At 36.2% G+C, this 42006-nt stretch carries 35 protein-coding genes and 1 pseudogene (1 of these 36 cut by a window edge); 22 read left to right on the top strand and 14 right to left on the bottom strand.

The features are described from left to right. Positions 1–823, bottom strand: a pseudogene (locus tag BM084_RS12795) (IS3 family transposase); the annotation flags it as partial. A 169-nt stretch (positions 824–992) separates the two neighbouring features. Between BM084_RS12795 and BM084_RS19195 the strand changes: the two are divergent. Genes BM084_RS19195 through BM084_RS12780 form a run of 5 tightly spaced genes read left to right on the top strand, consistent with a single transcriptional unit; the run spans position 993 to position 2611 of the window. Then, complete coding sequence (locus tag BM084_RS19195; RefSeq protein WP_177195703.1) at positions 993–1133, top strand: hypothetical protein; 141 nt, start codon at positions 993–995, stop codon at positions 1131–1133. A gap of 13 nt (positions 1134–1146) precedes the next feature. Continuing rightward, entirely contained in the window at positions 1147–1314 is a 168-nt protein-coding gene (locus BM084_RS19190) for a hypothetical protein (protein ID WP_177195702.1), read from the top strand. Positions 1315–1316: 2 nt separating this feature from the next. After that, positions 1317–1625 (top strand): hypothetical protein, encoded by a 309-nt coding sequence (locus BM084_RS12790; protein WP_093305248.1) that lies wholly within the window; start codon positions 1317–1319, stop codon positions 1623–1625. A gap of 6 nt (positions 1626–1631) precedes the next feature. Beyond that, positions 1632–2093, top strand: coding sequence for a hypothetical protein (locus tag BM084_RS12785; protein WP_143083660.1), 462 nt, complete (start codon positions 1632–1634; stop codon positions 2091–2093). After that, entirely contained in the window at positions 2090–2611 is a 522-nt protein-coding gene (locus BM084_RS12780) for a hypothetical protein (protein ID WP_093305242.1), read from the top strand. The genes BM084_RS12785 and BM084_RS12780 overlap by 4 nt, the downstream gene beginning before the upstream one ends. On the opposite strand, the gene BM084_RS12775 is transcribed toward BM084_RS12780, so the two are convergent. After that, positions 2612–2875, bottom strand: a complete 264-nt coding sequence (locus tag BM084_RS12775) for a hypothetical protein (RefSeq protein ID WP_093305240.1) — start codon at positions 2873–2875, stop codon at positions 2612–2614. A gap of 29 nt (positions 2876–2904) precedes the next feature. Further along, on the bottom strand, positions 2905–3423 hold the full coding sequence (locus BM084_RS12770; RefSeq protein ID WP_093305238.1) for a hypothetical protein: 519 nt from the start codon (positions 3421–3423) through the stop codon (positions 2905–2907). Positions 3424–3582: 159 nt separating this feature from the next. On the opposite strand from BM084_RS12770, the gene BM084_RS12765 reads away from it, so the two are divergent. Next, entirely contained in the window at positions 3583–7074 is a 3492-nt protein-coding gene (locus BM084_RS12765; protein ID WP_093305236.1) for a phage tail tape measure protein, read from the top strand. Between the two features lie 634 nt (positions 7075–7708). Here the strand turns inward: BM084_RS12765 and BM084_RS12760 are convergent. Genes BM084_RS12760 through BM084_RS12750 form a run of 3 tightly spaced genes read right to left on the bottom strand, consistent with a single transcriptional unit; the run spans position 7709 to position 8582 of the window. After that, a complete protein-coding gene (locus tag BM084_RS12760; protein WP_093305234.1) occupies positions 7709–7972 on the bottom strand; it encodes a helix-turn-helix domain-containing protein in 264 nt (87 codons plus the stop codon). Then, the gene (locus BM084_RS12755; protein ID WP_093305232.1) at positions 7972–8298 is read right to left on the bottom strand and encodes a MerR family transcriptional regulator; all 327 of its coding nucleotides are present in this window, start codon (positions 8296–8298) and stop codon (positions 7972–7974) included. Before BM084_RS12755 ends, BM084_RS12760 begins: the two co-directional genes overlap by 1 nt. After that, positions 8295–8582 (bottom strand): helix-turn-helix transcriptional regulator, encoded by a 288-nt coding sequence (locus tag BM084_RS12750; protein ID WP_093305230.1) that lies wholly within the window; start codon positions 8580–8582, stop codon positions 8295–8297. The genes BM084_RS12755 and BM084_RS12750 overlap by 4 nt, the downstream gene beginning before the upstream one ends. 123 nt (positions 8583–8705) lie before the next feature. Here BM084_RS12750 and BM084_RS12745 point away from each other — a divergent pair, with 123 nt between their 5' ends. The 3 genes from BM084_RS12745 to BM084_RS12730 all read left to right on the top strand — a co-directional run bounded on the left by BM084_RS12745 (position 8706) and on the right by BM084_RS12730 (position 10377). Beyond that, positions 8706–9266: a hypothetical protein gene (locus BM084_RS12745; RefSeq protein ID WP_093305228.1), complete on the top strand. Its 561-nt coding sequence runs from the start codon at positions 8706–8708 to the stop codon at positions 9264–9266. A 290-nt stretch (positions 9267–9556) separates the two neighbouring features. Continuing rightward, entirely contained in the window at positions 9557–9955 is a 399-nt protein-coding gene (locus BM084_RS12735) for a hypothetical protein (RefSeq protein WP_093305224.1), read from the top strand. A 212-nt stretch (positions 9956–10167) separates the two neighbouring features. Further along, positions 10168–10377, top strand: coding sequence for a hypothetical protein (locus BM084_RS12730; protein WP_093305222.1), 210 nt, complete (start codon positions 10168–10170; stop codon positions 10375–10377). A 16-nt stretch (positions 10378–10393) separates the two neighbouring features. Here the strand turns inward: BM084_RS12730 and BM084_RS12725 are convergent, their stop codons facing one another. The 3 genes from BM084_RS12725 to BM084_RS12715 all read right to left on the bottom strand — a co-directional run bounded on the left by BM084_RS12725 (position 10394) and on the right by BM084_RS12715 (position 13590). Next, on the bottom strand, positions 10394–10750 hold the full coding sequence (locus BM084_RS12725; RefSeq protein ID WP_143083659.1) for a hypothetical protein: 357 nt from the start codon (positions 10748–10750) through the stop codon (positions 10394–10396). Between the two features lie 314 nt (positions 10751–11064). Continuing rightward, on the bottom strand, positions 11065–11730 hold the full coding sequence (locus BM084_RS12720; RefSeq protein ID WP_093305219.1) for a response regulator: 666 nt from the start codon (positions 11728–11730) through the stop codon (positions 11065–11067). Between the two features lie 9 nt (positions 11731–11739). Continuing rightward, positions 11740–13590, bottom strand: a complete 1851-nt coding sequence (locus BM084_RS12715; protein WP_245764373.1) for an ATP-binding protein — start codon at positions 13588–13590, stop codon at positions 11740–11742. A 382-nt stretch (positions 13591–13972) separates the two neighbouring features. On the opposite strand from BM084_RS12715, the gene BM084_RS12710 reads away from it, so the two are divergent. From BM084_RS12710 to BM084_RS12645, 13 genes are all read left to right on the top strand, one after another. Continuing rightward, positions 13973–15037 (top strand): AAA family ATPase, encoded by a 1065-nt coding sequence (locus tag BM084_RS12710; RefSeq protein WP_177195701.1) that lies wholly within the window; start codon positions 13973–13975, stop codon positions 15035–15037. Next, entirely contained in the window at positions 15037–15369 is a 333-nt protein-coding gene (locus BM084_RS12705; RefSeq protein WP_218152245.1) for a cyclic-phosphate processing receiver domain-containing protein, read from the top strand. The genes BM084_RS12710 and BM084_RS12705 overlap by 1 nt, the downstream gene beginning before the upstream one ends. 121 nt (positions 15370–15490) lie before the next feature. Further along, positions 15491–15865, top strand: coding sequence for a YkvA family protein (locus BM084_RS12700; protein WP_093305213.1), 375 nt, complete (start codon positions 15491–15493; stop codon positions 15863–15865). 524 nt (positions 15866–16389) lie between these two features. Further along, positions 16390–16968, top strand: a complete 579-nt coding sequence (locus BM084_RS12690) for a hypothetical protein (protein ID WP_143083658.1) — start codon at positions 16390–16392, stop codon at positions 16966–16968. A 154-nt stretch (positions 16969–17122) separates the two neighbouring features. Further along, the gene (locus BM084_RS12685) at positions 17123–17773 is read left to right on the top strand and encodes a hypothetical protein (RefSeq protein ID WP_093305208.1); all 651 of its coding nucleotides are present in this window, start codon (positions 17123–17125) and stop codon (positions 17771–17773) included. Between the two features lie 54 nt (positions 17774–17827). After that, a complete protein-coding gene (locus tag BM084_RS12680) occupies positions 17828–18037 on the top strand; it encodes a DUF6140 family protein (protein WP_093305206.1) in 210 nt (69 codons plus the stop codon). A gap of 5 nt (positions 18038–18042) precedes the next feature. After that, positions 18043–20145 (top strand): hypothetical protein, encoded by a 2103-nt coding sequence (locus BM084_RS12675; protein WP_093305204.1) that lies wholly within the window; start codon positions 18043–18045, stop codon positions 20143–20145. A gap of 85 nt (positions 20146–20230) precedes the next feature. Continuing rightward, positions 20231–21214 carry an endonuclease/exonuclease/phosphatase family protein gene (locus BM084_RS12670; protein ID WP_317040670.1) on the top strand — a complete coding sequence of 328 codons (984 nt, stop codon included), beginning with the start codon at positions 20231–20233 and terminating at the stop codon, positions 21212–21214. Between the two features lie 3 nt (positions 21215–21217). Next, entirely contained in the window at positions 21218–23032 is a 1815-nt protein-coding gene (gene recD, locus BM084_RS12665; RefSeq protein ID WP_093305202.1) for an exodeoxyribonuclease V subunit alpha, read from the top strand. Between the two features lie 5 nt (positions 23033–23037). Continuing rightward, positions 23038–26121 (top strand): exodeoxyribonuclease V subunit gamma, encoded by a 3084-nt coding sequence (locus BM084_RS12660; protein WP_093305200.1) that lies wholly within the window; start codon positions 23038–23040, stop codon positions 26119–26121. 9 nt (positions 26122–26130) lie between these two features. Next, positions 26131–29526 carry a UvrD-helicase domain-containing protein gene (locus BM084_RS12655; protein ID WP_093305198.1) on the top strand — a complete coding sequence of 1132 codons (3396 nt, stop codon included), beginning with the start codon at positions 26131–26133 and terminating at the stop codon, positions 29524–29526. Between the two features lie 11 nt (positions 29527–29537). After that, complete coding sequence (locus BM084_RS12650; RefSeq protein WP_093305196.1) at positions 29538–31178, top strand: AAA family ATPase; 1641 nt, start codon at positions 29538–29540, stop codon at positions 31176–31178. Between the two features lie 30 nt (positions 31179–31208). Then, a complete protein-coding gene (locus BM084_RS12645) occupies positions 31209–34373 on the top strand; it encodes a helicase-related protein (protein ID WP_177195700.1) in 3165 nt (1054 codons plus the stop codon). 89 nt (positions 34374–34462) lie between these two features. Here the strand turns inward: BM084_RS12645 and BM084_RS12640 are convergent, their stop codons facing one another. The 5 genes in view from BM084_RS12640 to BM084_RS12620 are tightly spaced (at most 42 nt apart) and all read right to left on the bottom strand, a layout consistent with a single transcriptional unit that may run on beyond the window. After that, complete coding sequence (locus BM084_RS12640; protein WP_093305191.1) at positions 34463–35194, bottom strand: hypothetical protein; 732 nt, start codon at positions 35192–35194, stop codon at positions 34463–34465. A gap of 42 nt (positions 35195–35236) precedes the next feature. After that, on the bottom strand, positions 35237–35950 hold the full coding sequence (locus BM084_RS12635) for a M48 family metallopeptidase (RefSeq protein ID WP_093305189.1): 714 nt from the start codon (positions 35948–35950) through the stop codon (positions 35237–35239). Continuing rightward, entirely contained in the window at positions 35950–39069 is a 3120-nt protein-coding gene (locus tag BM084_RS12630) for a type I restriction endonuclease subunit R (RefSeq protein WP_093305187.1), read from the bottom strand. Before BM084_RS12630 ends, BM084_RS12635 begins: the two co-directional genes overlap by 1 nt. Beyond that, the gene (locus BM084_RS12625; RefSeq protein WP_093305185.1) at positions 39066–40904 is read right to left on the bottom strand and encodes a DUF262 domain-containing protein; all 1839 of its coding nucleotides are present in this window, start codon (positions 40902–40904) and stop codon (positions 39066–39068) included. The genes BM084_RS12630 and BM084_RS12625 overlap by 4 nt, the downstream gene beginning before the upstream one ends. Further along, positions 40904–42006, bottom strand: partial view of a DUF262 domain-containing protein gene (locus BM084_RS12620; RefSeq protein WP_093305182.1) — the 3' portion only. It continues 379 nt past the right edge of the window; only the last 1103 of its 1482 coding nucleotides appear in the window; the start codon falls outside the window, past its right edge — the gene reads right to left on this strand; the stop codon is at positions 40904–40906. Before BM084_RS12620 ends, BM084_RS12625 begins: the two co-directional genes overlap by 1 nt.

Raw genomic sequence — 42006 nt, 5'->3', positions numbered from 1 at the left:
ATCTTAGCAACAAATTCAGGTCCATTATCCATTCTTATTTTTTGAGGTTTTCCCCTGCGATTAATCAAATGGTTCAATACCCAGACGACACGTTTGCTGGGCAGTGAAAAATCAATTTCTATATGCAATGCTTCCCGGTTGTAATCATCGATTACGGTTAAACCACGGAAGCGCCTTTTATTTTCCAGAACATCGGTTACAAAATCAATACTCCAGCTACGATTAAGAGCTATGGGAGCCTCCAGGGGTTCTTTAACTCTGGCAGGTAACCGCTTTTTTACCTTTCGTCTCAAACTTAGGCCAAGCTTTTTATAGACCCGGTATACCCGTTTATGGTTCCAGGGCTTGCCTTCATTTCTTAGACGATCGTAAGCCATCCAAAAGCCTTCTTCGCTATGTTCTTTAGCTTTTTGTTGTAAGGCCGCTTCGATAGCAGTATCGTCCTTTGGAATTGGCCTGTAATAAAAAACGCTTTTGCTCATATTTAAAACACGGCACGCCCTGCTAATACCGTAATGAACAAGTTCTTTAGCAATAGTTCTTTTACGGCAGGGCTTTAAAGCTTTTTTTCAATGATTTCTTTGGCCATTTGATGATCTAGGGATAGATTGGCATACATCTGCTTCAGTCTTCGGTTTTCCTCTTCCAGATCTTTTAGGCGCTTAAGCTCTTTACCGTTCATCCCGCCATAGCGTTCCCGCCACTTGTAGAACGCAGCTGTACTAATACAATATTCACGGCTGATCTCTGCGGCCGTTTTTCCGTTATCAAACTCCTTTAAAATCTTTGCGATTTGCTGTGGTGAATATCTACTCTTCTTCATAATTACTGTTTAAAGTTATAAAATATATTATACTTTTAAACAGTTCGGTTTTAAGGGAAGCTTACATTACTGATGATCCTAAAAGAGTAGCTGAGAACGCTTATAAGTTTGCTAAAGAACTTCTAAAAGAGCGTGCTAATCATATTTCATAAACTTTACTTAACCGATTATGACAGAAAACGAAAAAAAGATTGATTCTATTGACCAGGAGATTAAAAGGCTTCAGGGTGAAAGGGATCAACTACGAGATAAAGGCCAACAGCCTTCTGAAGAAGAAAAGAATCACTTCAGGCAGTTAATTAAGAATTAGTAAACTATACATTATGACTGAGAATGAAAAAGAAATTGCAGCTACTAAAGGTATGATAGGCCGTCTGCAGGAAAAATTAAAAACGCTTGAATCCGGGGAAGAAAAACCCGATCAAGAGACGAAAGAAAAGCCTTCTCAAGAGGAACTTAACAAAATAGTACAAGGCACCCCAAGCTGGTAATAATGGAAGTAGGATATAATTTTGCCGGGGTAAAAGTTAGAGATACACTAGATGCAGTGCAACTAATGCATTTCTTAATCTATGATCGGCAACACGAAATTGGCAATAATCAAGAAGCTAATAGGAAATTTAAAGAGTTGCTTAGGTCTGAAATCAACCAGCAGCTCAATGATGCTACTAAAAACCCTATTGAAGCTTCTTTAATATTTGCTGCCAATTTCCACGAATATAGCCAGGAGGAATTAGTTAAGCTATCTGACAGTATCTATTACGACCTCAAGGAATACAATAAGCGGAATAAAAAAAGCTGATACTATATGAAAGCGAAGTTTACAATGGCCGGCATTAGCCAGTATATCAAAAGTCAAACTCAGGCTTATGAAGATGCTGTCATTGAAGCGTTAAAATATCAGGGAGAAGAATTTGTAAATACTGCTAGAAATAAAGCTCCTAAGAGCTTAACTACTCGATTACCTAAAGGAGGCAGGTTCAATGATAGAACAGGAAACCTCGCAGCCTCTATCGGTTATATCATCCTTAAAAATGGGGATGTAATAGATTCTTTGTTCCCAGGTGAAACTTCGGAAGGTGTTTCCGTAGGAAAAAAAGCAGCCGCTGAGGTTGGCGAGAAATATCCAAGCGGTATTGTGTTAATTGGAGTAGCAGGGATGAGCTATGCAGCTGCAGTTGAAACTTTAGGTTTTGATGTAATTACCGGCAGTGCTCCAAAATCAAAAGACATTAAAGATCTATTAGGAGCCATTAAAATCAAGCGATGAGAAAGTTATTTGACCACATTTACAATACCATCAAGGACATTAACTTCGATGAAAATGAGCTTTGCAAACAGTACTGGTTCAGACTGGAACGGCTTAAAGCTAATTTCACAGATGAAGGGGCCCTCTATATGCTTCAAGAAAATATTGAGTGGCTTATAAACACAGAGGTTATTGATAGTGATGTGCTCCTTTCTCTAGGTGATGAAAACAAAATGAATGAAGCCGGGATCTATTTTACTGGAACCGTAGTTGAAAAGGATATTCAGTTAATTCTATTCAAAAATGCAAAAGCGGTTGTTTCAGGTCATAGCCGGGTACGTTGTTTTGATGATTCCATTTGTGAGGCTTATGATTCCTCGTTTATTACAGCTTTCCATAATAGCCAGGTTACTTGCAAAAACTCCAAAGTAGTAGTTTTTAACAGCGCTTCAGTACAAAGTAAAGGTTTGTGTTTGATTGAGGATTATACGGAAGGAAAAGCGGTTATTAAGGCTACTAAACGGGATTTAGTTTATTAGTTATTCTTCAAGCAATGTAACAAATTCTTCTTCAGTCGAATTCCCTTTTATCATTTGAATTCCGCAGCTTCTACAGTTATCATTATTCGGCATTTTAGTTGTGGATCTAATACCATCGGTATGTAAAATATGCTTAGCTCCACAAGCCTCACAGACGGCTTTTCCTATCACCTTAGCTTGAGGATATTGATCACTTATTTTTTCTTTATATCTTTTTCTTTCGGCCTCTGTGCATTGAGACCACTTGCAATTAATGTAAGCCATAATAAAAATTTTATTTATAAGAACTCAATTTATCTATACTCAGGGTATTTATCCCAATAACCCTCAACAGTACCTTTACCTGAGTTCTGATAAAAGTAATGATTTCTTAGAAATAGTCGTTTTGGCTCCATAAGTCCGATTGATTCATCTTGCATAAAACTTTTTGTTTTAAAGGAATATACAGCGTTATCAAATTGAATATGAGGTCCACCAATTTCGGAATAGAAAGCATAAACTTCTGATTTCCTCATTGCACCATATCCGTTCATTGCTCTATATTCTAAACGAATAAAGCTAAAATTCAAACTGTCTGGCTTTTTATGCGTCGCATAGTAATCCACCTCAAAAGGACTAGTGTCATCTAGGGAATCTGTTCTTTTAAGTTCCCAATCTGGCATTATGGTCCACTGTATTTCCTCTAATGACTCCGGATCGTGGAGTGTTTCATTTAAATATTCTCTAACTACCTCTTTTTTTTCGTGATCCTCCTCAAAGGAGCAGGAAATCAATCCGATACAAATAATTAAAACGGGTGAAATTCTTTTCATAATAATCGATATCAATTCACCTATAAAGTTATGAAAATAGTAGTAAGAATATTTACGGTAATACGTAAAACAGATTTCAATAGCATCTACGCATAACCGCCCGTAAATAAAGGGCTTAGCCTCTAATCCTGCTCTAAATTGCTTACAAATTTGACAATTATGGCAATACGGGGAAGTAATAGTTTATTTTTTGACTCTGGAATTGACACGACCGGGCTTAAATCCGGTGCAGCAGAAGCTACAGGAATAGTGCAGGGTTTGGCAGGGACAATTAGTAAAATTGGACCTTTTGGTATTTTAGCCAGTACTGCAGCTGCAGCTTTTGCAAAAATAGGTAACGATGCCTTTCAAATGATGAAGGAGTTTGAGCAGGCAATGAAAGAGGTGCAAACCATTTCTAAAGCTACTCAGGACGATTTTGAAGGTATATCAAGCGCTGTATTTGCTTTATCTAAAGTAAGCCCCGATGCACCAGCCAAACTTGCTAAAGCTTACTATCAAATAGTTTCTGCCGGCTACGATGGAGCCGAAGGTCTTAAACTACTGGAAACTGCTACTAAAGCAGCAACGGCAGGTGTAACTACTACAGAAAAAGCAGCGGACGGATTAACCACTGTATTAAATGCCTTTAAGTTAGAAGCCGAAGATGCGGAGAGGGTTTCCGACATCCTTTTTACTACCGTACGATTAGGTAAAACCACAATAGATGAGTTGTCAAATTCCTTATCTGAAGTCGCACCTCTTGCGGCATCTTCTGGCTATAACTTTGAAGAAGTAGCAGCAGCTATTGCTTCGCTCACTAAGCAGGGTGTGCCCACTTCTCAGGCAATGACACAAATAAGGGCAGCAATTGAAGCCGCCAATGAAGTATTAGGGGATGGAGCCGCCAAGTCAATGACTTTACAGAATGCACTACAAGCCATTTACGAGGAGGCCGGGGGAAGCCAGAATAAACTTAAAGAACTTACCGGACGGGTTGAAGCTATGAGCGCTATTCTTGCCGTATCTGGAAAGAATGCCCGGGGTGCACAACAGGATCTTGCAGAATATGCCAAAGCAGCTGGAGCTACTAATTTAGCTAACGAAAGAATGCTAAGCTCAAATACCAATCAATGGGCAATTTTAGGGAACCGAATAAAGGCCACTACAAAAGAGGTAGGGGATGCTTTAGTAGATGTTTCAAGCGGTTTTGCAGGATTTGTTAATGAAGCGTTAGCTAGTAATGAAAAAATAATTTCATCATATGAACAGCAGCGTATTGAGGTTTACAAGCTTAAAAATTCCTTAGAGGAAGTAAATGAAGAAAGCGAGGAGTTCAATTCTTTACGGGATGAGATAATCAAAAATTATCCTGAATTCCTCGGCAATATTGATAAGGAGAAAACAACTACAGATCAACTCCTACAGGTTTTAAATCAAGTGAATGAAGCTTACATTTTGCGCTATAAGTTTGCAACCAGGCAAAAGGAACTTGAAGAAGCTCTAGCAAATCAAGGTAATACGGAAATTCAAATAGAAAACGCACAAAGTCAGTTTGATAATGCCCTGGCAGAATTGCAGGTGATTGCAGAGGACAAAGGAATTGAGCTTAAAATAAATCCGGACTTTAATAATCAGGAGCTTATAAAATCTATACGGGATCAACTAAGGGAAGCCGGTCAAGGTGTAACCGTTGCGACTGGTTTTGGTAATGTAAATCCTAAAGAGGGTTTTGCGGAAAGCAGTTTAAGGGAAATGAGCGCGGCTACTTCGCAGCAAAATGATCTCAATAAACAATTAATTGAATATAAGAACCTTGTAGAGGATATTACAGAGCGCAATAGAAAACTATCCAAACAAGAATTACAAACGGCATCTGGAAGAGCTGAAGCCCTTAAACGGATTAATGAGGCAACTAAAGAAAGCCAACTTTCCGATTTTAATAATTCTGGCATTGATGAAATTGAAAAGGCCTTAGAGGAGCGTCGGAAAATTATAGGCCAATTCAGGGAAATAGATGAGGTCCAAAAACTAGAATCTTTAAAACCCTTTCTGGATTCTGAGATTGAAGAGATTAAAAAGTATGCTGAAGCTCGAAGCCGATATTTAAATACTGAGTTTAGCGGTTCCGGAGGTGGTGATGGTGAAAGCGATTATTTAAAAGAGCTTCAAAAGCAGTTAAAGGAAACTGAGCAGAATTACCAGAACTATTTTAACCTGGTACGCAGGGGGTATGATGACCTGGCAAATGGTATTTATGCTAATTTACTAAAGCAAGGCGCGGACTATGAAGAATATTTAGATCGAAGAATTGAGGCCGCTCAAAGTGCTGCAGAAAAAGAAGCTTTAATATTAGCAAAAGACAATGAACAGCGAACCTTACTTTCAGCTGGAAGTTTTGGAATTTCACAGAGCCAGGCAAATAAAACCCCTTCTCTGAAACTCGATACTAAGGATCTCGAAAAACTATTAAAAAAGAGCGGCTTGGATGCCTCTAAAGATTTATCAGATCGCGAGGGAAACAATGTTACAATAGAACCAGGTCGAAAAGAAGAGCAAGCCAATGAAAAATTAGTAAAAGCGCTGTACGGGGTTACAGATGGACTTTATGGAGTTGCGGATCTTTACTATTCAATTTCGGGGGATGAAGAAGGTGCCAATAGATTAGCTCAGTTTGCCGGGGTTGCTGAAGGAGCCGGGATGATTGCCAGCGGAAATATAGTAGGCGGTGCAATGAAAGTTTTAACTTCTGCTATTACTACAGAAATCGAAAGCAATACAGCGGTCTATGAGGAAGCTATAGGTAGGCTTGAAAAATCAATTGAAAAATTAGATTATTCTATTTCTCAGAGTATTGGAACCGAACGCGTTAACAGCCGTCAGGAAGCAATAAACCAGCTTGAAGAAATGGAGATTCAAGCTCAAAAAGCAGAGGAAGCAGAAAAAGAAGCTGAAAAACAGGTTAAAATTCTAGGTACTACCATTGCAAAAAAAGGAAAAGGAAGTGGAACGGATCAGGCAAAGATTGAAGAATTTCAACAAAAAGCGGAGGAGGCCCGTAGGGAAGTTGAAGAGTTAAATAAAGAATTAGATGAGTTATTTACCGGCACCACTGCCTCAAGTATTACCGATAGTATTATTCAGGGCTTCAGAGATGGATATTCAGCTGTAGAAGATTTCGGAGAGAGCTTTGAAGAGGTTATTAAGAATGCCATGATAAATGCTTTTCGAATGAAGTATTTAGAGGATGAGGTAGCACAATTTTATGATACTTTTTCTAATTATGGAGAAGATCAACAATTCACAGCCAGAGAAATAGAATCTTTAAGGGAAATGTACGGAGCATTGATTGATGGTGCTCAGGCCGATATGGATGCTATTAATGATATTTTAGAATCTACCGGTATAGGCTCTTTATACGATCAACCACGGAACCGGGAAGGAATGAGTGGAGCTATAAAGAATATTACTGAAGATACGGCCGGTGTATTAGAAGGTCATTTTAATGCCGTTAGAATTGATACAAGGCAACAATTATTAGTAGCTGAGCAAAGCAGTATATATTTATCTGAAATTGCTCAGAACACTCGATATAACCGATACTTAGAAAGTATTGATAATCGTATGTCTACTATTGAAAGTGGTATTTTGGAATTCCAGAGTAGAAGTTAATTAACACAAATCGAATAGTGTTATAGTTAAATCACTAGAAAATTAAGAAATTTTAGGGTATCGATAGTTCTACCGATATTTGCAGAAATGTTTTCTATCGGATATTTTACATTTTTGGGTAAGCAGGAATGTAGCCGTATCTTTGTAATAATTGTGAAAAACTCTGTTTATAACTCTAAAAAAGTGTATTGATCAATTACTTATCTTTGCTTTGTACTGAATTTATAGAAAAAACATGAAATAATTTAACAAAGCGCTTAGAGTGGGAAGCGCTATAAAAATAAGAAAAGCTATTAAGATTAGGCCCTCAATAGCTTCCCAATTGTTTAACTTAATACTCAAACAAGATGAGCGAAACAGTTATCTTAGTGTTGATCTACTTGATCACCAGAGGGAAGTAATCTTCCCGAAATGCCGAAGGTGAATAATAGTAGCCTTAGCATTACAATACCCGTCTGCTCCAACAGGCGGGTTTTTTATTGGTGTTGTATGTGACAAATATATGATATATGACAAACATGAAGAAATTTTTTTAAGTTTTACCTAAAGTATTTTTTTTTCCTCCATATTTTCAAGTACAAACCTGGCACAATTCATATCGGTTAAGATCTGGCCAAATTTAACCTGCTTGATTTCAATTTTGGATTAAAGCTTCATCCACCTCACTTTTCTTAAAGTATACCTTTTTACCAAGCCGGTACTTTTCAATAATACCTTCTTTCTGGTAGCGTTGAAGCGTACGAATGGAAATACCTCCCAAATATTTAGAAAGATCCTCCCAGGTGTGAATCCAATCTGTATCAGTTTTAGGCATAGGTTTTTTAAGTATATTGCAAAACTTCTCCTTTTCCTGTTTATCTAATGCCAGGAATATATCGTAAACACTTTCAGCTTTCATTAATTTATTATTTTATCTAAGAATTGAATTTTAGGAATGGACCATACGCGTCCGATTAGTGTTCCTTTAATTTCTCTTGAATGCAATTTGTTCTTTACCGTATTATGATGAACACTAAGAAACTCTGCGCACTCTGCAACGCTTAAGCAGGTATTGTTTGCGTCAAATAGAATATGAGCCTCTATACTCCATTTTTTGAAATTTCTTTCTGTGAAAGGCTGAGAGTTGTTGAGGTGTCTTCCATTAACATTTAATAGCGAATCCAGCCTTTTTCTTTCTGAAGGTTCTAAGGACTGGATGATATCCAAGATGCTTTCAGCTTTCATTTTTGGTATAGGTTAATTTCTCCAACTTTTATATATCTCTCTCCCTTTCGTATGTAAAGTTCTTGACTTTCCCCGGTACTTCCTCCGGGTTTAGTTGGCTCAAAAAGGTCTCGGATATCTACATCTAGAAAATTAGCCATATTCAGAAGAAGGTCAGCTCTGGGAAAGGTTTTGCCCCTCACAATTTTGGAGATTGTATTTTCGCTTACTTTCATTTCAGCAGCTAAATGCTTGTTGGAGATTTCTTTGTCTTTTAAAATTTCACTAATGCGTAATAGTTTCATTGGTTGGTTTTAATTCAAAATTAAACTAAAAGTTTTAAACATTTATTAAAATCAAACTTTTAGTTGTATAAATAAAACTTTTAGTTGTATGTTTGTGCAGTTAATAACCTTAAAATTTTAATTATGAGATTAAGTAATGAATTTATTAAAAAAGACTGGGGAAAGATTCAAAATAACGCGCACAACTATATGGTCCTGGATATAGAGCACCTTGGCTATTCCGATGATACAGATGCATTCGAGACTGGTGTATATGTCATAAACCTATACAATACCCTACGAATGGTAAACAGCTTTTTTGCTAATGCGGGGATCGAAAAGAATATTGAAACATCTATATTAGGGGAAATGTTAAACTCATTTTATACCGGGAAACCTTTTACCGATGAAAAACTTGAAGAAATGGTTATTCTTCATAATAAAATAGAAGCCCTTGCCAGATCAATGCATCATATTTCCCCATTGCTTATGGAGAATGCTTATATACCTACTAGCGTTATAATGTCTTTAATAGGTTTCAATCATTGCAAACAGCAAAAACTATCCGATATCGGTAAATTAGGAGAAACTGAAGAAGAATTTTACAAACTGGGAGAGAGACTTTTTGAGGGAGAGATTACAGTTAAAGAATTCAGGAAACTAGGACTTGATATGCTTGATACCCAAAGTAGCTCAGTATCCTAAAACAATAAAGCTTATTTCCAGTCCTTCATAATCTTATCAAGAAATTGGATTTTAGGAATGGACCACACCCGGCCTATTAAGGTTCCCTTGATTTTACTGTCTTGCAATCTTCTTAAAACGGTGTCGTTGTGAACTCCTAACCACTTAGCGCACTCAGCGACACTTAAGCAGGTATTGTTTGCGTCGTAAATAGCTTGGGCTTTAATACAAGCCCTAATTAGATCCTTTTCCTCCATAATTTATGGTATTAATATTTCACAAGAATAAAAATAATTTTAAAAGATACTGAAATGAAAAAAGAAAATATTAAGTACTTCTACCGTATAGAGATAACTACCTGGCAAGAAGAACAAGGTTCTGAAGAATGGTTAACCTATGCCAGGGAATTTAAAAGCGCAGATTTATTGGCAAGTCAACAACAAGCATTGGCCGCCTGGAATAGACAAATGAAAGCATTCGAGAAAGGAGAAATAATGCCCGGATTTTTAGGTCCCAAAGATTCTGAGGATCGTGAGTGGAACTGGATAGAAAAGGCTGAGGCTGAATTATTATTTATTGAAATGGATGGGAATAATGAATATGCATTTTTACTTAGTGGCGGTCTAGAAGAACAAAATGGAACCGGCCGGGATGCTGAAAAATATGCTCTAAGGACTTTAGGGTATAAACAAAATGGAATGTTTGGTTGAGATCAATAAGTAATTTATTGTTAAACCCCTTGGAGTTTTTCAAAATTATCAAACGTTAATTTCCGCATTTAGGTCTGCAAGATGTGTGCTTGTAATGACAATTTTATAAAATTTTCAAACACGTGCCTACCAGGGTAGGAGCAAAAGTTTGATTCGCAGCTCATAAAACTGGAAAAAAGTTCTTATTTTAACATTCAAAATCTTTCGACATCATGAGTTTGGATAAAATTTTTGAATTTATAAACAGGCCGGAGAATGATAATTTAGATTACACCCCGGTAATTAATAAAATTCTCCAATCCTTATCAGATGATGCATTGATAAGACTTTTATTTACAGCTGAAAAAGAAGAGCTCCATTCAGCAAAGACATACATTAAAAAAGAAATAGAAAGAAGAAGCTCAAACTTTCCAAAGAGTTGATTTACCTTCAGGCTTCTTACCATTTGCCAGAATCATCTAATGAACTTGATTTTTTTAAGGCATCTTGAACTATCCCATTTAAACAAGAAGCTGAATTGCATCTTTCAACATCATATTCTAGTTCTTCAAAATGGTCGGCGGCTTTATTGTATGGTTTTTTAGTTTGTAATTTTTGGAGGGTTTGAATTAATTTTTTCTGAGCTTCTTTGAATTGTTTCTCAGTGGATCCTAGGTGTTTGGAATAGGTTTTACCCTGCTCCATTGTGAGTGCATTTTCTATTAAACTTTTATGGGCTTGTACCGATCTAGGAGGATAAACTTTTTTAAGGAGGTTTTCAAAATCACGTCCGGACATATATGTGTCTATAGGCATATAATTGATTTAAAATGAAGTATAAATATATAAAATCTAATTTATCAGTTTGTCACCTCATTTGTCACCCAAAAACAAAAAACCCAGTAAACATAGTGCTTACCGGGTTATTAAGTGGAGTCGGAGGGGACGACCGGAATTTCAATTTTATAGTGTTTACAAGACCTCCCAAAGGGGCGAGATTTATTGGTCACCGAATTGGTCTCGCTTTAACAAATTTTAACGTTTCGACTCAAGTTTTCTAGACATTTTCAACTTAAAATATACCATTCTTTTCTAAAAAAATTAACTCAATATTTCCCTAATTTTAAATACTATATTAGTTGGAGGTCTTTCATTATGGATACTAAATGAGGATTCGTATTGGCGTTAAATTCCTCTCTCAAATCTTTTAGTCTTTTTTCAATCGCACTTTTACTGCTGGGTTTTATATTTAGAGTTTTTAGTTCCTCTTGTATTTGGTCTTGGGTAAATCCGTTAGATAAAAATTTCACAATATTGATTTCAAAATCATTTAGAACCAGTAAATTATTTTGGTTTAAAGCCTTCTCTATTGCTGGGGAGTTATAAGTTTGCCCTTTCCATAGTTTTTCAATTGCTATTTTTAGTTCTTTTAATCCCCTGCGGTCTTTACAAACATAACCGTCTATATTACCAGATTCCCATAATTCTTTTACCGTTTGGGGATGATCTTCAATAGAATTTACAAGAACTTTAATGTCAGAATATTCAGATTTTAAAAGAGCTATGAGTTCTTTACCGGATTTGATCTTTTCATCCCGATGATCTTCTTTGAATGATAGGTCACAAATAAGTAAATCAAAAGGTTCGTTATCTTGAGAAGCTTTTTTTGCCAATAGCCAGGCCTTGTCACAGTATTGCGCGTGAGTTATTTCCGGAATATTCAATTCATTTAAAATAGATGCTACAGCGTGGTTAATGCTGTCCATATCTTCTGCAACTAATACCTTTTTAAACATAGCCTTAATCTATATCGGAATTTGGATGAGTATTTTTAAACCATTTTCCTGTTCGGTATCAAATTTAAGTTTTCCATTTATAGAAAAAATACGGTTTTCCATATTTTGAATACCATTTCCTGATTTAAGGCTTTCCTTTTTAACACCAATCCCGTTATCGGAATATTGAATTTTTAATAGATTCTTTTCAGAAGAAAATATAATTGCCACCAAACTTGCTTTGCTGTGTTTATTCATATTGACCATGATTTCCTGCAAAACCCTGTAAATAACAAGTTTCTTTTCGGTATTTAAATCATTCCATGCAATGGTTTTTTCCCCGCTTAAAATAAGTCTGGCATCTCTGGGACAATTAGAAGATAGCGATGACACTAGCTGATCCAAATATCCCTCCCCGGTATTAATTTCATTATTTTCCCTGGAAATATTTCGGGTACGATTGTAAATGTGTTCAATTCTGTCCATCGTTTCGGCTGGTGCGATTGCCTCCAGGCTACTCATCACATTATAAACATCATTGGCCAGCTCATCATGAATTTTTTTGGAGATCCTAGTTTCTGTCTTATGGGTCTCGCGAATCTTCTCTTTTTTGTGTTTTTCTCTTAGATAATAAACGATGAAAATTGCTAATGTAATTGCAAGTATTGCGATAAATATCAAGATGTAATTCCGAGTTCTAATCTTCTGGTTTTCTAAGGCCTGTACAGCCGCCGAAGCCTCTAAGCTGGAAATCTGCTGTTGCTTGCGTTCTTCATCAAATTTTATTTTTGCAAAGGTATTTTTGGCCCGTAAGTTTATCTTCTTTAAACTATCGCTAAGCTGAATATAGTCTGAAATATAATCCCTGTCGCCAGGATTAATTTTGAGGAGTTGTTTTAATGCATCTATTTGAGCCTGGAGATTGCTATTTTCTTTTCCGGTATTCAACCATTTTTCAGAATATTTAAGCGCTAAATTTTTATTAGCCTTTTCGTAATACTTCGCTAAATTCTCATAACTTGATACAATTCCAGTATGATCATTTGAAGATTTTCTCCATTCCAGAGCTTTTAGCAATCCTGGAGAAACATCCTTATCATTATTTTCTAACCATTTCGTAAATTCCAGATTGTTTAAATATCTTGCTTTAGAACTGTAGTCATTCTCAGAAACCTTGGAATAGCTTTCCTTAAAAATTGAAATTGCTTTCTCGTAATTTTCTAAGTCCCGATATACTAATCCAATGTTGTTTTTATAGGTTAAACTATCATCTAAATTAGAGGCGTAACGAAGGGCATTTTCATATTCCTTAAGGGCATCTTTATAAAAGCCCTGATTTCGATATGCAATCGCTATAATATTATGCGCACTGCTTAAATACTGAAGATCTTTTTCCTTATTGAGATGGCGTAAAGCTTCAATAGCTGATTCCTGGCTTCCAGTATAATCCTGCATCCTATTTTGAGCAATTGCCATTTCCAGGCTTCTACGTGCTGCTTTTGTACTATCCCCTAATTGAAGATAGCGTTTCCGTGCCTCAAAAGCATATAGAAAAGCTTTTTCCTGATTATCTAAATCACGGTTAATAACTGCTTTTCGGTAAAGTGCAAGAGCAAGCCACTCTGTATCTTTTTTGAAAGTTGCCAATCGCTCAAGACTATCTGCAAAAATAAACGCGCTGTCATATTCCTTTAAACGCTTATGGTAATATATTTTATAGTCTAAGAGGAGCGGGTAGAGGGTGTCGCTTTTACCCGCGATGCTTTGAAGTGCCTTATTGAAATTAAAGATTTTTTTCCTGATTTCTTTAGAATTTTTTCCCTTTTCAAAATAGGTAAATGAAGAATCTGTCCTGATTTGTTCAGAAGGCTCAGAAGACATCTTTTCATTGGTGCAGGAGCATAGCAGGAAGAAACACAAAATACTATAGGTATGAAGCAGGGGGCGTAGGTTCATAAAGCGAAAATAAATAAAAAAAGCCACTAAAAAATAGCAGCCTAACATATTAAATTAATTAGCGTCTGCTGATGTTTTGCAGGTGTATAGTAGTAATTTTTTTTAGCATTAATTCTCTCGCGTCATAGTTTGGCGTCCTTTCCTTTCACCTTTGAAAATATAAGTAGCGAAGTTAATTGCTTCGTGTTGTTTAATGTTAAGAATAGATCCGCTTCAGTCTGTGAATTTTCCAATATGTAGGGGTAAAGGAAAATTAAAGGACGAAGCGGAATCTTATTCTGATTTCAGAATTGAAAGAAAAATTACTATGAACTATAAGAATAATAAGGAGCCGAAATTTCTACCGGGATTTAATTTAAGCTCACTTTTTGATAAGTGGGGTGATTTGGATATAGATACGCTGTTTATTGGGTATTTTGGAAAAGTACCCAGTCGGTATTCTTACCAGGAAGTAAATATGGAGGAATTTCATTTAGCTTTTCCTATGCGTTTTCAAGATTATATTTTAGGATATCACTTTAAGAAAGAGTCAAAGAATAGCGACTTTAAAAATGACTTTGTATATATACTGGACAAGGAGATCTTAGTAATTCAGGATAGTGATGAAATATATATATTATTCCAAAACGAAACCTGTGAGTTATTAAGTGATATTGTAGATTTCACCAAAAAATTAATCATAGAAGAAAAGAATAAATCTTCTATTAATTTAATAATAAGTCAACCAAGAGGACTGGATAACAAGAAGATCAATTTTGAAAATCCCGAAATTGATCTCTCTAAAATGTACAATGATGACTTTGAAACTTTTCATAATCAAATTATTCAAATTCTTGGAGAAGAAAATAAAAGCGGACTTCACTTACTTTACGGTAAACCCGGCACTGGAAAAAGCACCTACATTCGGTATTTGTGTGGTCTATTAAAAAAAGAAATAGTATTTCTACCGGGACAAATGGCTCAGAATTTAGACAATGTAGCAATGATAAGATACCTGATAGGAAATGCAAATTCAATACTGGTAATAGAAGATGCAGAAGAACTGATTGTTTCCCGGGAAGGTAAGCGCAATTCCAATCTTTCAATGATACTCAATATTACCGACGGAATTTTGGGGGAGTCCCTGGGCATCCAGATCATCGCAACTTTTAATACTGATGTGAGAAATATAGATCCTGCACTTAAACGAAAGGGGAGGTTGAAATCGGCATACGAATTTAAAGCCTTACCTGGAATAAAAGCTACTACATTGATTAAGGAGCAGGGGATAGATTATAATGTGACAGAAGCAATGACCCTGGCCGAAATTTTTAATATAACTGAGGAGGAGCAATATAAAGTGCCAGATCGAAAAGCTGTAGGGTTTAAATAATGAAGCTGTTTCTTGATGATATCCGTACACCAGAGATGGTATATTATAAAACTGTAGCCAAAGATTTTATTGTGGTAAGGAATTATCTTGATTTCGTAAAGTACATAAAACAAAACGGCCTTCCGAAATTTATCAGCTTTGATAATGATCTGGGATTGGGTGAAAATGGAGAAGTCGCTGCAGATGGATATGCCGCAGCAAAATGGTTAGTATACGAATCGGGTTTGGACCTTCGGGAATTGCAATTTAAAGTTCACTCAGCCAATCCTGTTGCGGCGGAGCAGATTAGGGGATTGTTGAATAATTATATTCAGTTTTTGAAAAAGAGTTGAAATTTCCTACGATTACTTCTAAGATCCACACGTTTACTAAACGATGTTCATTCGTTTTAACATACAATTTAGATTTGGACATTATGTATAAATCAATATAATTTAAAATTCAATTTTTTTTATGGCAGACCAAAATGAAAATAATGGATACGGAAAAGAATACTCTGACGAAGGGTTCTGGAATAAGGTAAAAACTGTTTTTAAAAAAGCAGGTATTAAAGTCGTGTATTCAGCATTGACGCTTTATTATACTTATAAGAAAAAAGATACCCCTGTCTGGGCAAAAGGAGTGATAGTAGGAGCCTTAGGCTATTTTATTTCACCAATAGATGCCATACCAGACATAACACCTGGTATTGGATATGCGGATGATATAGGTGTATTACTAGCGGCCGTAGCTACTGTAGGCGCGTATATTGACAACGAAGTTAAGCAATACGCAAAAGACAAACTTCGTGATTGGTTTGGTGATTTTGATGAGGAGGAACTTTTGTAGAGGGATTAATAAAAATGTAATCGAGCTCCATTGGAATCTTTTGCCAACGTTTATAAATTTAAAATAACAGGGTTGGACTTCGTAAAGTCTGGCCCTTTTTTCATAAATCGTAAGAACCTGAAGATTATACCAAGTTCTTGAATAAAGACTATTCTTAATTTACTTTGTAAAGTATTGAAATGATAATTCCATTAAATCTGGATGCCTTAATTGATAGTAATTGTTTTTCTTCTACAACTCTGAAATTAAAAGGCCGCACTAAAAGGTTTACGCCACTTTGTTTTTTTAATCTGATTCCCTGTCCCCAAATAATATCTTTATTGGACCAGTCATTTTGACAAGTACATACGGACATAATTTTTTTTTAAAAGCCCTTATTTGGAAATAAACTATATTAATAATATATAAGTTTTTGATAAACTTTATTTATGAAGACACATCTTGGCGCTTATGGATTTTAGTTTTACAGTTGTAATAATTTAATTGAAAGTCTATTAGGTTTGTAACCGTTAAAGATCTTTATTATGCCAATGTCTAATGATGGTTTTAAGTGGAGGCCAAATGATAATTCTGCAGTAACAAATCTTCGATATACTCTGGAAGCGGAGAAATGGGTGAATGCGGTTTCTTCCGCACAAAGTAAAACCCAGCCCGGATCTGTTGGAAAAGATTTTTTATTCATCGGGATGTTATTTCAATTAGTCTTATGTGTTCTTTTACTTGTTCTTCTTGGAATTTTGCAGCTTTTAAAAGCTTTGGTGCAGTTTATAGAAACGAGTTTAAAAAGTAAGCCTGCTTCGAAAAAAGTAAACAAGAATATATATAAGGAATATGAAGAAGGGCCAGTGACGAAAGTTTGGAATATTGACAATTCTAAAACAAAATACCCTTCAGGGTGGAAATTGTTCTTCTGGACGAATTATGGAACTTTGAGAGGCATTTGGAAGTTTCTGTTTCTCTTTACCGGTATTTTTGTGATCCTGGTGGTGGTTCTCTATATATTGAGCCAGTGGATTCCCAGTCATTTTAAAGTTAACCAGGGAACTCTCATTTTTGCAGCGGGTGTAAGTTTATGGAATGCCTTTATAGGAATGGATGATTAAATAAAAGAATATTGGTAATTAATTAATATTCAATGGTATTGGGATTAATTCGATAAAAAATGCGGATTCCCGTAATAAATCCTTAAAATTAATTTTATATTTAACAAGATTTTAAGTCCCTACCCTCAAAATCCCCAAATAACTAAACCAGAACATGAAGCCTGCTTCAACCTATTCAGAAATTTCTGAAGGAGCTCTTCTTTTGCATCAACAAATCGTAGGGTTAGCAAAAGAGAATCCTGAAATCCAATCTTTATATAAAGGCTGTCAATTGCTGTTCAGTCCGCTTTTGCAGCGACCAAAGATCCTGTTGGTCGGGTTTAACCCCGGGGGCGGATACTTCAACTGGCACCGAAAGATCGTGGAAGAGTTTCAGCCGATGAAGGCGTTGGAATATTACCTAAATACCCATCCCTTAGCAGAACAAACAAAATCCTTATTCCGCCAGGCCGGAAGAGAAGAGGACCTGCAGCACTATACAGTAAAGACCAACTTCTACTTTTGGGCAACAAATAATGTTGCCGATTTTCACCGGCTCCTAATACTACTTCCTGTAGAATTGAGCGAGAAGATCTTTCATATGGCCCGGCTTTGGATAAAACAATTAATAGATTCCCTGCAACCTGAGCTGGTAATTGCTGAAGGTTTTAAGGCTTTTGATGAAGTGGAGGTGCTGTTTCCCGAAAAGATGAAATTCGTAAAGGAAGAGAATCTCAGATCCTTTGAAATTACCGATGGAATGAAGGTATTAGGATATATAATAATTCAGGCGAGTATAGTAAGAAAAGAACATAGGTGCTTTTAATAATACAAATATCAACTGCAAAATAGAAAGAGCAATAACTACATAACTTAAAATATGGCAACATTCGAGATTAAAACCAAACGCGCAATGAATGTAAAGGGAGAATATATAGACAGAGGACTTTCTGTACAAATAAGTTCAATGTTTCCAAATCCACTTGATGAAAAAGAGAAAGTTCATAACGCATTTATGAGGGTGTACGGGCTGGATTTGAAGACAGAGGGTTATTTGAATAATGGGTATTTAGAATTTAAAAATATTTAAGAGGCATGAATCAAATAATAAATATTATTAATGAAAATTTAGGGCCAAAAAACTTCAACCAAAACAGCTTTACAGGAAATGTATTTTTTCGAAATGAAAATGGTCTTAATATTGAAAGAAGTGTTTATAATAGATTGTTAAATAAATATAATGCAGCTTTTGATCTTGAAGAAGGAGATTTTTTAACATCCAATGATGAATTATTGTTGGTATTTGTTATTGAAATATTTGAAGACAATTCTGATAATTTGTTTCGAATGGATAGAAACTATTATTTATCTGTTATTATTCTGGAATGGGGAGTGTTTTCCATATGGTCTGAAGAAACAGAGGGTTCTGACAAACAACCAGATGAAATTTTTGCTCTTCCATGGGAAGATATTGATTATGTCGAACTTTTTGATGCTTCCGAGGGTGGATATTTATTTAGATTTTTTGAGAAAAATAAAGCAGAACAGCATGATTTATTATCGAATAGATTTGGAACATCTGATTTAGAAGCTTCACAAAGAATCATTAATATTCTTAACGAGACTATTGAATATAAAAAGGAAATTATTGCCAATTCAACCAGTGAACATTCAGAATTAAAAACTAAAATTAATAATCTGATTGCAGATGAAAGAAATTATGAAGCTGCACTTGAAGAACTGGAAAATTTTAAAGACATCTACGATACCGAAGACGCTTTCAGTGATAACACTGCCTTTTATCACCTTCGAAAGACATATACTTTAATTAGTTCGGAAAATTATGGGAAGGCTTTAAAGACAATTGATAGCTATATCAACAGATTTAAAGAAAACCACGAGATACCGCCATACGCATTTGAACTCAAAGGTGAGATTTTGTTAAAAACAAATAACATTTTACCTGCAGTTAATTGTCTGGCTCTTAGTGAGGAGGGGTATGAAGTGATAGCATATGATAATGATGTTAGAGCACTAAAGGAAGAGTCATATTCCAGGTTAAAGGATGTATTTTTAGATGTCCCGTTTAATCAAAGAAAGCTTATTTTTATTGGGGAAGATGTTTACGCCACACAATCCGGTGGGATGATTATTTTAAAGGTAGGCGATCTTCCTATGAAGGTAAATTTTCCCGTGGGACATCCTCATGTGAACGAAGTATATACTTGCCACCCGCACAAACAGGATTTTTATCTTCCTGTAAAAAGTTATAGTGAGGAGCTCTTTTTGGATAGGATCCACGAGTTTAGCTGGTTACTTCAATGTTTAGGAGCAGCTACGCTGGAAATTTCCAGTAGTACAAGTGAATCTTCTGATCAGACGGTACGATCAAAAACGGAAGTGGATGCTGATTTTGATTATAAGCTTTCAGGCGGGAAAGTTAATTATCAGGGAGAAAATACAAACAATTCTGTACTGGACGGAAAATTAAATATAGCTAAAAAGCAGGTTTTTAGACCTACAAAATCTCCTTTTGTACCCGATGATTTGGTTTGGTATCATTCCAATACAAGCTGGCAGAGATTAGCTCACCAACGACTAAACGGCAGCATTATGATGCATAATGAACTTATCTCCAGTTCACAGAGTGAAACTTTATCCGCACAAGAGTTAAAGCAGGTGGAGGCTGAATTAAAACTATTACTGCCAAAATTAGGTGTAAAATATAATTCTGAAGAGGAGGTGAATACATCTTCTTTTAAAAAGTATGAATGGATTGTGAATGTGGAATTTGCCGATGTAAATGAATTGTCTCAGTTTGAGCAACCTATTAAGATAGAGCCATCTGACACTTTAAATTCAGATAATAAAAAATATAATTCTAACCTGGAAAAATATAAAGAAGATGTACTCTTAATGATTGAAGATGATGGTATTATTGATGAAATGGAAAGGAATATTTTAAACAGAAAGATAAAAAAATATGGATTATCTGAGGAAGACGCTAGGGCAATTGAAAATGATCTGATAACCTCTGGTTATTCCGAAAATGAACTAAAATATATTGAGGAGCTTAAGGAATTTTTAGAAGATGGAGGGATAACAGAGATCGAAAGAAAAATTTTAGACAGGTATGCTCAAAAATTTGGGGTAACAATAGATATTCAGAAAAAAATAAATGGAATTTTCATTCCTTAAATATTAATGCCGCATCTGTGAAAATATATATGACCAGAAGATTTTAAGCCCTTACCTTAGGATCTCCCAAAAAACCGAACCAATTATGAAGCCTGCTTCAAATTTTTCAGAAACTTTTGAAAGAACTTCTTTTGTGCATCATGAAATAACAGGGACCGCAAAAAAAGATCCGGAAGGACAATCTTTATATAAAGATTGTCCTCGGCTGAGTATGAGAAATCTATGGAGGACAATGTTAATGGTATCGTTATTCTTTGTCAACGGGGAACTTTTGGCGCAGATCAAAGTATGCTCCTGGAACATTCAGCATCTGGGGAAAACAAAATCTGCAAGTGAAATCGAATTCATAGCTAACACCCTGCGGGATTTTGATATTGTCGCACTTCAGGAAGTGGTGGCCGGAAATGGAGGAGCAAAGGCTGTAGCACGATTGGCAGATGCTCTCAACAGAAAAGGGGTGAAATGGGATTATGTCATTAGTGAACCGACCGAGAGCACTCCATATGCCACAGAGCGATATGCTTATCTATGGAGAACATCAAGGGTGAAAGGAATCAGGGAGGCCTGGCTGGAACAAAAGTTTGAATCTAAGATAGACAGGGAACCCTATATAATGGATTTTATTTACAAAGGAAAAGAATTTACCCTGGTGAATTTCCATGCTATTCCTAAAAAAAAGCAACCTGAAACCGAAGTGAAATATTTTAAATTCTTTCCTAGCTCCTATTCGGGCAAAAACTTAATATACCTAGGGGACTTTAACTTACCACAATCCCATACGGTTTTTAATCCTTTGAAAAAAATGGGTTATAAACCAGCCTTGATAGATCAAAAAACTACCATGAAGATGCAGTGTACTACTGAAACATGTTTGGCATCAGAATATGATAATATTTTCTATAATTCTGCCCAAACTGAATTTTTAAATTCAGGGGTAGTTTTAATATATAAATCCTTTCCTGACATGGTTTCGGTGCGGAGAATATCAGATCATATCCCTGTCTGGTTGGAATTCGACCTACCCCCGAAAAGTTCAGGAGGAGTATCTACTATAATTTCTAACAATTAGAAAATGTTGAAAAGACTGCCATCAGCCCATCACCAGTTCGCGCATTTTTTTCCGGATGAAAATATACGGCCGCTAGCGTACGCGGTCTCACTAAATCTGGCTAATCAAAGTATTTGTATAGATCTTTCTAAAGATCTTGAACCGCTTTTAAAGGATTGGGAGCAGAAAGAAAAACCGAACCTGGAGGATTTGAGGAGTTACGCCGCGGCTTATGGGAGTTACATTGGGAAAGGACTGGAAGATCTGAAACCTTTTATTTATGACAACGGGAATTTTTATATCAGACGGTATTTTTCCTATGAAAGTGGAGTAATCGATCATACAAAAAGAATCGCTGCCGTGGATAAGAATTTATTAAGGGAAAGATTTTCCAGTCTTAATAATTCTGATTTCCTAAAAGAAATGGTCTTAAAGAGGGATAAAGATGTAACTATTGACTGGCAGGTTATCGCAGCCATTACCGCATATGTTCAAAGCTTTACCGTAATTACAGGTGGTCCTGGTACAGGTAAAACCACTACAGTTGCCAGAATTCTGGCATTGCTCATCAAAGAAAACCCTGACTGCAGAGTAAAGCTGGCAGCCTTCACGGGTAAAGCTGGAAAGAGAATGGAAGAATCTCTTAGAGAAGCAACAGCAAAGCTGGAGGTTTCAGAAGAAATACGTGTAAAACTCACATCTTTTTCTGCTCTTACCTTACACCGGCTACTAGGATATAAAAAAGATTCTCATTTCTTCAGGCACAATAACGAAAATCCAATTGCTGCAGATGTAGTGATTGTTGATGAGGCCTCGATGATAGACGTTCCTTTGTTTGCAAAGCTTTTACAAGCCATAGGAGATAATACCAGGCTTATTTTGTTAGGAGATCAGAACCAGTTGACTTCTGTTGAGGCTGGAAGTGTTTTTGGAGACCTATGTAATTCTGTGGATGCACTAAACAAATTTTCCGGAAGCTTTAAAGATCTTATTAACCAATCTTCTTCCGAACAAATATTGGAACAAAGCGAAGTAAACACTACACCTTCTGAACTTCAAGATCATGTAGTGGAACTCAGGAAGTCATGGAGAGTAAAGGATAACGTATTTATTTCCAGACTATCAAAGGCTGTTTTGCTCGGTAAAAAGGGTGAGGTAACAGTAAGGGAAATATATGAAAGCGATCCTATTAAGGAAAAAATAATAATTGATGAGAACTATGACCCGGCGGTTTTAGAAAGTTTTGCTGCAGATTTCAGGAAATTTATAGTGGAAGCGAATAAAGAAGGGGAGCAGCATACTATTAAAGCCCTTGAAGAATTGAACAAACTACGCATCCTTAGCCCGGTTAGGGAAGGGAAGGAGGGAATCTACAATTTGAATAGGATGGTAGAAGGATTTTTGGAAAAACAAGGCCTTATAAAAGTAGATTCAAAAGATTATGAGAACCGGCCGGTTATGATCACCAGGAATAATTACGAATTAAATGTATTCAACGGGGATGTAGGGATCATAAAATATCTGAGGGGTACTCCTCACGTATATATTGTGAATAATAAAGGGGAACTCAAACATCACCCGACATCCTATATTTCAGATATGGAAACTGCGTTTGCCAGTACTGTTCATAAGAGCCAGGGATCTGAATTTGAAAAGGTCATGGTTGTACTTCCGAAAAAATTCAAGGAAAGAATTATGACCCGGGAACTGTTGTATACCGGCATCACCAGGGCTAAAAAACAGCTCACTCTCCAGGCAACCAGGGAAGTTGTTTTAGAATCTATGGGGAATACTATAAAACGGGCCTCCGGTATCACCAACAGGATGAACCAAAGATAACAGCTATGCCGATATACTTAAAAAAGTTTCAGGATTTTGACCAACTGGCAAAAACATTTTCAGAGGATTTACATTTTACTGGTAAACCTGTATTTCAGCCGACCTTTATACTTGGATGCGGTACAGGACAAAAAGAATATATAAAAGAAAAGCTGGCAAGCAGTCATGGCATAGCAGCAAATTTGAAATTTCTTAGTGCTACCGGTCTGTTAAATTATGTTCTGGAAGGGTTGATTGCTGAAGGGGATGAGGTTTTATTAGACATGGAAGCAATGAGCTGGAAGATCTTTCAGCTTCTTCAGACGGAGGAAAGCCTGGCGGTTCTTGAAGAGGTGAAAAAATACTGTGATGGAAGTGAGCAAAAGAGAATGGGGCTGGCGGTTAAAACCGCGCAACTTTTTATTAAATATCAAGAGGAAGTCCCGGATCTCCTAAGGGAGTGGCAGGAAAACAAAAATAAACCCTCAGACTGGCAGGAATTTCTCTACAGAAAATTGTTGGATTCTGAAAAGGAGGTCGCAGACAAAACCCTGAGCCTGGAAAAACTTAAAAAGGCATTAGAAAAGAAGGATAATCAGGAGCGGTTAAGAACTTTAATTCCTGAAGTTTATCTTTTTGAACCTGAGGAATTGTCAAAAAGTGAAAGGGAGCTTGTAAAAATGCTCGCAGAACATTTAAATATAAATAGCTATTTCCTCGAGGTGTGTAGTACAACTATAGCAAATCCTGTTTCTTCGAATTGGGGGGTATATGGTGTCAACAAAATAAAAGAACTAGAGAAATCAGCTGAAGTATCACATGAAAGATCTGCTACTTCCGGGAATGAGTCACTGTTAATAAAGATTCAGACCGATTTTTTCAATGACTCTGAACCAGACAGAAATTTTACCGCCAAGGAAAAAGATAATAGTCTGCTTGTTTACAATAGTTTCACCCGGGTAAGGGAAGTTGAAGCACTGTATAATTATCTCGTAAAGCTTGTAAACCAGAATGGGGACATAGGAGCAAGGGACATCATGGTGGTTATCCCAAATCTTCATTCTTATATAGCTCCTATAAAAACAATTTTCGAAACAACTGGCTTTCGTTTTCCTTACTCGATTATCAGCCGTGGTTTCACGCCAGAAGACAGCTTTTGGAGCTCATTGGAACAGGTGATTAAATTCTCAGAAGATCAATTTACGGCATCAGGAGTTTATGAACTGGTTGAAAACAAATGGATACAGGAGGCATTTGGATTTCAGGATCTTGACAAGATCAAGCTAGCTATTGACAGGGCTAACATACGTAGGACTTATTGCGGGAGTAAGGAAGATGAAAGTCACTACAGCTCCTGGAACTATGGCTTAAAACGGCTTATTTATGGTTACAGCCTGGGGAGTGAGACGGAGATTGCTGACCCTGAAGATGAGAGAGAGCAGATGTATCCTGTGGATTTCGCAGAGGGTTCTGATGCGCAGGATCTCTTCCGCTTGTATGAGTTTGTAGAAATGCTACAGAGCCTTATAGCGGAAAAAAATAAAACAGTTACTGTTGCTAAATGGGAAGCATTCTGTCTTCAGACGGCAGAAAATTTCCTGAATCCCGAAGGCTGGCAGTTAAAGAAACTCCAGGACTTATTGGAGAATATCAGAACAGGAAAATCTGTAAGTGCCCTAGAGATAGATTTCAGCACCTGGTTCTTCAGATTCCGGGAATTATTAAAATCTGAAGACGTGGGTAGGATGACAGCAGGAGGCGGGATCATTTTTAGCGGTCTCTATCCCGGAGTTGCCCTGCCAAAAAAAGTGGTCGCTTTCCTTGGAATGAATTTCCGAGAGTTTCCCCATAAACAGATCAAAATAGATTTCGACAAATCGAATACCAGCTCGAATATTCATACAGACAGGGATCGTTATGCCTTTTTAAAGATCTTCCAAAATGCGCGTGAGCATGTGCTGTTAAGTTATATAGGACAGGATGCAAAAACAAATTCAGAGAAACCTTCTTCAGGAGTGGTAGATCAGTTATTGGATTACGCGAAGAATTATACAGACCAGGAGTTAACCGTTAAACATAAGCTGCATGCCTATAATTCCATATATTATCCGGGGGATTACCGGTATTTCACCTATCTAGCCAACGCACAAAAGGCAGTTATTCCTAAAAAAGTAAAAGAGGAAGAATCGGTTGAAGAAAAACAAGACGTTTTCCTTTTTGAATTGGTCAATTTTTTTAAGGATCCTTTTAAGGCTCATTACAATAAAACCCTGGGAATCTATTATGATGATGAGAAAACTTTAAGAGACACTGAATTATTTGGTCTTGAAAAGCTAGAAGAATGGAGAGTCAAACAGGAAATGTTTGATCGCTTTATTGAAGAGGAAATAGAGTTTTCTGCAGAAGAGTTAAAAATCGAAATTGAAAAAATCAGGAAGCAATTTGTTATAGAAGGACTGTTGCCTTTAAGAAAAAGAGGTTTAAAATATCTCCATGAAGCATGGCCGAAAGTCACGGCTTTAAAAAGGGCTTTAAAAAACCGGGCTGCCGCAAACCCTAAAAAACAAAATCTGCAGGTTGAGATTGGTAAATATGTTCTTTACGGGGAGGTGTATTTAACATCTAGAGGTGAAGGCCTGTTTTTCACAGTTTCAAACCACAAAGAAAAATACAGGCTTGAGGCTTATTTGAAATTCCTTACGCTCAAAGCATCTGGAACCAGCGATAAACTTATCTATTTTGCTTTGGATAAAGATCAGGTGGTAGAGAAGGAGATCTTGGATGCAAGTCTTTCAGTTGAAGATGCCAGGGATATCCTTTATGATTTTATAAAAATGATGAAGGAAAATCTGGAAGAGTTGAAGGCGTTTTGTTTAGATTTTGGATCTATAGAGGAAATAAATAAACTTCAGAACAAAGAAGACCTATTAAAATTTATTAAAAACAAGATTGATACTTATGAAAAGTATGAAAGGGGGCTTTATCCCAGCAAGTACTTTCTTAATGAACACAGGCGTCATAATTATTTTTATTCAGATTACTTTCTTAACAATTATAAAGACCAGTGCTATAAAGTCTTTGAAAAATTAAACCAATCATTTCCAGCATAAATACCAATTATGGCAAAATTTAATGTACTTGACATTCAATTAAAAGGTAAAAATCTGGTTGAGGCCAGTGCCGGGACAGGTAAGACCTATTCCATCGCTATTCTGGTTCTCAGGCTATTATTGGAAGAGAAGAAAGAGATTTCGAGGATCCTGATGGTTACTTTTACTAATAAAGCAGTAGGAGAACTGGCAGATAGGGTGAGAAAATTTGTAAAAATTGCTTTGAAATATTTGGAGGATCCCAAAATCAAAGTTGAACTCGAAATAAAGCTCATTATTGACCGGGAACTTACAATTACAGGCAGAGCAGAGTTAGAGCAATTATTAAAGAGTGCCTTGTATAATATGGATGAGGCGCCTATTCAAACTATAGATAGTTTTGCAGGTGAATGTCTTACATCATATGCTTTTGAAACTGGAAGGCCATTTGGACAAGAATTAATTACAGACTACTCGGAAGTAGTTGAAACCTGTGTTCAAAAATTTTGGCGAGAGAATATCGCGAATAAAAATGAGGAAGAATATGTACAATTGAAAAGGCATATTTCCTTACAAACACTTCAGGCGCTAGTATATGAAGCAATTAATGCTAAAGAATATATTTATGGAGAGAATATTTTAAAGAAACTCCATTCTCAGGAGAATAAATTCCGTCACCTTTGGGCAGGTAAGCTAAAAAAATACCTAAAGGAAATAGATGATCTTGATTTAAAAGGTTTCCGAGAAGCAAAAAAGGAAAAGCTAAAAGATAAATTTAAAGACTTCAATCAATTTATTACCTGCATCAGGCAAAAGGATAACAAGACGAACAATGAAGCCGTAGCAATTTTGTTCCCTGAGGAAGAAAAACTTTACGAGGATCTAGATTTAACAGGAAATCATCCTGTCCATGCTTTATATAATGAATGCATAAAAAAATCAGTAAGAAAAATATACGATTTTTTCAAAGAAAATAATCTAATTACATATAAGCAGATACTGGACAAACTTCATGATGTATTAGAGGAAAATGATCATTTACAGGAAATACTTTCCAAGAGATATGATGCGGTGTTTATTGACGAATTCCAAGACACCAACAGGACTCAATATGAAATATATGATCAAGCTTTTGGGAAGAACAATCTAATCTTTTATATCGGTGATCCCAAACAGTCAATTTATGGTTTTCGCGGGGCAGATCTTCATAGTTATACCGTTGCAGCAGCAAAAGTGGATCATTTCCATACAATGGATGTCAGTTTCAGGTCGACAGAGAAAATGACAAAGGCTTTAAATATTTTCTTTAAACCTTCTGATGACTTTGACACATTTCATACTGCTCAGTCTTTAGAAAGCAAGGAAGAAAAGCTGAATATAAATTATATACCGGTCTCTAGTGGGAAAAAAGATAAAAATGCTGTGGGGGTTACAGATGCTACCGGAAATGCTATTCCTTTAAGAATTTTCACTGAAGAAAATAAGGATGACATCTTATATCACTCGGTGTCACTCGTAAAAAATTTGCTCGGTCCTGATTATCTATTGAATAACAAAAGGATTAAGCCTTCAGACATTGGTATACTGGTTAGGAATGGTTATGAGGGAGAGGATCTGAAACACGAGCTTACAGTTGCAGAGGTAAAGGCAATTACCATGAATGACAATAAAATTTTCAGTGCAAAAGAGGCAAAATCAGTTTCTTATCTTTTAGAGGCCGTTGAAAACCCTAACCGGGGAAATATAAATCGTGCTCTTTTAACTGAATTGACCAAATACAGCCGAAGGGAACTCTTAGAATTAGATGAAGACAGCCTGTCAGAAATGTTTCGGAAGTACCGCAAGCTTTGGTTCGAGAGTGGAGTATATGCTTTGCTTAGGAAATTTATGGATGAATTTGGAGTGGTTCACTTTCTCATGAAAGAAAAAAGTGAGGAGGGATTAAGGAGCCTTAGCAACCTTACTCAAATCGCTGAAGTTTTGCAGCAGGAGGAATTACATAACCAGGTGGGTCCTACAGCCCTTTTAAAGTATCTAAATTACCAGATATCTTCTTCCAATGCGGTAGGTGATGAATATGAGCAACGCATAGAAAGTGATGAGGATGCAGTCCAGATCTATAATATCCATAAGGCAAAAGGGCTACAGTTTCCTATAGTGATCGCACCGTATCTCGATCTGGACGATACTAAGGAGTGGAACTTTAATACTTTCAGAGATCCCGTGGAAAACGTATATAAGTTTTATGCCAAAGGCTTGGCACCGACAATTGCCAAAGATTTTTTCGTGCGACAAAATACTCAGGAAAATAGGAGGCTGTTATATGTAACTCTAACTCGGGCAGAATATAACTGCTTTTTATTCAGGGAATCCGGAGCTGATTCTGCTTTGAAACCTTTTGTCGAAGCTCTCGAGAATAATGAACAGGCCACTGGCCTCATTGAAGTAAATGAGTTTAATCTCGCGGAGAATGTTCAATTATATAAGCAGGATCAGGATACAGAAAAGTGGGGTGAAGCTCTGGATCCTGGTACGAATAACTTGAAAGATAAGAACTGGAGAAAAATGAGCTTCAGTGGGCTTTCCAGTAAAGGGCCTTATACTCTTAAAGAAAACTCAGCTGAAGAAATGGAGGAATATGACAAGTTCATTTTTAAAGAGATCCCGGGAGGTAAAAAAATGGGAAACCTGCTGCATGAGCTATTTGAAAATATTGACTTTGATGACGCCAGCGAGCATAAAAATATGCTTGAAGATATCGTAGACAGATATTATCCGGAAAAAAAAGAAGAGCTGGCTAAACTTGAAGAATTTATTCCGGCTGTTCTAAAGGCTAAAATAAAATTTGATGAGGATAGTGAGGAGGTCAATCTCCACAGACTGGGAAAGTCAGATAAAATATGTGAACTGGAATTTGATTTTCTCAGTCGTTCTTTTAAGCTTTCTCAACTTCGGGATGTGCCGGAGTTGAATGGCTTCAAAATCTATACTAAAAAATGGCCATTTTCTCCTGAGGGTATGCTCACAGGGTTTGTGGACCTTCTTTTCAGGCAGAACGAAAAATTCTATATCCTGGATTGGAAATCGAATTACCTCGGAGATTCCCTTGAACATTACGAGAAAGAAGACCTTGTTGCAGCCATGAACGAGAATAATTACCATCTCCAGTATTTGATCTACACAGTTGCGGTAAAGCGATTCCTGGAATCCAGATTAGGGAGTGACTTCGATTACAGTAGAGACTTTGGCGGCGTAATCTATATGTTCCTTCGTGGAAACAGAGAAGGCGAAGATACAGGAGTCTTTACAACAAAACCTTCTTTCGAACAAGTGCAATACTTTGAAGAGCTTTTTTATAAGGACAATATGGAGGATGAACTTAGAACTTTTGAAGAAATAAAAAACGATTTTACCTCGCAAATCTAACGCTTAAACCTATGATCTACCCATCTTCATTTCCTGAATACTCTCACAACCGAGCTGAAAAGAAAGTCTACCAGGCTCTGGAAAATTTGGATCCTTATAATTTTGACATTTTCTGGAACCGGACTTTTGCAGGGAGATCCAAAGATGAGGATAATCTTTATGAAATTGATTTTTTAGTTTTTGATTTAAGAAGTGAACGGCTTAATCATGTGTACATAATTGAAGTGAAAGGTGGAAACCTGCAATTCAAAGCAAATGAAAATGCCTGGTACCAGTCGGGCCGTTTAATGGAAACGAATCCAGATACGCAGGCGATGGGTTATACTTCAAATATAATCTCCAGATACAATGGTCAACTATTGCATAAAGTTCCCGTTACATGGTTGTTATGGTTTCCCGATGGAGAAATTGATTTTGAGAATTTACCGACCCAGTTTGATACCTGGCGACTGTTGGATCAGGTTGATCTGGATGAACCCCGCGAAGCATTGGATGAAGTTCGGGAATCACCCAATAATCAATACTATGGGCATGAGGGGGTTAGCCTGGATGAATATGAGGCAAGTATAAAAAAGGATCTGCTACAGGATCTTGGTATCTCACAGAACCTTCGAACACTTATGGAAGATATGAGCATAAGTATGGATAGGGCAGAGGCAAATCAAAAGCTCTTTCTAACAGGCTTTTTAGATATGAAAAGACTGGCCGTGGAAGGCTGCGCCGGAAGTGGAAAGACCATACTGGCAAAATGCGGAGCAGAGCTACTAAATGATCGCGGACACAAAGTGCTTTTTTTATGTTTTAATAAATTTCTGAGTCATGAGGTGGAAGCTAATATGAGTGTGGGAATCAAAACCGATACCTTTCATAACTTCATGCGGGAGTTCGTTGATGACAGGGAACCTGACTGGTTTGACGAACAGGTAAAGAATACAGACTTTTTCGATAAACAACTACCAGATAAATTCCGAGAACTTTTAAAATCGGCACCTCCAGAGCTAGTCGAGAAATTTGATGCTATTATCCTGGATGAAGCTCAGGATATGGAAATTGGCTGGCTTAATTCCCTGCTTAAATTTCTGAAGTCTGAATCGAAATATTTTCTTTTTTACGATAAAAGGCAGAATATCTTTAATAAGAATTTTAGTCTCCCCATAAGTGAGAATTGGACCAAACTTCCGCTTCCTTTTAATTACCGGAATACCAAAAAGATCAATGATTTTATTAACGAACAAATTGGAACAAATTTTATTTCGGGGATGGTGCCTGAAGGGGAAGAAGTGAAGTTAAGAACCTATAATGTCGAAGAGCCTGAAGGAGCTTTATTCCGATGCCTGTCTGAAGTTCATAGAATAGGTAAAATACCTTTAAAGGATATCCTAATTATTATCGATGGTTCTACTAAAGACTGGGGACTTGAAGAAATAGCCTCTAATGGCTTTACCTATGAGCTATTGGAAGCAGAAGAGGAAAATGATCCAACTAAAGTATATTATACCTCTATCAATCGCTTTAAAGGTTGCGAGGCAGAGGTAGTTTTACTTTTGCTAAACCAATCACTTGAAAAAACCGAAAATAAGAATCTGCTTTATACTCAAATGACTAGGGCCAAGACTTTGTTGTATGTGCTGGAGCCGGAAGAAAAAATATGAATCTAAACTAATTTGACCATGATTTCAACTATGAAACCTCCTTTTCAGACCGCTAGAGAAATAATTCTTTCCATTGAGGATCCTGACTGTATCATTGCGGTAAAAGGGCTTCCTTTAGAGCAGATCCAGACTGCGTTAAATCAACCTTTTTTAGAAGAGGACTATATTTCGGATGGGGTGCTTTATTTCGAAGGGATGAATACTACTGAAGGTAAAGCTTTTCTTGTACGTAACATGATGACGCCTTCAGGAGGTAAACGTGTATTAGCTTACGAAACGCTGCTATATGCTCACCGACTTTCCAAAGAAATAGGTGTTCAGGATAAAATAATTGTTATAGACTTTAATTTACATCCTTTTGCATACCCTGCTGTACCTGAAGATAAGGTTCCAATAATTGAAGATTTAAATGAAACTACCGAAGGAGTTCTTGATTCGGTTTATACTTCCCTCTATGCGTCAGCAATAAAAGCGAATGGTCAGACTCTCGTGCAATATAGAGATCAGGAGCTTCTTGAAAATTCTGAGGTTATTAAGGTATTTGAAATTGTTAACTGGGAATTTAAGAATCTTCAAGCTGTAGAGGAGAGTCTGATCGTGGAAAAGGATCTGGTGTTTAATTATGAGTCAAGAGAGTATGTATCCTATTTAGATGATATTATTCGTGGAAAGCGACAGGAACAGAATCTTAAAATTTTTGTCGAAAACAGTGTTCAGGCTGATCGAGTAGCACAGGAACAGTTAGGGATTATAATTGATTTTCTCCAGAAATCTGAGATTGAAGTAGAGTTGTTTAAAGTGAAATACGACCTTACTAAATCTGCGCGACCTGAGTTACAAAAGCTTTTAAAGGAGGTTTGGGATTATGATAGTTTCCGATCCTTGAAAATATATGCCGATCCCGAAGTCTCTAAAGAAACTATGGAAATAAGTCAGGCAGAAATAATTGAAACAATAGTTGAACAATATGAAAAAGCGAATGCAGGTGGGAGTTTTGATGATATTTTTTTAACTGCTCCAACGGGAGGAGGTAAATCTCTTATGTTTCAGCTTCCTGCTATATATCTAGGGGATCAATATAATGCCCTTAGTATAGTGGTAACTCCTCTGATATCTTTAATGGTAGACCAGGTTGATAATTTAAGAGCAACCGGCTATAGCAAAGTAGCTTATATCAACTCCAATATTAGTATAATTCAAAGGGAAGAAATTTATGAGCAGATAAGAAACAAGGAAATTGACTTGCTATATCTGGCCCCGGAATTACTTTTATCCTATGACATCAGCCACTTCCTTCAGGAAAGGAATCTTGGTCTCTATATTATAGATGAAGCTCACACCGTGACCACCTGGGGAAGAGATTTTAGAGTAGATTACTGGTATTTAGGGTCGCATATCAATAAGGTGCGGAAGTACGCGACAGATAGAGATGGAAAGAAATTAAAATTTCCTGTTGTTGCTGTTACCGCTACTGCTCCCTATAATGGGATACATGATGTCGTCTTTGAAACTCTGAACAGTCTCAAGATGATCAGTGCCAAAAAGTATATCGGCTATGTTAGAAGAGAAAATATAGAATTTATTATTAACCATGTCGATATTGATGGAAACCTGCAGAACAAAAAAGTTGACTTAAGTATCAAGAGGATAAAGGAATTCAATAATGAGGACCGCAAGGCTATTATTTACTGTCCATACAGGAGACAAGTATCTGAAGTAAATAGACAAGCCAATAAAGAAGGACTTGATTGTGAAATGTACCATGGTCAAATGGATGGAGAAGCAAAGGACAGATCGTATAATTCTTTTAAAAATAATGAGGTAAAAGTAATGGTAGCAACCAAAGCTTTTGGAATGGGGGTAGATATAGCAGATATTGACTTGGTTTATCACCTTGCCCCCACTGGTTTATTAACCGATTATGTCCAGGAAATTGGTAGGGCAGCCCGTGATAAGGATATTCAAGGGGAGGCACTGGTGGATTATTCAACCAGGGATTTTCAGTTTATAAATCAACTACACGGTTTAAACAGAACTCATGATTGGCAGTTAAGGGAAGTAATGAAGCGTTTATGGAATTTTTATAGGGAAAACGAACGTCAGAACCAGTTGGTATCGGCAGAGGATTTTGCTTATATTTTTAATGATGAAGACGATTCTAAATTGAGCAACAATGTAAAAAATGCCTTAATGCTTTTGGAGAAAGATTTGAATAAAAAATCAGGGAATATTCCTGTTTTAATTGCCAGACCTAAAAATCTATTTGCTAGAGTTTACGCTTGTATAAAGAATGAAGAAGTTTCTTCTTTTAAGACAAAAGTTTCAGGGGAGTCTTACAAAATTGTAGATTATCCTAATTACAGGGAAAATGGTAAATCTGTTGTCGAGTTGGAACTAAATGAGATATGGGAAGAAAATTTTAGTGATAAGTCCTTTGGGGATATAAAAAGAAAATTCTTCCAAAACATCCTTTTCGATGGAATTGATCTGTCACCAAAACTTAAAATTCAATTGAACCTTGAAACCAGTCCCGAAATGACAGTACAGGAGCTCCGAGATCACTTTAATGTCTTTAGAACCGCTTTTAATGACCTGGCAGGTCACTTTTTTACGAAGAAAGAATTTGCGATTAAACTGATACAGTTAACTAATAACATAGAATGGAGCAAGAGAATTGCCGATTTTGTTTTACCACTATTTAGCCAAAAAAGATCAGGGGCAGATCCATATCTGGATGTAAATGATGTGAGAGAATATTCAAATTTTCTTCAGCATAGAAGAGAAGGTGAGGAAATAAAGTACAGGGTTGTTGATGGAGCCATGAATAGATTATTTGCTCAAATTAGGACCACAGTAAGAGATCATTTCGGAAGTTCTAAATCTATTATAAAGTATGTAGATAATGACGGTCCATATAAGCATCTTTATGTAAAGGTTGGACAAATTCTTGAGATCCTTGAGTTAGGTGGTTATGAGGTGAGTGGTGGAGAGAACCCGAAAATTTATGTCAGGATAAATGATCCATTTCGTTTGCGCCAGGAAGCCTTTGGTAATTATAGAAATTCACTTTTACAAAATATTAGAGATAGGCATGAATTTGGAGTTAATTTAATGAAGGAATTCTTTGAAGCTGATTTGACCTCTAATCAAAGGTGGGATTTTATTGAGGATTATTTCCTGGGAAAAAAACAATAATAAAATTATTTAATTAGCTGGATATATTCGAAGAATATTTTTTCTGTAGTTCCACAGTTTTAAAAACTTCGAAGATATCCAGTTTTACATCAATCTTTAGTTTTTAGACTTTTATAGAATTTCTCATATCCTGATTCCAGTTTTTCAATGAGTTGCGTAATTTCTTCAAATGCCTTTTCTATGAAGGCGAAATTAATTACTTCATTTTCCTCAGGTTTAACCATTTTATGGATTATTCTTCTAATATCTTCGGGAAGATCCCTGTCTAATTTGTGGATATATTTATTTCTTACTGCGCCAATGGCCATAAAATTCTTTTTATTTTCTTTCGTTAATTCGATGGTTAAACCGCAGCTTCTGTCAAACCACTTTAAATAGCGTTGAAGAAAGGAACCCTGGGTGGGAAGTTCCACCGATATATCCAGATCTCTGGCAATTTCTACACTCAAATCTTCTAGCAATGTTTCCAGAAGACTAAGGGACATTGATAATATTGAACCTTTTAGAAATTCAGGGAAATATTCAATATCCGAGTGTTCATTTTCGTAATGAACTAATAATAGTTCTTCAGACCAGTCACTTTCATATAGCATGCTTGTCTCCCGGTCGTGCAGAATTCCCGTTTCTTTTTCTTTAAAATAATTTAGCTTTTCGGCCTCGTAATTTTTTAGGATACGGTCTGGGGTTTCACTCACTTTTTTGGTATAGTCTACTATTGAATCTTTACTGAATTGCCAATGACGATAAAGACTATTAAATCGATAACTAAAATCCCAGATGCAGGGAATTACAAAATCAGGATTTGGTTGGTAAATATTCATTTTATTGATGTTACATTTAAATTGAATGACTAGGGTTAATTCTTAATATCCCCAATCCACATGACTGTACGGTAATCTATTAAGTTCCTCACGATAAAATTTCCATTTCGGCATAAATTTGTCCATTAGTCTTACGAAATTTTGGTTATGACTTCTCTCCAGTAAATGAACCAATTCATGAACGATAATATACTCTAAACAATCTTTTGGTTTTTTTGCCAGTTCAAGATTAAGCCATATTCTTTTAGCCTCAGTATTACAGCTACCCCATTTGGTGCGCATTTTTTTTATTCCGTGGTCATTACTCTTTACACCTATTTCTTTTTCCCATTTTTCAATTAATTCAGGAACTAACCTTTTTAATTTTGAGCGATACCACTCATCTAAAACTTCTGCTCTTTTCTTAGTAGAAGTGTCAGGGCGAATGTAAAGGTGGATGTATTTATGATCTAATTCTACTTTGGGACTTGCTTGCCGGTAATGGATTTTTAGCAAATATCTTTTACCTAAAAAGTAATGGCTCTCTCGTTCTATGAACTCCCTTTGGGGTTCCCGTTCCTGCTCCAGTAAAGCTTTTTTCTGGTTTTTAATCCATTGAAGTTTTGAAATTGCAAAGACCCGGATGGTATCCATATCCATTTTTTGAGGTGCGGCAATACGTACCCTTCCATTGGGAGGATAGACACTTAAATGAATATTTTTAATATCCTTCTGTTCTACTTCAATTTCGATATTTCCCAATTTCAACTGCTGCATTAATATTCCGGTTGCTCGGTTATAATTTCAAATATTTTTTCAACTTTGGAGGGAACCCCATAGCCTGCAGGTGGCTCTTCCACTATTTGATCTGGTGTTGGGTTTTCAGTTGGTAAATTCTGCAAGAGTGTATTATAAATGGTATGCTTTACAACATTTTCCTTCGCCGGATGCCCACGCCAGTCGGCAGGAATGTTTTGTTTTAATTGATGATCCAGCTTTACAACTATATTTTCATCCTGATCTAAATTATTATACAGTGCACGCATCCCCGTCGAATTTACTGTTTCCGGGGTATCGTCTCCAAATCCTTTATTGGTTTGCTTTGCTAATTCAGCAATACGTTGCAAATATTCTTCATAAGAGACAGCATTTAATTTCCGCTCTTTAATTAATTCGTCCAAAAGCTTAGACATTTTTTCAAAAAATGTAGGATCTATATGTTGCTCTTTGATGATTTTTCTCCTCACATTATTTTCAATAGTTTCTGCAACAGCTCCTTTATTTCCTTTTATTCCTTTAGGTAATGAATTTATTGCGGCGGCTACACTTTCGTTAGAGATGATGTCCAGTAGGGTCATTCCCTCGAAGGGTGTTATGTCCTCGGCTTCTTCAGCCTGGATATAGGCATCCAGTAAATGCCGCATATCTGCTTCATAAGTTTTCATATCCAGAGTTTCACCTGATGCTTTTTTAATCTGATCACGAAGTTTTACATAGAAATCCAGATCCTTTTCCATGTTTCTTATTTCGTTTAACGAATAACCAGCCTCGGTCAATTCATCAGCTATGTTAGCATAAGCGCGAATAAATGCAACTGTTTTTTTATACAGTTGCGTACGTCTCAAGGCTGTATCCTTTAAATCGTTCTCGTTTTCGGGGTTTCCGCAGAAATAATGCTGATACTCCAGTGTGCCTTTTGGAGGCTGAACCGGCTCACACAGTAAAGCCAATTCCTCCATTGCATTATCAAGTCGTTGTTTACCGGCTTCCAATCTATCCTTAAGCATTATGCCTATATCCGCATTTTCAAAGTTATCCATGTCCAGTTCAGAGGTGTAGACTGAGATGGCTTCCCCCACACTGTCAAACATATTGCGATAATCTACGATATAGCCATAATCTTTATCTTCCCCGTCCACACGGTTAGTGCGGCAAATAGCCTGAAACAAACCGTGATCCTGCATACTTTTATCTAAATAAATATAGGCACAACTTGGCGCATCAAATCCTGTAAGGAGTTTTGATACCACGATGAGCAATTTCATATTAGCAGGTTCCTTAATGAATTTAGCCTTTGCCCAGTCTTCGTAAGTTTCTGTTTTAGTTTTATTGGGCTGGGGCGAAACACCCTTTAATATTTCTTCATAAAGATTATAAATAGATTCTTTCTGGGTTTCAGTATTTGCACCTGTATCTTCTGAAGTAACATCACTAGTATGAGGGTTATAACTGGTGACAACGGCACATTTGTTTTTAAATTCGGTTTTTTGAAAGAGCTTGTAATATTCACAAGCTTCATAGATGCTATTTGCCACCAAAATGGCGTTGCTTCTGGAAGACATCAACAACCGTTTTGTAGAAAAGTCAAAGATAATATCGGCAACTATCTTGTCCATTCGGGACCTGCTGCTCAATACATTTTGCATAGTACCCCACTTCTTTTTCAACTCTGCCTGCTGGTAATCGTTCAAACCTTTGGTTTTAGCTTTGAACCATTCGTCTACCTTTCTTTGAGAAGTTAGTTTTTGATCAATATCACGGGCTTCATACATAAGGTCGAGAATTACTTTATCCTCCACACCTTCATCAAATTTATAAGTATGAATATATTGCCCAAAAATCTCAAGGCTGGTTTGTTTGTCTTTCTTAAGCAGGGGTGTACCGGTAAAGCCAACAAAGACTGCATTTGGCAACATCGCCTTCATAGTTTTGTGCAGTTTACCGCTTTGAGTTCTATGGCACTCATCTACAAATACAAATATTTCTCCCGATATCTGGACGGGGTTTTCTTTAAGTTCCTCGATGTATTTATTGAAATTCGCCACATCTTTCTTACCGAATTTATGTACAAGTGAACATAATAAACGCGGACTAGGCTGCGCTAGTTTGCTCATTAAATCCCGACCGCTTTTGGTTCGAAATATTTCTTCACCTGCATCTGAAAATACCCCTTCAATTTGCTTATCGAGTTCATCGCGATCTGTCACAATTGCAATACGTGCCTTTGGATTATTTTCCAAAATCCATTTTGCCAGGTAGACCATAGTTAAACTCTTACCGCTTCCCTGCGTATGCCAAATGATCCCTCCTTCGTAGCGATTGACAAATTTCCGAGCTTCTTTTACCCCAAAATACTGATGAACCCGCGGCAGTTTTTTAATACCAGCATCGAACAGAACAAATTTATGAATGAGTTCTATGAGACGTTCCTTAGAACACATTTTAATGAGATACTTATCAAGCAAAAGGCGGGAAGAGTCTTGTTCGTCTTCTTTCCAGCTTAAGTAAAATTTCTCCGGGCTGCTGATTGTGCCATAGCGAAGTCCTTCTGAGTCATTTCCGGCAAAGAGAATTTGATTGGTTGCAAAGAATGGTCTTATAAACCTATCCTGTAGGTTGGTGATGTTTTGGCGGATGCCTTCACCGATACCTACAATACCTCTTTTAAGTTCCAAAACCGCCACTGCTATCCCGTTTATGTAAAGTACCACATCTGGCCGTTTGGTTTTTTCTCCTTTGTAGTTTACTTCCTCGGCTATGTAAAAATAATTGTCTTCTGGATCTTCCCAGTTTATGAGGTGAACAGTATCATAATTTTCGCTTGCAGTAACTTTTACCTTTACACCAAAACGTAACTTATTGTAAACTTCTTTATTTGTAGTGTATAAGCTATCATTGAAATTGGTTGCTACCTGTTGCAGTTCGAAAATGGCTTTATTGATCTGTGCTGTGGAATATTCTTTTTCCTCCAGATATTTCTTAAGTAAGGCTTCCTCAATATTGCTGTTGCCTTCTCGTTCCTCCCAGTTTCCCAGGTACGTATAACTTAACTCTTTTTGAAAGAGTTTGACCACCCGGTTTTGGGTAATGCGTTCAAGGTCGGTTATTTGGCTCATTTTATAGGTAAAATTTCGTTTCTTCTATTTAGTAGATCCAGAATATCATTGTAATGATTTAATATTTCAGCTTCTCCCCATTGACCATTTGAATTCGTTATTTTATACATAGTTAGCTGTTTTGCAGGTAGGTTCTCATTATAATACTTTCCTTTTGGGTCTGCCTTCCCTTTTGGTGATTCATCATTCATTTTAGAATTACCACTTTTACTAACTAAACACAAATTACCTAAGCAATCTAGTACATTCTCATTATCGGTATTTCGGTAGGATTGCGGCAAGTGATGTTCAACTGAATTCCTGTATTTGAATTCAAAATTGAATTTTTCTGGACTTTCAGTCCAATAGAGATAATCTATAAAATTAAAAAGAAAGTGAGGTGTACTGGTTCCCTTATTATAATGAGGAAGTGGTATCAGACTCTCGAAATTTTTATTACTGTTATAAGTTTCTAGTACTAAGCCATTCAATTTATTTAAGTATTCCTTCGATTGGATTTTTAAATCATCAACCTCATTAAACCAGAATAAAATTTCCTGTAGATAATTCTTATATTTTTTCGTCCTAAAGGTAACCTGTAACATGGAAAGACATTTGATAATTGGCTCTTGGAGTTCCTCAAATGAATTTTTATAAATTAATCGGTTACTATTCTGTTTTTCATTATAATAACGTTTAGGCTTATGTAATATCCATTTCGTGTTATCTTCAGATTTTTCGTCTTCAATAACTGTTACAATGAAACGATCGAAAACTACTCTATAAAATAATAGTTTATCAATAAATTCAAGTGGATCTATTTTTTCTTCTAACTTCTCAAACCATTTTAAGAGTTCGTCTCCATTTAAAGGGATATCCAATGCTTTATTATCAAAAAAGTATAGCTTTAAAACATGCATCAAAAAGTTAGGAAAATCAATAATAGCTTCAAAGGCTTCTTCATCTCCTTTATCCCTGTCTTCATCATCTATCAATATTGATTCACCATTTAGAATCCTCTCAATACTTAAAGAAGAATTCCCCTGGTTTTCTGTTTCCTTCTTAGATGTCTTATCACTTTCGAAGTAACAACTATCGTATTCTTTTCCGAAAAAACTTTCTCTATCGGTTTTACTAAATAAGCGTTGTATAGGCTCATTCATTTGTGAACAAGCATCCCAAATTTTTGAAAACTGAGCAGATCCAGTTTTATAAACTTGAATTTTATCTAAAAGCCTGGCTTTTACTATTTCATGTTCTTCTAACTGATCACCGCGGTTGTTCATTACCTCAAAATAATGGGCAACATCTGTATCAGAAGGTATTTCTACCTTAACCAGTTGAACCTGTTTGAAAAAATAATTTTTAAATTCATCAATAGAATCTTCCTTCAAATAATCAATAAAATGAAGCGTCTTAAAATCTTCTGCTTCCAAATCAACATTTTCAATATATTCAATAGCTTCATTAAAATGAGAAACTAAATGATTTGTTGTGGTAACTGCTACTTCACCTCTTTGAAAGTAAGTACTTAAAAAACTTTCAACTTCAGGTCTGGAATCATATTGTAATTTTGAAGTATGAAGATTTGGATCTAGTTTTTTAGCTATTAATGAAAGTGTAGTTAATCTTTGTTGACCATCTATGACTTCAAAATCTCCGTTTTTTCTTTTCAGGACGACCAATGTTCCAATGAAATAAAAGCCCTTTGGGTCTTTGATGTAATTTTCATAAATATCTCGTATTAATTGATGTATTTCATCATCAGACCAGGCGTAATTCCTTTGGTACAAAGGCACGACATAATTCCATTGGAAAATTTCTCGAATACTTTTATTTAACTCTTTTACTTCCATTAATCTTCAATATCAAATTTTGACAAATCTACTTTGTTATTGTCTTTTCTGATTTTGACCCCAAAATCTATAAAAAATTCGACGATAACATTTTCTACTTTTGAACATGCAATTCTCTTTTTAGCCAGCTCCGTTAATTTTCTCAATTCAAAGTAATTCTTGCTTTGTTCTATTATTGAGAAAATTTTCATATCGGATGGGTACTTAGCTACTGCTGCATACTTTACTTGTTGTTTTTCTAAGCGTAAACGATATACAATTGCATAAAGCTCTTTATATAATTTATTAACGCCATCTTCTCCGTATTTATCAAAAACTAAAATGATTAGGGATTTATAAAGTTCTTTTAAGTATTTGTCACCATCTCTATAGCTTTTAGGGTAATTACACTGTGCCTCATAGAAACCTTTAAATTCCTTCAGAAAATAATCGTCTTTTTTGATAATGAATAGCTGTTTGTAAATCTCTACATAAGACTCTACGTAATCGAAAAAAGATTTACCATTTATTAAAGGCTGATTAATAGCAACAAAATCGTTAACGTTGGATAAATGCTTTTGGTTAAACCGGGATTTCATCCCTTTTACCTGAACTTGTAAAGAGTTAAAATAGTTTAATGCAACTGAATGTAATAAATTACTATTGTGAAATGGATATTCCATTTCCTCTTTCGATCTAATGGTATGTCCTTTAAATTCATCAATAGCATTTTTATTGAATTTATAAGCCGCCTGTTTTCTACTCCAAACTCTTGTACGATAAAGCTGTTCATTGAAAAGTTTTTTAAGAATATCTTGAGGATTGCTTCTTGTATTTAATGGGTCGAGTACAAAACGAGTAGCATTTTCCCACCTTCGGTCACTCTCAATTTTATCTGTTGCTGTAGCTTCCTCATCTTCCATTGCTCTAATGTGGTAGGCTTTTAATAAATTATAGGCTTCCAAACTTTTACCCCGGCTATTTTGCGAATCGAACATCTGAAAAGCTTCAGAAAGGCTTGTAACTCTTATCTCTACAAATTCACAAAACTTATTTATATAGTTTAAAAAATCTGCTTTCTCCTTTCGTACATTTTCCGATAACCAATCATCTATAAAAACAT

Origin of the sequence: Salegentibacter agarivorans (assembly GCF_900113135.1) — a bacterium.
Lineage (GTDB): Bacteria > Bacteroidota > Bacteroidia > Flavobacteriales > Flavobacteriaceae > Salegentibacter > Salegentibacter agarivorans.
This window is presented reverse-complemented; position numbering and strand designations above follow the sequence as displayed.

Bases quoted from the DNA above. Each gene is read 5' to 3' on its own strand.
- BM084_RS12705 (WP_218152245.1), top strand. From the start codon at position 15,037: ATGAAGCTGTTTCTTGATGATATCCGTACACCAGAGATGGTATATTAT.
- BM084_RS12725 (WP_143083659.1), bottom strand. From the start codon at position 10,750: ATGCCTATAGACACATATATGTCCGGACGTGATTTTGAAAACCTCCTT.
- BM084_RS12690 (WP_143083658.1), top strand. From the start codon at position 16,390: ATGCCAATGTCTAATGATGGTTTTAAGTGGAGGCCAAATGATAATTCT.
- BM084_RS12630 (WP_093305187.1), bottom strand. From the start codon at position 39,069: ATGAGCCAAATAACCGACCTTGAACGCATTACCCAAAACCGGGTGGTC.
- BM084_RS12625 (WP_093305185.1), bottom strand. From the start codon at position 40,904: ATGGAAGTAAAAGAGTTAAATAAAAGTATTCGAGAAATTTTCCAATGG.
- BM084_RS12775 (WP_093305240.1), bottom strand. From the start codon at position 2,875: ATGGCTTACATTAATTGCAAGTGGTCTCAATGCACAGAGGCCGAAAGA.
- BM084_RS12770 (WP_093305238.1), bottom strand. From the start codon at position 3,423: ATGAAAAGAATTTCACCCGTTTTAATTATTTGTATCGGATTGATTTCC.
- BM084_RS12790 (WP_093305248.1), top strand. From the start codon at position 1,317: ATGGAAGTAGGATATAATTTTGCCGGGGTAAAAGTTAGAGATACACTA.
- BM084_RS12715 (WP_245764373.1), bottom strand. From the start codon at position 13,590: ATGTCTTCTGAGCCTTCTGAACAAATCAGGACAGATTCTTCATTTACC.
- BM084_RS12640 (WP_093305191.1), bottom strand. From the start codon at position 35,194: ATGAATATTTACCAACCAAATCCTGATTTTGTAATTCCCTGCATCTGG.
- BM084_RS12750 (WP_093305230.1), bottom strand. From the start codon at position 8,582: ATGAAACTATTACGCATTAGTGAAATTTTAAAAGACAAAGAAATCTCC.
- BM084_RS12645 (WP_177195700.1), top strand. From the start codon at position 31,209: ATGAAACCTCCTTTTCAGACCGCTAGAGAAATAATTCTTTCCATTGAG.
- BM084_RS12700 (WP_093305213.1), top strand. From the start codon at position 15,491: ATGGCAGACCAAAATGAAAATAATGGATACGGAAAAGAATACTCTGAC.
- BM084_RS12635 (WP_093305189.1), bottom strand. From the start codon at position 35,950: ATGCAGCAGTTGAAATTGGGAAATATCGAAATTGAAGTAGAACAGAAG.
- BM084_RS12760 (WP_093305234.1), bottom strand. From the start codon at position 7,972: ATGAAAGCTGAAAGTGTTTACGATATATTCCTGGCATTAGATAAACAG.
- BM084_RS12710 (WP_177195701.1), top strand. From the start codon at position 13,973: ATGAACTATAAGAATAATAAGGAGCCGAAATTTCTACCGGGATTTAAT.
- BM084_RS19195 (WP_177195703.1), top strand. From the start codon at position 993: ATGACAGAAAACGAAAAAAAGATTGATTCTATTGACCAGGAGATTAAA.
- BM084_RS12650 (WP_093305196.1), top strand. From the start codon at position 29,538: ATGATCTACCCATCTTCATTTCCTGAATACTCTCACAACCGAGCTGAA.
- BM084_RS12780 (WP_093305242.1), top strand. From the start codon at position 2,090: ATGAGAAAGTTATTTGACCACATTTACAATACCATCAAGGACATTAAC.
- BM084_RS12765 (WP_093305236.1), top strand. From the start codon at position 3,583: ATGGCAATACGGGGAAGTAATAGTTTATTTTTTGACTCTGGAATTGAC.
- BM084_RS19190 (WP_177195702.1), top strand. From the start codon at position 1,147: ATGACTGAGAATGAAAAAGAAATTGCAGCTACTAAAGGTATGATAGGC.
- BM084_RS12675 (WP_093305204.1), top strand. From the start codon at position 18,043: ATGAATCAAATAATAAATATTATTAATGAAAATTTAGGGCCAAAAAAC.
- BM084_RS12730 (WP_093305222.1), top strand. From the start codon at position 10,168: ATGAGTTTGGATAAAATTTTTGAATTTATAAACAGGCCGGAGAATGAT.
- BM084_RS12655 (WP_093305198.1), top strand. From the start codon at position 26,131: ATGGCAAAATTTAATGTACTTGACATTCAATTAAAAGGTAAAAATCTG.
- BM084_RS12735 (WP_093305224.1), top strand. From the start codon at position 9,557: ATGAAAAAAGAAAATATTAAGTACTTCTACCGTATAGAGATAACTACC.
- BM084_RS12720 (WP_093305219.1), bottom strand. From the start codon at position 11,730: ATGTTTAAAAAGGTATTAGTTGCAGAAGATATGGACAGCATTAACCAC.
- BM084_RS12680 (WP_093305206.1), top strand. From the start codon at position 17,828: ATGGCAACATTCGAGATTAAAACCAAACGCGCAATGAATGTAAAGGGA.
- BM084_RS12670 (WP_317040670.1), top strand. From the start codon at position 20,231: ATGAAGCCTGCTTCAAATTTTTCAGAAACTTTTGAAAGAACTTCTTTT.
- recD (WP_093305202.1), top strand. From the start codon at position 21,218: ATGTTGAAAAGACTGCCATCAGCCCATCACCAGTTCGCGCATTTTTTT.
- BM084_RS12685 (WP_093305208.1), top strand. From the start codon at position 17,123: ATGAAGCCTGCTTCAACCTATTCAGAAATTTCTGAAGGAGCTCTTCTT.
- BM084_RS12755 (WP_093305232.1), bottom strand. From the start codon at position 8,298: ATGAAAGCTGAAAGCATCTTGGATATCATCCAGTCCTTAGAACCTTCA.
- BM084_RS12785 (WP_143083660.1), top strand. From the start codon at position 1,632: ATGAAAGCGAAGTTTACAATGGCCGGCATTAGCCAGTATATCAAAAGT.
- BM084_RS12660 (WP_093305200.1), top strand. From the start codon at position 23,038: ATGCCGATATACTTAAAAAAGTTTCAGGATTTTGACCAACTGGCAAAA.
- BM084_RS12745 (WP_093305228.1), top strand. From the start codon at position 8,706: ATGAGATTAAGTAATGAATTTATTAAAAAAGACTGGGGAAAGATTCAA.